Source organism: bacterium, from assembly GCA_018812485.1.
Taxonomy (GTDB): Bacteria; JAHJDO01; JAHJDO01; order JAHJDO01; family JAHJDO01; genus JAHJDO01.
Genome location: JAHJDO010000127.1, coordinates 1 through 57,671, shown reverse-complemented (window position 1 = coordinate 57,671; position 57,671 = coordinate 1). Strand labels below are relative to the sequence as shown.

Below are 57,671 nucleotides of genomic sequence, written 5' to 3'. Positions count from 1 at the left end.
TCTAGTTCCTTGCTTTTTAATAATCCTCTAATTTCTGATGTCATACCATTTTCCCGCTTTCTGGTTTGTATTTGCATTATTATATTACAAATCTAATACAAGTATAAAACATTGTTTATTTCTTGTCAAGCAATAAATATACTTGACTTAACTTAAATTATTCAAATATACTTACTGTGGAGTAATGAGGGTATATAATTAGCGATGAGGAATAAGGGATTACTAGAAAATTTAGGGACTAGACCCTATGTTGTAGCAGTGCTTAATAAGGCTTCTGTAGAAACTGCTCAATCAGCCGAAAAACTTAGCGCAGACATCCTGGAGCTTCGTGTTGATATGCTGGAGCGCTGTTATCATACTGGAGAAAAAGTAAGCTCTGTTATAAGACAATTAAAAAAAGAAATTAAATTACCTGTTATTCTTACTATACGTTCCTCAAAGGAGGGAGGTATGGCGAAAATAGCTGATGGCAGACGTCTTGATATTTTCAGGGAAGCTATTTCAGAAACAGATTTAGTAGATATTGAAATTAGTTCAGATCGCATAAATTCTAAGGTGATAAAACTTGCCAAAACACGGAATAAAAAGTTAATTCTTTCTTACCACAATTTTAAGAAGACACCTACATTGCCTTACTTGAAAAATCAGGCAGAAAAAGCATGTGCGTTGGGATGTGATATTCTAAAAATTGCAGCAATGGCAAACAATGTGGAAGAAGCAAGAAGATTACTGAATTTTTGCTCCAACTGGAAGAAAACAAAGATATCAGTTATGTCAATGGGCCATTTAGGCGCAATGTCCAGACTAGCTGGGTTTCTATTTGGATCCTGTCTTACATATGGATTCATTGACCAGCCTGTTGCTTGCGGGCAATTAAGTGTAAAGGACCTGGTTAAATATTATCACATCCTTTATCCCTAGTTTTTTGTTTTCTCTACTTCGCAAATCATTGTCCCTTTTGCAAGCTTGACTTCTACCTTATCATGAGGTTTTACCCGACGAGTGTCAGTAATTAATGTTCTCTGAGGTAGTTTTAAAGTGTAGCTGTATCCTCTGGAGAGGGTTGCAAGCGGGCTAAGCATATTCAGCTTTCCTGAAAGATTGCCCGTTCTCTGTATAGCAAGCTCCAATATATGGGAACATGTTCTATCCATCCTTTCGGAAAAATCGTCAATCTCCTGTTTATATTGGAACAACCTTTCCTCTGGATGTCTTAAGGCATAGGAAGACAATAAACTGAAAAATTTCTCCTTCTTTAAACTTAAGTTATTTGTAAGTGCTGCAGTAATCCTTGTTTGAAAATCTCTGATTTTTTGAGTGATTTGCTCCATTTCTCCAACAACAAGTTCAGCTGCTGCAGACGGAGTTGGTGCGCGCAGATCTGCAACAAAGTCACTTATTACAAAATCTATCTCATGACCAACTGCGGAAATAACAGGAATCTTTGAATTATATATTGCTCTTGCAACAATCTCCTCATTAAATGCCCACAGATCCTCCATGGACCCGCCGCCCCTTCCAACAATCAGAACATCCATGTCCCTCATCTCATTGAACTCATCTATTGCTTTAGCTATTTCTTCCCCAGCACCCTCTCCCTGAACTTTGACAGGGTTAATGAGAATCTCTATTTGGTGGAAACGTCTGTTAATAACATTAATAATGTCTCTGATTGCAGCGCCTGTTGGAGAAGTTACAATCCCAATCCTTCTTGGGAACAGAGGAATTGGTTTTTTATGTTCAGGAGCAAAAAGCCCCTCTTTTTGCAGCTTTTCTTTAAGTTGCAGAAAAGCGAGTTGAAGCTCTCCAATTCCTCGAGGTTGAAGAATCTCTACAATGAGCTGGTAGTCTCCCCTGCGCTGATACACGCTTACATTCCCAAGAGCCAGCACCTTTAAGCCATCCTCTATTTTGAATTTTGTTTTCTGGTTAGCTCCTCTGAAAAACACAGCATTAAGCTGGGACTGCTCGTCCTTTAACGTAAAATAGATGTGGCCTGAAGAAGGCATCCTGCAATTTGATATTTCTCCTTCTACCCACACACTTGGGAAACTCTCCTCCAGCAAATTCTTTATTTTTGAAGTAAGCTCGCTTACAGTAAAGATATGCTGTGATTGGGACTCATAATCGTATGTTAACAATGAATATCTCCTGAATGTATTTAATCTTATATTCTCCAATCTGCAATATCTTTGTCAAGAACATATTCTTCCTGTCCAAGTCTGATTATTCGAGAATGTTTATTCTTTAGCATATCAATACACATGGATGAGCCTTTTTTTTTACAGTACGCTGAGCATAATAAAGCCGCTGTTCTGATATCTTCATCATTTGTCTCAGCCTCAATCAGAACCACTGGCCCAGGCACGTTTTGAGGTTCAAGATGCATCATCCTATCCCCAGCAAGCTTAAGCAATTTATTGTTTTCCTGCTCGTTTCTTCCGATTATTACTTTTGTGCCTGATGGAAGTCTGAAATGACGGCCGATTTTTAATAATTCAATATCTTTTAATGTAAAATCCAGTTTGAATTTTATTAGATCTTTCATACGCTTTGCGAAATTAGGCTCTGTAAGCAAACATCCACCAGCCGGGGCTGAAAATTCCCGAATTCCATACTGGTTTGCCAGCATAAATTGAGGTTTCCTTGATCGACCCTGAATATCAAACAATTTATCCCTACTTATCCATCCTTTTATTTCAGGAACAGTAGGAGAAAGCAGCTTTGCAGATAAAGGACGAAGTATCAAGTTCTTTAAACATGAATCCCTGTCTATAATATTCATCGCATCCCTGTGCTGGGACATTGGCCTTTCTCCAAGAACCTCCCCTGTAATCAGGAAAGACGCTCCTATCTTTTTCATATATTGGCCAGCTTTTATTAGCATATAGATTCTACAGTCTAAACATGGATTCATATTCTTGCCATAACCATATTTAGGATATTTAACTATATCCAGAAAATCCTGAGATGCCTTATGAGAATGCAATGTTATTCCCAGTTCGTCAGCACTTTTTTCTGCATAAGAAAATGTCGCGGTTTTTGTTGACTCTGAAAAAATATGCGCAACAGTAAATCCATACACCTCAATACCCTGCTTCATTATTATTTTTGCTGCTAAAGCGCTGTCAAGCCCACCAGACATCAAAGCAACTGCCTTCATAACACCTTCTTTATGTTATCACTCTATTTGGTATGATAACATACAAAATAAATATGCGTCAAAAACTAGATTTTTCTGTTAGTTTGACAAATCACAAACCAGAAGCTAAACTTCATAGACTAAAGTAGGCTGGGTAATAAGGAGATGTGTACATGAAACTGGTTAAGCTTGGAAGCACAGAGGAACAAGTTTCCGAGATGTGTCTTGGGACAATGATGTTTGGTAGAAGGTGCGATGAAAAAGAATCAGACAGAATATTATCATTTGCTTTGGATAATGGAGTTAATTTTATTGATACTGCTGCTATGTATGGTGAAGGAGAGACAGAAAAAATACTTGGACATATAATGAAAAACAGGAGAAAGAAATTCTTTCTAACCACAAAAGTTCACAAAGGCATAGATAGTAAAAGCATTCTTGCAAGCATAGATGAGAGTCTCAAGAGGCTTCAAACAGATTATGTTGACCTGTATCTGATTCACTGGCCAAAGGAAGGAATGAATCCTGATGAAATCATGGAGGCGCTTAATGAGGTTACCAAAAGCGGAAAAACGCGCTTTATAGGCTGTTCTAATTATCCAGCATGGCTTTTTGCATACTCTAACTGCATTGCTAAACTGAGAGGATGGAAAACATTCATCAATCATCAGGTTTGCTATAATCTGATTGAGAGAGGAATTGAGGTTGAAGTGCTCCCGCAGGCAATAGCGGAAAACGTAGCACTAACTACTTACAGACCTCTGGCAATTGGACTATTAACAGGGAAATATAAGCCTGAAGAGCCTATCCCTGATGATTCACGAGGATATGGTGATTGGCGGATTTCAGCATGGCTTAAAAGATATAAGGATGGAATTTTGAGATTCTTTCAATTTGCCAAAGATCATGATATAATACCTGCTCAACTAGCCATATCATGGGTGTGTAAATCTCCTGCTGTAACCTGTCCAATTGTTGGAGTTAGTTCCCTTAATCAGCTGAAAGAAGGCATAAAAGCATTTGACTTTACCCTATCAGATCAAGAGTATAAAGAAGTAACGAACATGTTTGATACTGGGGTAAAAGAAGAATCAGGTGGGGACTATAAGAATTTACGACGGCATCTTTCCCTTTTAAAATGAGAACTATATAAATGTGTAGGTTTTTCTCAAGTATGGATACTGCCTTGTTCTATGCCATAAATCATGGTTTAGAAAACAAGTTCCTTGACATAATAATGCCAATTATAACAGACATAGGATATTGGGAAATTCCTCTTTTAGCTGCATGGCTATGCTTGATGATATTTGGCGGGAAAAAGGGACGAATAACAGGAATAGTGCTTGTTGTATCAATTATACTTATAGATCTCTTCAATAGCTATCCTCTGAAATTTCTTTTTGCAAGACCGCGTCCATGCAATGTGCTTCTTGATGTTCGTACTCTTGTCTCAACTTCAACCACATACTCATTCCCCTCATCCCATGCTACCAACATATTTGCGTTGGCAACCATATTGTCAAACAAATACAGGAGTTTTAGATTTTATTTCTTCTCTGTTGCGCTAGTCGTAGGTACATCAAGGATCTACGTTGGAGTACATTATCCATTTGATGTTTTAGCAGGTGCAGTTGTTGGAATACTTTGTGGATTGGGGGCGTTGAAACTAGAAAAATATATTCTCCAGAGATTTGAAGTTGTACAGTAAGAATTGTTGTGATAAAATTTAAGGCCATATGACAGCTAAAAAAGAACTAAACTCCTTAAAATCTCCCGTAATTGTAGCACTGGATGTAGATAACCTGAAACAAGCAGAAATACTCATACAAGAGCTTAAGGGTTATGTATCTGTTTTCAAAGTAGGAAGCCAGTTATTCACAAGTCAGGGACCTGGTATTATAGATTTCATTCATGAGAGGGGCTGTAAAGTATTTTTAGACTTAAAGTTTCATGATATACCTAACACAGTCTCATCAGCAATTGGTAATGCAGTTAAAAAGGGTGTTTTTATGCTGACAGTGCATGCATCTGGTGGAATAGAGATGATGCGTTCTGCATATGAAGCAGCGCGCTCCCAAACCATTCTTTTAGGTGTTACAGTTCTCACCAGCATAGATGAGGGAATTCTAAAAAATGATCTACATATAAGTGCTTCTATAAAAGAACATGTTTCACACCTCGCAAAAATGACGAAGATGGCAGGTTTAGATGGTGTTGTTGCGTCTTCAGAAGAAATAAAATATATTAGACAAACATGCGGAGAAGACTTTCTGATCGTTACACCAGGCATAAGATTTCGAGACTCAGATAAAGACGATCAAAAGAGAATAGCTTCTCCTGCTCAAGCTATAAATAGAGGCGCTGATTTAATAGTAATTGGAAGATCTGTTACTAAAGCTTCCAGCCCTAAGCATGCAATGAAAATGCTCATAAAAGAAATTAATGAGCAAGGAATAGATGGAGACAATGTTTAGAATTCTGAAAACTTGGATTTTGAATTTGTTTCGAGTATTCGGATTTATGATTTCGGATTTTGGTAGATATATGACCAATTTAGAGTCCAGAGAAAGATTGAAACGAAAACACGCAAGAGTTGATGTAGTTTTAAAAATCTGCGCCAAGCATGAATATAAAATGGATCTTTGTGATAGTAATGTTATAGATATTAGTGAAACCGGACTATGTTTTAAAACAGATATTCTCTATCCTATAAAGAGTGAATTGGAACTTGAGCTGGAATTTCCACAAGACTTTGGAGCAAAAGAGGAAACCCGCTCTTTTTATGCATTATCAGAGGTTAAGCAAATCAAAAAAACAGCGAACGATATGTATCTAACAGGAGTAGAATTCAAGAAAATTTATCCGCGTTTTAGGAGAAGATTAAATAAATTCTTAAAAATGAAATTGGAGGAGAAGAAAATGCGAGCATGTATAATCTATTTTTCATTAACAGGAAATACACACAAATTAGCCCAAGTGATCTCACAAGGATTAAAGCACAAGAACTTTGACGTTGATTTAGTGAGATTAGAACCAGCTGACGGAGCAAAGACATTTGCTGGCCAGGGTATGACAGCCCTGCAAAGGAAAAGGGTGAATATTGGTGATGTTAATTTTGCCCTAAGCATGTATGACCTGATATTATTTGGCTCACCTGTCTGGGCTTTCAGTCCAGCACCAGCGTTGAATACCTATTTGGAAAAATGCTATGGACTTGAGGGGAAAAAGACCGTAGTGTTTTATACATATGGAAGCGGCACAGGAAAGAGCAGAGCTGTGAAAATTGTTAAGAAGATATTGGAAGGTAAGGGGGCAAGATCTGTAAGCTCAATATTAATTGGGCAGAGAAAGTTAAAAGATCAACGAGATATAATCAGGAGAGTAGAGCAGTCTTTAGAGAACATATTATACTTACATGGAAAGATTAAATATAATGATGAAAGAAGATGAAGTTTTAGGTCTTTTTAGAAAATGCAACGCTCTTCTTGAAGGCCATTTTCTGCTCTCCTCAGGTCTTCATAGCAGTCAATATATTCAATGCGCTAAGATTCTCCAGTATCCAGAGTGTGGAACTAAACTTGGAAAAGCTATTGCAGAGCTTTTTCAACATATACAATGCGATGTAGTTGTATCTCCTGCAATTGGAGGAATTCTTATTGCGCAGGAAGTTGCGAGAGCCCTAGGTATTAGAGCTATATTCTGTGAAAGAAAAGAGGTAAAGATGATTCTTCGGAGAGGTTTTGGAATTAAAAAAAAAGAACGCGTACTTATTATTGAAGATATCATCACTACAGGCCGCTCGACTATGGAAGTTATTGCAACTGTGGAGAGTTTCAAAGGCTGTATTGTTGGCATTGGTGCAATAATTGACAGAAGTGAGAAAAAAATTAACTTTCCCACAGAATTTAAGAGCCTTGCCAAGTTAAATCTTGAAAATTATAACTCTGACAATTGTTTAATATGCAAACAGGGGAAAATTCCTTTAGTAAAACCAGGAAGCAGAGAAAAAATAGAAGTTTAGGAGGTGTATATGTTGCGTTATCTTACAGCAGGTGAATCACACGGGCCAGGTCTTACAGCTATCATTGAAGGCATGCCAGCTGGATTGAGGATAAATAGGGCAGAGATAAATAGAGAACTTGCAAGAAGACAATCCGGATATGGCAGAGGTGAAAGGATGCAGATTGAACATGATACTGTTCAAATAACCTCTGGACTACGCATGGGATTAACACTCGGTTCGCCGATTACAATGACCATAGAGAATAAGGATTGGCAGAACTGGAAAAATGAACCTCCTATAACAAATCCCAGGCCAGGACATGCTGATCTTGCTGGAATTATGAAATATAATCAACTGGACATAAGGAATATCCTTGAACGCTCAAGTGCTCGCGAAACGGCAGCTAGAGTTGTAGTTGGCACAATTGCTAAAACGCTGCTTAATAAATTTGGTATAGAGATTATAAGTTGTGTATGTGAAATTGGTGGTGTGAAAAAAAATGAGAAACTAATGAGAGAGAAAATAGACCAAGCACGAAAAAATGGCGATAGTCTGGGAGGCATATTTGAAATAACAGTAAAGGATGTTCCTGTAGGATTGGGATCTCATGTGCATTGGGACAGAAAGCTGGATGGAAGACTGGCTCAATGTTTGATGAGCATTCAAGGAATAAAGGGTGTTGAAATAGGTCTTGGATTCGCTGCATCAAGAAAACCAGGTTCAAAGGTTCATGATGAAATAATATATGACTGCAATTTTGAACGAAAGACTAATAATGCCGGTGGAATTGAAGGAGGTATTTCAAATGGAGAGGATATAGTTATTCGCGGAGCAATGAAACCAATTCCCACTATTAAAAAGGCTCTTAACTCAGTAGATATAATTACAAAAAAAACTGTTAAAGCAAAAGTAGAACGTTCTGATGTTTGCGCAGTTCATGCAGCAAGCGTTGTAGGAGAAGCAGTCGTAGCTTTTGAAATTGCGAACGCTATGTGTGAAAAATTTGGCGGAGACAGCATTAAAGAGATGAAGCGAAACTACAATTCCTACATCAGAATGATAGGAAAGATTTGAAGTCACAAATTAAGACCTCCAATGTGTTAGATATAGAAGTAGAGTTAATCTCATGATGAGTTTAGCGTTACAAAAAACAATAGAAAATAAAATATTTTTAATTAGAAACAAGAAAGTGATGCTTGATAGGGATTTGGCTTTGCTTTATGAAGTGCCTACTAAAAGGCTTAATGAGCAGGTAAAAAGAAACACAGAACGCTTTCCAGAAGACTTTATGTTTCAACTTACAAAAAGAGAGAAGGCAGAGGTGGTCGCAAATTGCGACCGCCTTAAAACACTTAAGTTTTCGCCTCAACTTCCTTACGCTTTTACAGAACAAGGCGTTGCTATGCTATCCTCTGTTCTTAACAGCAAGAGAGCCATTCAAGTAAATATTCAGATTATGAGAACATTTACGAAACTCAGAGAAATACTTGCAACTCACAAAGATTTGCAACGAAAAATAGAAGATATGGAAAGCAAATACGATAAGCAGTTCAATATTGTTTTTGAAGCTATAAGACAGTTATTAGAACCACCACCAGAAAAATCTAAAGGAAGAATAGGGTTTGTATGATTGTGGAAAGCACAACAAAAAAAAATTGAACCCATGCCGATAAATAAAGTTGTATTGGATAATTACAAAATTGATTTTACAGGCTACACGGATTTTGAGATATCCGTATTGAAAGAAACCCGGAAAATTTCATATGGAAAAACAAAAAATTATTCTGACATTGCAAAAGCAATTGGAAAACCAAAAGCTGCCAGGGCAGTAGGCAATGCTCTTGCTAAGAACAAAACTCCAATATTAATTCCATGCCATAGGGTCATAAAATCAGATGGCAGTCTTGGTGGATTCACTATGGGATTGGAATGGAAGAAGAAACTATTGGAACTGGAAGGGATAACATGAGAATTCAGGTAAATCCAACGCGAATGGAGGTGTTAAATCTTAGGCGAAGACTTGCACTTGCAAGGCGTGGGCACAAACTGCTTAAAGATAAACAGGATGAACTCATGCGCAGGTTCATGATATTTTTAGAGCAGAACAAAGAGCTTCGTAAAAAAGTTGACGAGGAACTAAAAAAAATCTTTAATCTGTATTTGGGGGTATGTTCCCGGACAAATAAAGAATCATTATACTCTGCAATAAAATACCCTCAGGAGATACCTGAATTTCTTTCATCAAAACTAACAGTTCTCAATATAAAAGCACCACACATTGAAATAAGCAAACCAGGGAATCCTTTTTCCTATGGATTTAAGGATACATCCCCAGACGTGGACATTGCATTAAGCATGCTGAGCGCGCTTCTTCCTGAAATGCTGAAGCTGGCAGAAACAGAAAAGCTCATACATCTGGTAGCAGATGAGATAAAAAAAACCAGAAGAAGAGTCAATGCACTGGAATATATCTTAATACCAAATCTGGAAGAAACAATAACCTACATTACAATGAAGCTCAGCGAACTTGAGCTTGCAAACATTGTCAGACTAATGAAGATTAAGGATATTGCGCGGGCAAAATAATGAGAGTATGTGCACTGATCCCTAATGCTGGGTCTGGGGCAAGGATGAAAACTGCCCTTCCAAAACAATATCTTGCCTTAGATACCAAACCTGTCCTCATTCACACACTGAACATACTTGATAAAGCGAAATGCATAAATGAAATCATCCTGATTTCAGATAAAAAATACATAGAAAAGTCGCGTTTGCTGATTCAAAAATACAATATCAAAAAAGTTTCAAGAATTGTCTGTGGAGGCAAAACAAGACAGGAATCAGTTTACAAGGGACTTATGAGTATTAGAAACACGCCTGATATTATACTAATCCATGACGCAGTAAGACCATTTATTACACAAGAACTTATTAATAAATCAATAAAAGCTGCTTATAAGTATGGTGCTGCTGTAATAGGGCTTCCTTTGTTTGACACAATAAAACTGGTTAAAGATAATTGTATTGAAAGAACTGTTGATAGAAATAACTTATGGAGAGTTCAAACTCCTCAGGTATTTAGATACAGCCTTATAAAAACTGCATACCAAAAAGCTAATAAAAACAAGTTTTCAGGAACGGACGATGCTTCATTAGTGGAACAACTAAATCATTCTGTTAGGATAGTTCAGGGCTCTGAGGAGAATATAAAAATTACAGACCAAAAACAATTTAAATTACTTGGAGGGAATTACAAATGCTGATTGGAATAGGTTATGATATACACAGATTAGTTATAAACCGTGATCTTATTATAGGTGGAGTGAAGATTCCTTTTATATTTGGACTAAAAGGCCACTCTGACGGAGATGTTCTGGTTCATGCTATATGTGATGGGATTCTTGGCGCAATAAATAGAGGTGATATTGGACAACATTTTCCAGATGATGACCCGCTTTTTGAAGGCATCTCCAGCCTTAAATTCCTTGAAGAAATGGATCCTATCCTACGAATGGAAAATCTCGAAATTAACAATATTGATACCATCATATTTGCAGAAAAGCCCAAGATGGCTCCTTATATTGATAGTATGAAATTGAACATTGCAAAAGCATTAAATACTAAAAAGGATAAAATAAGCATAAAAGCTAAAACATATGAACAACTCGGACCAATAGGAGAGGGAAAAGCTGTTGGCGCACAGGCAATCGTTAGTCTGCATGTTAAAGAACTATGAATAATAAAGAAATTGCCGAAATATTCCATTCTATAGCCGATATTCTGGAGATTAAGGCTGAAAATCCATTTAGGATAAGGGCTTATAGGAGAGCTGCGCAGGTAATCGAAGAACTATCTCAATCTATTAAAGATATCTATACTAATGGCAAGTTGCCAAACATACCGGGCATTGGAGAGGGAATTGCTGGAAAAATATCAGAGCTTGTGCAAACAGGAAAACTTGCTGAATATGAGACAATTAAGAAAAGTGTGCCTTCCGGATTACTGGAGATGTTGAATATATCAAGTGTTGGGCCTAAAACAGTTGCTCTTATCTACAAGGAACTGGGTATAACAAGTGTTGAAGAGCTTGAGAAAGCAGCTAAAGATCATAAACTGGCAAAGTTCTCGGGAATGGGAGAGAAAAAGGAAGAAAATATTATCCGTGGAATTAAAATCTTACGGGAGACTAAGGAAAGAATTCCCATATATGAGGCAGAGGTAATTGCACAGGAGATAATTAACCAGCTTAAAAAGCTAAGAGCTGTAGATAAAATCAGTATTGCAGGCAGCTTACGCAGACAGCGGGAGACAATAGGAGATATCGATATATTGGTCGCCTCTAAAAACTCAGAGAAGGTTATGGATGCTTTTACAACATTGCCTCAGGTTAAGCAAATACTGGCAAAAGGAAGCACACGTTCAAGTGTTAGAATTGAGGGTGGAAGACAGGTAGATATACGAGTTGTCGAAACAGATTCCTTTGGCGCGGCGCTTCATTATTTTACAGGGTCAAAGGCTCACAACATAAGAATAAGAGAATTAGGTATTAAAAAGGGGCTTAAAATTAATGAATATGGTGTTTTTAAACGTGCTCTAGAAGATAAGAAAATCGCTGGAAGAGAGGAGATTGATGTCTTTAAAAGTATTGGCATGCCTTATATCTGTCCTGAGATAAGAGAGGATCGCGGAGAAATTGAGGCAGGACTTTCAGGGACACTCCCAAAATTAATAGAAATTGATAACTTGCGAGGAGATTTACATATTCACTCAAACTGGAGTGATGGAACAAATTCTATAGAAGAAATGGCAGAAGCTGCAATAAAAAGAGGATATAAGTATATAGCGATATGTGACCATTCCAAAAGTCTGAAGATTGCAGGAGGGCTACACGAAGGAGAGCTCATAGAACGACAAAAGGAGATTGATGAATTAAATAATAAATATAAGAACTTTCAGATATTATCAGGTATTGAGCTGGAGATACATATCAATGGAGAACTTGATTTCAGCGATGATATATTGGAAAGCCTGAATGTTGTAATTGGCGCAATACATACTGGATTCTCCCAGGATGAAAAGGTAAATACAGCCAGAATTATAAAAGCTATGGAAAACAGAAATGTTGATATTATTGCCCATCCTACTGGCCGCTTACTTGGGAAAAGGGAAGGGTATAAAATAGATATTCCCGCAATTCTAAAAGCCGCGGGAGATACAGAAACTGCACTTGAAATAAATGCCTTTCCTGAACGCATGGATCTAGCTGATGTCTATCTTCAAGAAGCAAAAGAAAAAGGCGCTAAATTCGCAATTAATACAGATGCTCATAGTATTTTACAACTAGATTTCGCCAAATTTGGCATTGGAGTCGCCAGACGGGGCTGGCTCGAAAAACAAGATGTTATAAACTGTCTTAATATAGATGAATTGCAAAAATTCTTAGAAACTTCTTAGCTTTTCATTATCCTTCTCAACTTTATCAGCAAGCTCCTTTCTATACTCTTTAAGCTTCTTTGTAAGAGAAGGAGTTTTTAGAGCCAATATTTCCGCAGCCAGTATACCTGCATTCTTTGCTCCGCTCTTGCCAATAGCCATAGTGGCAACTGGAATTCCACCCGGCATTTGCACTGTTGAATACAGAGCATCTACGCCTTTTAGTTCAGAAGACGGGATTGGAACTCCAATTACAGGAAGAAGGGTATGCGAAGCTATAACTCCACCGAGATGCGCTGCTGCGCCTGCTCCCGCTATTATTATTTCCAGCCCCTTCTTTGCAGCATTTTTTGCGTACTCTGCCGCTTTAGCAGGAGTACGATGCGCAGAACATATTGTTAATTCATATTTAATATCAAAAAAATCCAATATCTTACATGTCTCCGTTATACACTCTTTATCTGATATACTTCCAATTACAATTCCCACTTGTGGTTTAGCCATGTTTTGTCTCCTCTCTTATAAATACTTCAGTGCCTTATCTGCAATATCACTCCTAAAATACATCTTGTTAAAATGTATTTCTCCAACTGCTTTATACGCCTTATCAATAGCCTGTTCAATATTAGCACCAAGAGCTGTTACGCCAAGAACCCTTCCGCCAGAGGTTGTAATATCTACTCCTGCTAAGGCTGTGCCTGCGTGAAATACAATTACATCCTGTAATTCCTCAGCTTGTTTAATACCTGTTATTACTTCTCCTTTTTTATATGCGCCCGGATAACCTCCTGATGCTATCACAACACATACTGCCGTCTCATTTCTCCACTCAATACTTGCTTCATTCAGCTTTCCATCTATACAGGATTCCATAACATCAATTAAGTCTGTTTTTAGTCTTGGCAGTATTACCTGTGTCTCAGGATCTCCGAATCTCACATTAAACTCAAGGACTTTCAGTCCGCTCTCTGTAATCATGAGCCCTGCGTAAAGAACGCCTTTATATGACATTCCTTTTTTTCCCATCTTATTTATTATGGGTTGAAAGACCTGCGAGGATATTGTCTTCATCATCTCTTCATTAATAACCGGAGCAGGGGAATATGCTCCCATTCCTCCTGTGTTTGGCCCCTTATCTCCGTCATAGATTGCTTTATGATCCTGAGACGTGACCATTGGAATAAAATTCTCTCCATCACAGAATGCAAGTATTGACGCCTCTTCTCCAACTAAGCATTCCTCAATCATAATTCTATCTCCAGCTTTTCCAAATGCCCTTTTAACCATTATCAGCTCAACTGCTTCTAATGCTTCTTCCTTTGTTTTTGCAACAACTACGCCTTTCCCAGCAGCAAGTCCGTCAGCTTTTACAACAATGGGAACAGGCTGCGATTTTATGTACTGTGTGGCTTTATCTGAATCTTCGAATATTTCGCACTTACCTGTTGGAACTCCTGCTTCAAGCATTATTTCTTTTGCAAAGACCTTACTTCCTTCAAGCTGAGAAGCATCCTTTGACGGTCCAAAGACTCTTAAATTTCTTTTTTCAAATTCATCAACTATACCCTTTGTAAGGGGTGCTTCAGGGCCAACCACAGTTAAATCAATTTCGTTCTCTTCTGCAAAACGGATAAGTTCAGAAATATTCTCAGCTTTTATCGGAATACATTCTGCCTTCTGACTGGTACCAGCATTTCCCGGAGCGCAGTAGATTTTAGAAACTCTTAGACTCTGAGCAATCTTCCATGCAAGAGTATGCTCACGTCCACCACTACCGATAACCAGAACCTTCATAAAAAATCCCCTATTTTGTAAATTTATTATAGAGTAAGTGCTGCTCAAAATCAAACTTGACAGGATTTTTCATCTTACCTATAATCACAAATACTCTGTGAACGATAATCGGCGGTGTAGCTCAGCTGGTTAGAGCGGGAGAATCATAATCTCTATGTCCGGGGTTCGAATCCCTGCACCGCTACTAATATAGTTAATACTCCTTAGGCATATCACTTAATTCAGCAAGAGAAAAGATAGGGCCATCTTTGCAGACGTATTTGTTGCCTATATTACATCTACCGCACTTTCCTATACCGCACTTCATTCTCATTTCAAGTGAGTTTAATATATTCTCAGGAGAGAATCCTAATTCTGTAAGTTTTGGGATCGTAAATTTTATCATTACAGGCGGGCCGCATACTATTGCTACTGCGTTTTGAGAAGAAGGCCGAACTTCTCCCACAACAGTTGGGACAAATCCTTCTCTTCCCTTCCAGTCTATATCTCCTTTATCGACAGTAACATATAATGTTATGTCTTTTTTCTTACTCCACTCTTCCAACTCTTTTTTATAAATTAAGTCGTCTGGACTCCTTGCCCCATAGATGACTGTAATATTTTTGAACTTGCTTCTGTTATTGTGATGAATCATATATGTAGTTAAGGAACGCAGAGTTGTAAAAGCAAAACCGCCTCCTATAACCACGACACTTTTACCTATAATATTCTTTGACTGAAAACTATTGCCAAAAGGGCCGCGAATTCCAATTCTATCCCCTATGAACAGGTTATGAAGAGCACTTGTTAGGACTCCTTTTGGATACCACTTAACAGTGAACTTTAAAATCCCCTTCTCTGTTGGAGATGATGCTATTCCTATTGGCGCTTCTCCAGCACCCAAAACAGACACCTCTGCAAATTGGCCCGGTAAATACGAAAAACTTTTCTCATCTTCCTTGTTTGTAAATGCAAGCTCAAATGTTTTTATATCCTTAGCTGTTGTTTCATCTACTATGTTTTTAATTATCATAGGTATAGGCAAATAGGGATTATTCATTTCGACTCCAGTATATCTTTTAGTACTTTTCGAATATCCAGATTAACAGGACAGTACTCCACGCATCTTCCACAGCCTGTGCATCCATAGCCGCCTACATTTGTCTTTAAATAATCAAATTTATGCATGATTCTCTGCCGCCATCTTTCCTTCTGCGTTGCTCTGGGATTATGACCTGAGACATGTAATGTAAATTTCGGGAACATACACGAATCCCAATTCCTCACCCTACAACCTTTCTCTCCTATAGTTTCGTCCTGAATATCAAAACAATAACAAGCCGGACACAGATATGTACATATACCGCATTTTATGCATTTCTCGTGAATTTCTTCCCAGATTGGAGAGTCAAACATTCCATGCAATTTTTTATTTATATCTTTTATTTCAAAAACAGGGCATAGCCCTTTTAATGCATTCTTTTTAAGTTCCTCTGCTTCATTGATATCCTTCTGAGAAGCAGTATCAAGATGCGCAAAGAGTTTTTCACTTTGTTTTGTTACAGGGATAATGAAATACTTTTCTTTTAGTTCAACAAACAGAGCGTCAAGTCCTTCAATTGAAAAAGGACCTCCTCCAACAGATGTGCAAAAACATGTTTGATCGAGTTCATTACACGCCATACCTATAATGATAGTGTTTTTTCGCCTGCTTTTGTAATATGAATCAGGTATATTCTCAAAAAATACCTTATCCAGCATAGCAATGGCCTTCCCGTCACAAGGGCGAACCCCAAATAGGAGACTTTTTCTCTTTCTTTCCTTTAGATCTGTAATCTCATTACTGTTTCCCTTTTTAACAAACCTGAAAAGCTCCTCTGATTGAGGAAGTAAAAATTCCTTCACAGAATTTTTTGTATTTGAATAGGAAAGGCATATATCATCTACTTTATCAATCTTCGAGAAAAGGATACCTTCCTCTTTCTTTACAGGGGCAAAGACATCGTACTCTTTAACAAGCTTACTGATAAATTTTGACAAATCCTTTTTTGCTAATATCTTGCTCTTCATTTTATAAAATCCTGCGTATCATCTTCTTTAAATGTTGCAAACGGAGGTTTAATATCTATATCAAGTCCTGTTTCATAGTCAAAAAGTGTTTCCCCGTCCTTTGTAATCTTCTGTGTGAACTGCCTCAAGTCTATATTCATTGGACAGGCTCTTACACATGCTCCGCAATCCGTACATCTTCCTGCCTGATGGAAAATACGTCCAAGATGAAAGAAAATAATATCAGAGAGATTATTAGTTGTGCCAACCCATCTTGGTTTTTCCTGATCAATAAAACACTCTTTGCAATAACAGGTTGGACATGCATTTCTGCACGCATTGCATCTTATGCATTTTGATAATTCTGATTCAAGATATTGCCATTTATCAGAAGAAGCTTTTTTTCCAAAATCTTCAATTTTTTGCCACTTTGTGCCTTTGTGTCTTTGTGCCTTGTTTTCTACAACTTTATTTCCAACAAGCACGTCATATATCACGGGATTCTTATGTTCGCATATAAGGCAGTAATCATGAAGCACATTGTTCTTATCGGTCATTCCTTCGCATGGTACGCCAATAATGTATAACTGCTCCCGTTTTATCTGATTTTCCTGAATAAGAACTACTATGGATCTTGAATCACACCCTTTAGCTACAATTGCAATTTTATCCTTGCGCTTTGGCAGATAATTTGCCAGATTATTTCCACAGAACGAGTTCCATATAAGTCTATCCACCTGATCAGGTGTTTTTATAAAACACGGTGTTGCACACAAAGGGAGTGTCCCCTTTTCAAATCCAATAACAACATCTACCTTCTTTTCTCTCAGGAGTTTTTTAGCAATCTCTTGTATCTTTTTAGCTTTCATATCTTCTTCACCATTTTTTTTGCAGGGCCTAGTTTTTTAACATCCTCGGTAACTTGTTTTATAACTTCCGCAAACTTGCCGCCTTCAGAAGCGGACACCCATGAGAAATGTATTCTTCCCGGTTCAATGCCAACATACTGAAGCAAGCTGTTTATGATGGCAAATTTTCTTCTAGCATGATAATTACCCGTTAGATAATGGCAATCTCCCGGATGACAGCCTGAAACCAAGACCCCGTCAACTCCACGCTGAAGAGATCTGATTATATACAAAGGATTCATTCTTCCTGAGCACGGTACACGAATAATTCGCACATTTGGTGGATACTGCAGTCTGCTTATTCCAGCCAGATCAGCTCCAGCGTATGAACACCAATTACATAGAAAAGCAATTATCTTTGGCTGCCAGTTGCTAATTTTGAGTTTACTCATCCCATTATCTCCTACAACGCGTCAATCTGCGCAAGAATTTGTTCATCTGTAAAACCACTAACGGTTATTGCGTTTGGTCTGCATGATGCAGAACATGCTCCACATCCTTTACATAAGGTAGAATTTACAACAGCAATACTGCGCTCCTCATCAATCTCTATTGCCTTATAAGCGCATACTTCAACGCATAATCCGCAGCCGTCGCACTTAGTTTCATCAACAACAGAAATAGTGCCCTCTGCAAAAATCTGTTTTTTAGCCAGAACAGTGCATGCTCTCCCTGCTGCTGCATATGCCTGAATAATACTTTCCCTTATATTTTTTGGCCCATGAGCAAGACCGCACATAAAAACACCTTCAGTTGAAAAATCAACAGGACGGAGTTTCATATGCGCTTCAAGAAAGAACCTGTCCTCATTTAACGGCACTTTCATCATTTGTGAAAGCTCTATATTTTCAGGATTAGGTATAATTCCTGCACTCAAAACCAATAAATCTGTATCTAAATTCAGCTGCTTTCCAACGATTATATCTTCAACAGAAATAATCAATTTCTTTTTATTATCCAGTTTAACATCCGGTTTCTCATCATCGTTGTATCTTAAAAAAATCACCCCTCTATCCCTTGCTTCTCTGTATGCGTCTTCATAGAACCCGTATGTTCTCATGTCCCTGTACAGAATATAAATCTCAATCTCAGGATTTATTTTCTTTAATAGGAGTGCGTTCTTTATTGCCTGCTGGCAACAGACTCTACTGCAATAAGGTCTCTTGTCATCTCTTGAGCCAACACACTGAATCATTACAATAGACTGCTTGGCATCCAGGTTAATATTGGAACAGGATATCATATGTTCCAATTCCTTTTGTGTAACAATTCGTTTATCTCTTCCATACAGATATTCTTTTGGCTTATATTCCTCTGCTCCTGTCGCAACAATAACAACTCCATGCTTAACCTCAACTGGTTTTGAGTTTTGCGCTTTAATTTTTGAATTAAAATTCCCTACATATCCTTCAATTTCTTCAACATGTGAGTTGAAGTAGACTTTTATATACTTATTATTCTGAACTTGTTTTCTCAGGTTTTCAAATTTGTTCCTGATTTCTTGTCCGTTTATATCAAAATAGATATTTCTCAGATTTCCTCCAAGTTCAGCTTCTTTTTCAATAAGATGTGTTTGGAATCCATTGTTCGCTATTGACAGCGCAGTAGTCATGCCGGCTACACCCCCGCCAATAACAAGAGCCTGCTGCGCTATATCTGAGGGAATTCTTTCAAGAGGACGTTTAAAGCGCGATTTTGCTACAATCATTTTAACCAAATCCTTTGCTTTGTCTGTAGCCTCTCTGGGCTGCTTCATATGTACCCATGAACATTGATCCCTGATATTCCCCATTTCAAATAAATAAGGATTCAGCCCGGCTTCTTTAATTGTCTCCTGAAATAGAGCCTCGTGTGTTCTCGGAGAACAGGAAGCAACGATTACCCTGTTTAAGCCATGCTCCTTAATCTTATCCTTAATTATTTGTTGAGTATCCTGGGAGCATGTATATAAATTCTCATCAGCATACACAACATTTGAAAGTGTTTTTGCATATTCAACAACCTCTTTAACATCCACCACACCGCCAATATTAATACCACAATGGCATACAAAAACACCTATTCTGGGTCCCTGTCCACGAATATCAAGCTCTTTTGGATATGCTTTCTCTTTTACTAATGCACCACGCACACTAAATAACGGCTCAGCAGCAGCGGCAGCAGCTCCGCTCGCTCCCATTACAGTTTCAGGAATGTCCTTTGGCCCGCTAAAAGCGCCGCATACAAATACTCCAGGTTTAGAGGTATGCAGGGGAAGAAAGTCCCTTGTATCACAAAAATTATATTGATTAAGCTTAATGCCGGTTTTTCTTGCAAGATTGGAAATCTTTTTAGAAGGCTTGAGCCCTACTGAAAGAACAACAAGATCAAATTCCTCAAAGAATATATTTCCCTCTTCATTGACATATCTTAATGTAATATTACCTGTGTTTTTATTTTCAACTGCTTCTGAAACTCTTGATCTTATAAATCTTACGCCATATTCAGCTTTTGCTCTTTCATAATATTTGTCAAAGTCCTTGCCATACGCCCTCATATCCATGAAGAAAATACCAATATCCAGTTTCTCCCTGCTGTGTTCCTTTGCTATAATTGCTTCTTTTATAGCATACATACAACATACTGAAGAGCAGTATCCAGCTTTGCAGTCAACATCTCTTGAACCAACGCATTGGAGAAAAGCAATTCTTCTTGGCGGTTTCCTGTCAGAAGGTCTTAATAGATGCCCTTCGTAAGGCCCTGAAGCAGATAAAATTCTCTCAAATTGAATACTGCTTATTACATTTTTAAATCTGCTATATCCATAATCATATTTCAATTGCGGATTAAATTCCTCAAAGCCCGGCGCAAGAATTATTGAGCCAATATTTATATGTGCAAATTCATCTTTCATGTTATGGTCTATTGCATTTGCCTGACACGTCTTTTCGCATTCACCGCACCCGGAACAAATTCCGCAATTGAGACATCTTTCCGCTTCTCTCTTTGCGTCTTCTTCTGAAAATCCAAGCTCAACTTCAGAGAAATTTTTAATCCTTGGTTTAATATTAAGCTCTGGCATTCTCACTCTGTTTTCAAGCGCAATATAATCTCCAACATCCGGCTCGCTCGGATTACCATGAACTGTTTTGTACGTTAATTTTGCCCCCTGTAAATACCCCATTATTGACACAGCTGCTTTCTTCCCAGCTGCAATTGCCTCTATAACCGTGCCTGGTCCGCTGGTAACATCTCCGCCTGCGAATATGCCTCCTTTAGCGGTCTGGCAGGTGTCAGCATCAGCATCAATTGTATTCCATTTACTGATAACTATGCCATGGTCTCCTGAGATAAAAGATAAGTCAGGAGATTGGCTTATAGCAGGTATAAGCATATCTATCTCAATAGCAAAATCAGTTTTCGGCACTGGAACTGGCCTTCTTCTTCCGCTGTCATCAGGTTCACCAAGCTTCATTTTTTGACAAACAACCTTGCGAGCTTCGCCCCTTTCTCCAACTATTCTCAATGGCGCAGCTAAATAGATAATATCAATTCCTTCTTTCTCTGCTGCTCTTATCTCCTCCTCATCTGCAGGCATTTCTACTCTGGTACGCCTGTATATGATCGTCACTTTACTGGCTCCCAGTCTCAGGGCAGTTCTGGCAGAATCCACAGCTGCATTTCCTCCTCCTATAACGGCAACTTTCCCTTTAACTTGCTTGAGCTTGCCTAGATTTGCCTCTCTCAAAAATGCCACGCAATCCAATACGCCTCGCATCCCTTCACCGGGAATACCCAGCTTAAGCCCCTTATGAGCACCTGCTGCAATGAACACAGCTTTATATCCCATTTTGTTTTTTAAGTCGCTAAAACTGATTTTATCTCCTATGCAGATATTTGTTTTTATCTCAACGCCCAGGTCCTGAATCATTCTAATTTCTTTGTTTAATATATTTTTAGGTAGGCGATATTCAGGTATGCCTACTGCAAGCATTCCACCTGCAACAGGCAATGCTTCAAATACTGTAACAGGATATCCTTCTCGTGCTAGATCATAAGCACAGCTCAAGCCAGCTGGTCCAGAACCAATAATTGCAACTTTTTCCTTCTTTCTTCGTTGCTTTTCCTTAATCCTTAATCCTAAATCCTTAATCCTATTTTTCCCTTCCCAATCCGCAAGGAAGCGTTTTAGAGATCTTATAGCAATTGGCTGATCATATTCTCCTCTTTTACATTGTGCTTCACATGGATGATGGCAAACTCTGCCACATACTGCAGCAAATGCAATCCTCTCTCTCACAAGATCAAGGGCTTCTTTATACTTGCCTGCAGAAATAAGCGCAACATATCCATGCGGATTAACCCCTGCAGGACAGGCAAGTCTGCATGGGGAAATATCATTCTTCTCAATTGTATACGCATTTGGATATGCCTGTGGAAATGGTCTGTAAATAGCTTTACGGGATATTAATTCCTGGTTGAACTCATCAGGAACTTTTACAGGACATACATCTTCACATTCAGCGCACCCAGTACATTTTGTTGTATCTATAAATCTGGATTTTCTCTTGATGCATACTATAAAATTGCCAGCTTGACCAGAAATATCTTCTATCTCTGAATATGTGATATTCTCTATATTTAGATGCCTGCCGCACTCAACCAGTTTTGGGGACATTATGCACATAGAGCAATCATTGGTAGGGAAGGTTTTATCAAGCTGAGCCATTACTCCGCCAATTGTCGGCGACGATTCCACAAGATAAACCTTAAACCCTGACTCAGCCAGGTCTAAAGATGCCTGTATGCCCCCGATTCCTGCACCAACCACCATTACTGAAGCTACAGGTTTTTTAACTAATTCTTGATAACTCATTACCATTACCAATTAAAAATATCCATAAATCTTGTAGGCACTTATTAATACAATTGTAGTCAGTTTGGACTTCAATATTAAGATATATTGTCCTCTTGCTGTCATCTTCCTGCTTGACAGGAAGATCTATAAAGGCACTGGATTCTCCGATCAAGTCGGAGAATGACAAAAAGAGCGCCTCGTCACCTGCACTCCTCGCCCAGAACCGAGATTATTCACATGCACCTACTGTCTTTAACATCTTTATTACTTCTGTATTTGGTTTATTGGGATAAAAGCATGCCCATTTCAATATTGACTGACCTCGCACTGTCGCATTAACATTCACTCCTCTATCAATAAGCAATCTTACTACATCTGAATACCCCTCCACTACCGCAACTCTCAACAATTCCTCAAGTTCTTTAGGGTCGATAAATAATATATTATCAAGTAATAGTTCAAATGTATCAAAATATTTTATGGCATAATACAAAACGTTATTGCCATTTTTATCAACAATATCGATCTTGGCTTCATTTTCAATGAGTAATTTAACTATTTTGGGATGCTGCGAGTAGTAATTTACAGCCAGCATCAATGCCGTAAGACCTTCTTTTTGTTGTGCATTAACATCTGCCCCGTTCTCAATAAACAATTTAACCATTTCTAAATGTCCATAAAATGCTGCTATCATCAACGGTGTTCTATCGAAAGCATCTTTTATATTGACATTTAACCCTTGCCTAAGTAATAACTTCATCTCCTCAACATCTCCATAATAAACAGTTTGGATCCACTGTGGAGTGTACTTTAATTTAAGGTTTCCCTCTTCTCTTGTTATAAGATTAGAACCGAATGAACGATGATCAAATTCATTATGATATTTAATTTGTATTTCGCTGTCCTCAATTTTTGAAATAGTATATTTAGAGTTGGCATGATGATCTAAGTGAGAATTAAATGTCTCCCCTCTTTGCAGTACAGAATCCATTTGCCAGCCGCCTCCCCATACATTGATTCTACCATCAATAATAATATGAACTCCTTTCTCCGAAGGAGAGAGAAGGATAATATCTCGACTTAAAAATTCTTTCACCTTCTCATTATTAACATTATCTATTCTTTCTACTCCATGCGTTTTTATCTCACTGCATCCCAAGGGTACTCGAATAAGCATAAATACGATTACTAATGTTAAGATTTCAACTGTTTTCATTATCGTCACCCATCTGCGGAACAAAATCTCATTTAACGTCTCGCGTGCATATGAAGCCGACGAAGGCGATTTGGGTGAATGGCTGTTAGACATCGAGCATCAAGTTGAACACCTTGAATGCCAAGTAAAACTCCCAAAGTGATTTTATATGCTTCTTCAAAAGATGTTCCCTCAACATTTAAAATTATATCAACTTCCTCATGTTGTCGCTTTCCATCCACCTTAAGTTTAGGTTGCTGCTTATTAATATCCGACGTTATTGCAAATAGCCCGCCATTCCACCTATCAACCAGTTGTGATAGCGGGCAATTCTTGATCTGCATAGAAAATTTGTTGGCGGTAAATGTAAAAAGACATTTTCCTAAAATTGCGTGACCATAGCTCCTCAATTGAATACGCTGATTGCTGTCAAAAAAGTTCTCAGGCATAAGTGTGTCGGATGCCATTCCCGGCATCAAATCATAAAGACATGTCAATGCATTGAAAAAATTTTGTCTTGTATACATCACATATGTTCCTTCCGTGAAATCCTCCCATTCTCGCAACAGCTTCGGATACCGCTGCTGTTCGAAAAATTTTTGTAAATCATCCAAGGTCTCTTTTTGCATCGCCGTAAGAATCCCTTTTTTCACTGCAACCTTAAACACTTCAGGTAGAGGATATTCCAAAGCTCCTTTTTCCCCGGGATCAAACCAAAGTAAAGTTAATAACCCCTCTTCTTTCCTTTCAACACATTTTGCCCTGATATTTGCTTTAACGCCCAAATGGAATGTTCCTATTGGTATTGTTGCCCTCATTTCGAAATGTGTAGCCCGCTTAACGAATGGAGCCACTAAAGACCAGTCATCTACTGGCCAAATCAACCAATAGGAAAAAGCCTCATCCAAGCTCAACTGCCTAGGAATTTTTTCTGAAAGTTCAACATAAGTAAGCTCATTAATCTTTTTCTTCGTCGTTCGAGCATTTTCAGGTAAACCACCCCAAATTGAAAATCTACCTTCTATTGGAGAGGGGTCTACATGCTCAGCAGATATGTATGAACAAAATAAAACCAGCATGAACCATACAACAGTACTAATCATGTATTTTTTCATTAATATCTTTAACCTCATCGCATATCCTCCTTTGGCTGAAATCTCACCTTACTTCGGCTATGCTCCCTAAATTGGCATATTTTTTATAAAATCTTTTTAGTATATTATCTCCGCTTAATTACCTTTATGAAAGCGTCTACTGCTTCTGGATCGAATTGTGTTCCTTTATTCTTCTTGAGTTCCTCAATAGCTTGATCTTCATTCATTGGTTTCTGTCTGTAGGGTCTTCTGGATGTCATTGCGTCAAAGGAATCTGCAACTGCCAGAATTCTTGCAATAAGCGGTATGTTCATTTTTTCAAGACCATCAGGGTAACCCCTGCCGTCAAAACGTTCGTGATGATGTTTTATCATTGGAACTGTATTTCTGAGGAACTCCAGCGGTTCTACGAGTTCTGCTCCTTTTGTTGGATGTGTCTTAATCTCTGCAAACTCTGCAGTGGTTAATTTGTCTGGCTTGTTTAATATTCCGTCCGGGATAGCAATCTTTCCAATATCATGCAACCGCCCTGCATATCTAATAATTTTTAATAGTCCCTCTTCTACCTTGAGTTCCTTTGCTATGCCAATAGCATAATTTGTAACACGTTCTGAATGGCCGCGAGTGTATAGATCTCTTGCCTCAATCGTAAGAGCAAGGGTTTCTATTGTTTCTAAATAATTTTTCTTAATGGTATCGTAAAGCTTGGCATTCTCTATGGCAACCGAAACATGATTTGCAAACGCACTCAATAAATCAATATCATTCTGCTCAAATTCATGTGGGGATTTTTTGTAAACACTGATCAATCCTATCACTCGAATCTTAGATTTTATTGGGACAGAAAGTAAGGCGATCAATCCTTCCTTTTTTAGAAATTCATTATAATCTACCCTTTTGTCTTTTCGAATATCGCCTATTGCAACTGGCTCCGCATGCTCTGCAACATAACCTCCAACACCTTCTCCCATTTCCAACGGTCCTTTTCTCATATACCCATCACTCAGATTGTGCCCGGCACGAATCAGAAGCTTGTTCTTGTCCTCATCATCCAGCAGTCTCAAAGAACATGACTCAGTATTTGTTATCTCTGTTGCCATTTTTGCAATGTAATCCAGTGTCTCCTGCAGATTAAGTGAAAGGTTGATTTTTTCACTAACACTGCATAGAGTGGCGTGTTCTTTGGCTTTCGTGGTAATATTGTGATATGCGCGAACATTTTCAACCAATATAGCGGATTGACTCGCAATAGCTATCAAAGAATCTAATTCATCCTGAGTGAATGATTCGCCGTTTTTTTTATTTGTGCAGTTTATAACTCCAAGCAGCTCTCCTTTTGAAATCATAGGAACGGATAATAGAGATTTTCCCTTGTATATAGGATTATTTGTTCCTGAAAATCTTGATTTTTCAATATCTTCTATAAGCAAAGGCTGCCTTTCCTGCGCCACCCATCCAGAGATTTCTTTTTCTTCTCCCAGTTTTATTCTGGTACTCTCTATTATTTCATCCCCTAAACCAACAGCCGCTTTTATGCTCAATAGGTTTTTATCCTTATTAAAAATCATTATGCTTCCTACTTTGCAATCAAGTGCCTTTGTTACCACATTAATAACCTTACTCAGAATTTGTTCAAGATTTCCTGATGATACAAAAACGCTGCTTATGCTTTGTATTGCTGATAGCTGCTTAACCTTACTGGAAAGCTCATCAACATGTTCTTGAAGATCCTTATTAAGTTTCTCAAGCACACCGTGATATTTTGTTTCTGTAATATTCTCCCGCTTTTTCAATAAAAGGAATATATTTATTACAATCATTGCAATTAATGTTACTAACAAAAAGAAATTTATAATGACCTGCAATGGCATGTTTTTTTACCCCTGAGATTTTATGAACTCTTTGACTTTAGCTGTTATATTCTCTCCTGCTTTATCAACTGGTTGTTCTTTTGTAAGACACTTAATAATATCAAGTCTTATTTTTTGTGCCAGATTATCAATGTTATACACCTTATCTAAAAAATCCTTCCTAACATGACCTTCCTTTATTGCTAGGTACCTGAGCGCTGCCATAATATCTGTAAATTTAACATTCTGCGGGCATTGCGCGTAGCATGTATAACAGCTACAGCAATACCAGATTACTTTAGAGGAGAGTACCTCTTTCTTCATGCCAAGCAGTACCATGCGAATAATTTTTCTTGGATTGAACTCCTCATCTACTTCACTCACAGGACATCCTGCAGTGCATGTGCCGCAGGAAAAGCATTTTTTAATATTTTCTCCGCCTGGCTGTGCACCTACCTCATATTTAAAGTTTTTATCAAGTTCATCCGAACTAATTTTATCTTTCACTTGCCCTTTCTTCCCTTAATTTAAAATTCATAATCAAAAATTCAAAATTATATTTGTGGTCTTGGAAATAATCCGACTCTTTTTACGATCTCGGGCACTACTTCTTCCCATTGAACTGCCATTATATGAATACCATGAATGCCTTTTATTTTTCTCAGCTCTTCTATTGTTTCAATACATATATTTATACCTTCCTCCTTAGGGTCATTAGCGCTCTCTATACGCTTCAAGATTTCCTGAGGCACACTAATCCCTGATACGTTTTCAGCCATATGTTTCGCCATATTATATGATTTAATGGGGGTAACGCCCGCGAGAATGTGCGTCTTCTTGTCTAAGCCTTTATCCTCCACTATTTTCATCCATTCAGAAAACCTGTTCATATCAAATATACACTGTGTTTGAATAAAATCCGCTCCAGCTTTTATTTTTTTCTCAAGTCTTATAACTCTGAATTCCAGAGGATCTGCAAAAGGATTTGCTGCTGCGCCTATAAAGATTTGGGGAGGCGTTTTTATCGCATCACCGCCTAAGACCTTTTGTTCATCCCTCATCATCTTCAAGAGACTTACAAGCTGTATGGAATCTATATCAAACACATTTTTTGAATCGGGATGGTTTCCAAAACACTGATGATCGCCAGTAATACAGAGAATATTTTTCACCCCTAATGCAGCTGCGCCAAGAACATCACTCTGTATAGCAATCCTGTTGCGATCCCGACAGGTTATCTGAATTACAGGCTCAACATCCTCATCTAAAATTATTCTAGCTGCGGCTATACTGGACATTCTGACTATTGCGGTTTGATTGTCAGTAAGGTTTGCTGCGTCTACATAGTTTTTTAATATCTGCGCCCGTTTTATAACAAACTCTTTATTTGCGCTTTTAGGAGGCCCTAATTCTGCAGTAATAGCGAACTTGCCTGAATTTAAAACAGTCTCAAGATTACTTCCTGATTTCATAAACTATCATTCTCTTACATCCTGCCTTATGACTTTTCTGGGACCTCCGTCTCTTGAGGTCTTCCAGCTTTTTGCAGGCTCTATTTTTAGAAGTTTATCAAGTTGTCCAATGAGTTTCATTCTGTCATAGATTAATTGCCATGCACAATCAATATTATCCGGATCTACCTCGCATTTACCATCTACTGATCCTCCGCATGGACCATTAAGCAGGCTCTTTGAACATCGGGCAATAGGGCATATGCCGCCAAAATCTGCCAACTTGCAGTCTCCACATCCAGCACATGTTTCAGTCCATTGTCCCTGCTCCTCAGGCAAACCCATAAACTTTGTATTAAGTGCAGGATAAACTGGTTTTTCTTCATACATCTTTCCAATAAGCTGCACTCCTACTCCACAAGCCATGGAAAGAATTTTATCATGTGCTTTAATTTCGCTCTCTATTTCTTTAACAAACTCTTCTTCACACTGACGTTCTGTAACCTGTTCTGTAATTTCTATGGTCTTACCTTGTTTTTTTTTTGCTATTTTGATTAAAGAAGCTAGTTCAGAAACCTCTTTTTCTCCACCTGCCATACAAATGGCTACACAAGCGTTACAGCCAACAATAAGCAGCTTCTCACAATCTTCAAGCATATCAAGAATTTCTTGAATAGGCTTTCTATCAGCAACTATCATTTTATCGATCTCTGCATTCTCGCAGCTTTTATGGTATTATGCATAAGCATTGTAATTGTCATAGGCCCAACGCCGCCTGGAACGGGTGTAATAGCGCTCGCTACTTCTTTTACTTCCTCGAAATCCACATCCCCAACAAGTTTGTATCCCCTTTCTGAGCTTGGATCATCAACCCGATTAACTCCCACATCTATAACCACTGCGTCCTGTTTAACCATATGCTTTTTTATCATTTCCGCTTTTCCAATAGCAGCAATCAATATATCCGCCTGTTTTGTATAGTAAGACAAGTCCCCGCTTCGTGAATGGCATACGGTGACTGTTGCATTAGCCCCTTGCGCTTTTTGAAGCAAGATTAGGGCAACAGGTTTTCCCACAATATTACTCCTGCCAACTACAACTACATGTTTTCCTTCAATCTGAATACCGCTTTTAAGAAGAAGCTGCTGAATGCCATATGGAGTGCATGGCAGAAAGGAAGGCTTGCCAATAACAAGATTGCCCACATTTACCGGATGAAAGCCGTCAACATCCTTTGATGGATCAATAGCGTTAAGAACCTTATCTTCATCAATATGGTCCGGCAGGGGAAGCTGAACAAGAATGCCATGAACCTTCTCATTTGCATTGAGCTTATTAATAAGTTCCAGCAGGTCTTGTTCCGGAGTTTCCCGCGGCAGTTTATGCTCCTCAGAGTATATCTCCAACCTTGCACATGCCTTTTTTTTCATACTCACATAAACCCTTGAAGCTGGATTCTCCCCTACAAGCACAACAGCAAGCCCGGGAATTAGATTATATTTGTCTTTAAGGCTCCCCACCTCAATCTTCATCTCCTCTTGCATCTCGGCAGCAATCGCCTTACCATCTATAATCTTTGCAGACATATGTTTAGTATCCTGCTTGATTCAGATATCTTATATGAAACTCATAGCACCTATTGTGTGCAACCTGGATAGTGCGTCCAAAATATCCTGGTTTTCCCCATCTTATCATCTCCCATATGCCAAGCGGAACGCCCCACACAAGACCTGTAACAAGTGATTCTGCAGCTATTATAGGAGTAGCTATAAGAACCTCAAATATAGTCTTTTTATCTTTTTCACGATAAAGATTAGGCTTTAGAGGATAATCCTCTGGTTTAGCTCTCCATGTAAACAGCTTCCATGGGATTGATACAAACGGCGCAATAACCGGTGCCGGCAGCCATGTCGGCATAAAGAGTAACTCCCTGGTTGCCTGATTTGATTGCCCTATTAACGATTCTTCTTCCTGAGCAAATACAGCAAGACTTGCAGAAAAAATTAGTGTTATTACTATTAACGCAGCTAAAAACTTCTTCATTTCACTCCTCCTTTTTAATTCATACTTTTAGTTATATGCACATTAGTAATTTATTTTTTATCCTTCAAACACCTCCTTTCCATCGTTCCTCATACATCGGCCCAAGCTTTGAAGCCTGTAACATTACATCCTCAAAAGCACTACAAAATTTCTCTTCCATATTAGGTGCAAAGTTGAGAATTTGCAAGCGTTTATCCTCAATGTCCAATTCCTTTAACATGTTACAAGTGGCCTCCACAACTTTTTCTACTCTTATATTTCCATTTATAAAGTGACATGCTTCTTCTATGCATGCAATTACTATAACCATATCCTTCCCGGATTCAAAACATTTAAGTATATGAATACTACTAATCTTCCCAGAACATGGAACCTTTATAACTTGAATATTGCTGTGGTGTTTACAAACACTTAACACAGTTTCGTAAACTGAATTCTCACAGCAGAAGACAGTAATATTTGGTTTATATGTCATTACAAAATCATCCTATAAGCTTAAGTATCTTCTCATCCTCATATTCCCTGAGCTGTATTGCTCTTGAGGGACATAGCGACGTGCAGATTCCACATCCAAAACATGCCTCTTCAATAATCTTTGCAGCTTTCTTGCCCGCTTCGCGAGAGAACTCTATATCTATTGCTTTATGAGGGCATGAACGTATGCATGTAAGACAAAGCGCGCATTTCCCCTCATCTACTTCTGCTGTCTTCTCATCAATTTCTATCGCACTCTTTGCAATCAGGTTATGAGCAGCATATGCAGCTGTTAACGAATCATCTAATATATCATTCAGCCCGGCATCAATATGACATGCTCCAGCAAAGAATATGCCTTTCCTATTTGACAAATTTGGCATAAAGTGAACATTGTTATTCTGGAAAAACCCTTGTTTATCTCTCTCAACACCTAGTATACCCGAGAGCTCTTCTGTGCCCTGGCTGGGAAGAATATTCTCTCCAATTACCAGCCAGTCACACTTCAGTTGAAGATTTCTTATGTCTATTCCCTCTACAGCAGAATCTGTTGAGCTAAGTTCAACAAATATTAGGTTGTTATATGGAGATATTTTCATCTGAGACTTAAGAGGCTTTATAAATACAACTCCTTTTTCTCTGGCATCCGTATATGATTGCTCAAATTTCTTACCAGCAACTTTTATACTGCGGGATATTACAAATACCTCACATCTTAATTTTTCTCTGAGAAGCAAAGCATTTTTTAGTGTAGATAATGCTATTATTTGAGAATCTTCCTTGTCAAAGTCACATAGAAATACGACTTTTGACAATCTTCTTATCTTGCTATCTGCAATGTAATCTTCAAGATGGGTATGATTGATTATCCCTTGAGAATTGCAATCCATCTTTGGCGTGGATACATCAATTCCGGTTGCAATAATAACTGTCCCATGTTTGATTTTAATTAATTTTGAATTTTGAATTTTGAATTTTGAATTGAAGCTTCCTACATATCCTTTTACCTCTACTAATTCCGCAGAGGTAAATACAGTTATATTTGAAAATTTCTTTAATTTTGCTATTTGCTCACACATGAAATCTTTTGCACATATACCCATGCCATACACGCTGAAAAGATTATTTAACCTGCCACCCAGGATTTCCCCTCTTTCAATTAGAGTTACTTTATGCCCTTGTTCCCCAAGGTATATTGCAGCAGTTATTCCTGCAATACCACCGCCAATTATAAGAATGTTCATAAGTACCCCATCACATCTATTGCAGTTTTCTCTGCGTGCCGAATAGATTCTGATATGCTCTTTGGCCCTTCACATGTACCTGAGAGAAAAACACCTTGAACATTTGTTCTTGTAGAAAAATTATCAACAGGTTCAAAAAAACCGAACTCGTCTGTATTAATTCCAAGAAGACTCTCAATTTTCCTATTCTCCTCTGATGGCATCATGCCTATAGAAAGAACAAGAAGATCATAATCCCTCTCAACAAGCTTAGCCTTTGTTACATCTTCATACAAAACCCTTACTGATTTAGTCTCAGGAATTTCTTGTGCTCTTGTTGGTATACTTTTTATAAACTCTATTCTTGAATCATCCTTACATTGGTCATATAACATATTGAATTCTTTGCCTGAAGACTGGATATCCATATAGAAAACATCTACCTTAATTTCAGGGAAGGTTTCTCTAAGCATCATGACGAGTCTCAAAGCATAACGACAGCATACTCTTGAACAATAACCTTTATTTAATTGTTCATCCCTTGACCCCACACACTGGATGAATGCTGCTTGCTTTGGAATTTTATCCAAGAGGTTAAATTTTTCTTTTTTTTTGAAATGCTCTTCAATATCCAGACCTGTAAAAACATAAGGAATTCTCCCGTAACCAAATCTGCCTTTTTCCCTTGCATCAAATGGAGTAAAACCAGTTGCGACGACTATTGCGTCTACTTCTACAGGCATGATCTTATTATTGTGTTTTATTTGACCAGAAAAACCAGCTTTAGACCTTAAAATATCGGATATATCTGAATCTAAATATATTTTAACATTAGGATGAACCTTTATCCTGTCTGTCCTATCCTTTAGAAGACAAGCCCCGCATTTTGTGCAAACATCATCTACCGCTTTACAACAAAATTTTTGAACATGACCGCCTATTGAAGATGTTTTCTCTACTAAATGAACAGTTATTCCTCTATCTGCAATCTCTAAAGCTGAAATAATGCCTGCTATTCCCGCTCCGATAACCAGCACATTTTTATGTTTCATTTAATATCTTGCGCTTTAGTGTAGAAAATGCCGCATTCCGGTAAATACCATGGCTATACCAAGCTTGTCAGCCTTGGATATTGAGGCATCATCCCGTTTTGACCCGCCTGGTTGAATAATATATTTAATGCCCAAACTGCCAGCTTCTTCAACAGTGTCAGAAAACGGGAAGAATGCATCAGAAGCAAGAACCAGTTCTGACATTACTCTTTTTATATAATCATCTAATGATCCTTCTGGTTTCAGCATGTCATACTCAATCTGTAGATTTTCCATTGCTTTTGGAACTGCCAACTTACGCAAAGAATCGACTCTGTTTGGCTGACCGGCGCCCATACCCAACACCTGAAAATATCCAGGCATATATTCTCTGCAAAGAACAATCGCGTTGGACTTAGTATGTTTGCACGCTTTATATGCAAACTTAGCCAACTCTTTTTTATTGTCGGGAAACAATGCTTTTGTCGTAACATCAAATGTATCAAAAACTTTTAAGTCTCTGCCCTGCTCAAGTATACCGCCTACAATTTTTCTATATGTAAATCTTTCATGCTCACCCGCCTCAAGAGGCGCTACTTCAAGAATGCGCAATACCTTGCCTTCAGACTTTAAAAGCTCTAAAGCATCTCTATCATATCCTGGAGCTATTATAACCTCCACATGCTTTGTTTTAACCTCCTCTGGCACATATTTATCACCCTGTTTCGCATAGGTCAGGTGCTTTGTATCCTTTCCTTTTAGGAATTTTGCAGTCTCAAAATCAAGTTTTCTTGTAACAGCAACAATTGAGCCAAAAGCAGATATTGGATCTCCCATCCATGCTCTTTCAACAGCTTCTTTCAAGGTCCTGCCTGTCGCATATCCACATGGATTTGTATGTTTTACCACAACGGCTCCGATCTGCTCTTTGAGATCTTTTACTGCTTCAAAAGCACCGTTTGCGTCTACATAATTGTTATAAGACATCTCTTTACCATGTAAAATTTTTGCTGTGGCAAGGTTTGATTCTGCGCAATCTCTATTTATATAAAAAGTAGCTGACTGATGCGAATTCTCCCCATATCTTAGAGATACACCTTGAGTAAATTTAAGTCTTAGTATTTTTTCTTTAGACAGGTTTTCGCTTAGATATTTATCTATAGCGCTGTCATAATCTGCAGTATGCCTGAACACCTTAACAGCAAGTCGCTGTCTTGTCTCAAGAGATATTTCTCTCAAGTTTTTAAGCTCATCAATAATGAGAGCATAATCATCAGGGTCCACTACAACAGCAACATACTTATAGTTTTTCGCTCCACTGCGAAGCATTGTTGGACCTCCAATATCAATATTTTCTATTGCCTCGTCCAGGGATGTCCCCTCCTCAGCTATAGTCTTCTGAAATGGATATAAATTCACTACAACCATATCTATAAGTTCAATAGAATAATTCTTAACCTGTTCCATGTGTTCAGGACTATTTCGAAGAGCAAGAAGTCCTCCATGGATTTTAGGATGCAGCGTCTTCACTCTGCCATCAAGCATCTCCGGGAAACCTGTAAATTCAGACACTCCTTTTACAGATACTCCTGCTTCTTCAAGCGCCTTTTTTGTGCCTCCTGTCGAGAGCATCTCTATGCCCATTTTGTCAAGTTCTTTAGCAAATTCAACGATTCCTGTTTTATCAGACACACTTACCAGTGCTCTCTTAATCTTATGCATAATACCTCCTGTGTATACTCCTTACATATGAAGTTATTATACAGTCAATCATTTAATCAATCCAGCAAAATAATGCCCTTTTTGTCAGGTTATTTTAGCTTGACACCATATTGACAACAAATTTAGTTAGTGATAATATTCACGGGATTTGTGAAATTTATCACAAGGAATAAGATGGAAAGCTACAAAATTCCGAGAAAGTCAGTAGAAAGATTATCCATATACAGGCGGATTTTAATGGGAATAATGGACGCAGGTTTTACAACTGTCTCTTCTCGCGAACTTGCGGAAAGAGCTGGACTCAACTCTGCTCAAGTGAGAAAAGATCTTGTATATTTTGGTCAATTCGGAACACCTGGAATGGGATACAATGTTTTAATGCTTCATAGGGCAATTACAAAGATAATGGGTTTGCACAAAAAAATTCCTGTAGCTTTAACCGGAGTTGGTAATCTAGGACAGGCATTATTATCGTATCCGGGATTTAAGGAACGTGGTTTTATAATAGAGTCTATTTTTGATAATGATTCTGAGAAAGTCGGAAAGATGAAAAATGGGCTAAAAATACGAGATGAGAAGAATATCAGCAGTGAAATTAAAAATAAGAAGATAAGGGTAGGTATTATTGCAACACCTTCCTCTGCAGCACAGTTCGCTGCAAATAAACTGATTAAAGGAGGGATTAAGGGAATATTGAATTTTGCTCCAATAGAGCTTAAAGTTCCATCAGGGATAACTGTAGTTAATGTCGCTTTGTGCGAAAAACTTGAAATATTGTCCTATTATTTATCAAAAAGGAAAATGTTATGAAAAGAAAGACTAATTGGGAGAATCAGCATGAAGAACTTAGAGGAACTGAAACAAATAAGAGATAGAGTCCAGATGCGTTCTAGAAAGCATAGAGTCAGAATTGTTATTTGTATGGGCACATGCAGTATTGGTGCAGGCGCAAGACAGACAATGAATACACTTGTGGAACTCATTAATAAGAGTAATAAAACAGATATTATAATCACAAGTTCAGGTTGTGCTGGATTTTGTGCGGAGGAGCCTATGGTTCAAGTATATATACAGGATAAAAATCCTGTAGTGTATTGGAAGGTTGATTCAAAGGTTGCTAAAGAAATCTTTGAAAAACATGTTTTAAACAACAAAATTGTGCAAGAACATGTTTTCTTAAAGGAGAGGAATCTATGACAATAAAAGAAATAATTAAAAAACATGAAAATAGAAGAGAGAATTTATTACAGATTCTCCATGATATTCAAAATCAAAATCCAAACAACTATATTTGCGAAGAGAATATCTATGAATTAAGCAAAGAAATGAACATGCCTGTGTCTGAGATTAAGGGAACCGCTTCTTTTTACACCATGTTTAGCTTTACACCGCGCGGTAAATATATAATTAGGGTTTGTGAAAGCCCTCCATGTCATATTTTAGGAGCGCAAACTATTTTCGAAGCAATAGAATCAAAATTAGGGGTTAAGGTTGGAGAAACAACTGACGATGGTCTTTTTACGTTAGAGGGAACAAGTTGTCTTGGAGTTTGCGGAGTTGCCCCTGCTATGATGATCAATGATGAAGCCTACGGAAATTTAAACGAAGAAAAAATATATAAAATATTGGACCAAATTCAAGAAAAGGAAAGGAAATAATTTATGTCAAAAGGAAACATTGCTCAGATTTTAGTTGGTATCGATGGCAATACTGTTGTTTTGGGGGCAAGGGAAATCAAAAGCAAGTTGATTGCTGAAATAAACAAACATAATCTTTCCTCTCAAATTCAAGTTGTTGAGACAGGAAGTATTGGACCTGTTAATAAAGGAGTCGTTCTCGGGATATATCCTACAGGAGAAATATACGGAAATGTGACCGAAGAGAATGTTGTGGAATTTATTCAGGAAAGATTTATTAAGGGAAGATCTTATAAAAAATTACTTCTATCGGAGAAACTTAGCCCAGGAATAGATCCAACAGATTGCGACTCCAGAAAAACACAGCATTATGGTCGGATTGTTCTTGAGAATTGCGGAAAGATTAATCCTGAAGATATTGAGGAATACATCGGTGTTGGTGGGTATGAAGCGTTAGGTGTAGCCTTGGAGAAAAAAACTCCGGAAGATATTATTAAGACAGTAAAGGATTCCAAACTTGTAGGAAGAGGAGGTGCAGGATTTCCAACAGGTTTGAAATGGTCATTTGCCAGAGCAGCGAAGGAAAGTCCAAAATATATTATCTGCAATGCGGATGAAGGAGAGCCCGGCACCTTTAAGGATCGCCTGATTATGGAGGGAGACCCGCATAAGGTTCTGGAAGGTATGGCAATCTGCGGATACGCAATAGGAGCTAATACAGCTTATATCTACATTCGCGGAGAATATCAGCTTTCTATTCAAAGATTAACAAAAGCCATAAAAGACGCTGAGAAATTAGGGCTGTTGGGTAAGAATATTTTCGGCACGGACTTTGATTTTAATGTAAAGATTAAGATTGGAGCTGGTTCTTACGTTTGCGGAGAAGAAACAGCTCTTCTGAATTCAATGGAAGGATTAAGAGGCGAGCCAAGGCTTAAGCCGCCTTTTCCTGCTGAATCAGGATTTTTATCCAAGCCGACAAACGTAAATAATGTCGAAACCTTTGCCAATATAGCTCCTATTATATTAAATGGATCCGAGTGGTTTAAAAAGATTGGAACAGAAAACACTCCTGGAACTAAAGTCTATACCATATTGGGGCATATAAAGCGTCCCGGCTTAATTGAAGTTCCTATGGGAATCACTCTGAGAGAGATTATTTATGATTATGCAGGAGGCATGTCTTCCGGGAAATTTAAAATGGCTCAAATAGGAGGAACTGCCGGCGATATTTTTTCTTCAAAGCTTCTGGATGTGCCGCTTGAATATCAAGAACTTCAGAAACTGGGACATAATCTGGGTTCTGGCGCAATATTGATTATGAACGAGACAGTTTCAATTGCGGATTTCCTAGCCTGCTGCATGAAATTCTTTGTTCATGAGTCATGCGGGAAATGTTCTGTATGCAGAATTGGTACAAAACAGATGTATAATTCTTTCAAACGCTTGGAAAAACAGGAAGCCTATTGTGATGAACTTAAAATTATAGAAGAACTTGCTGAGAAACTTAAACTTACAGCTTTTTGTCCTATGGGACAGTCTGTTGCTTCACCTATTCTTTCTGCTTTGAAGTATTTTGGAAAGGAACTCGCTCTAGGAGTAAATCCTGACAGGAAGCGAGAACCTGTAACCAGAGAAAACCCTAATTATAGGGGCAACAAGGGGTTTAAACCCCTTGTTTATGGAAATAAATAAGGAGACAAGAGAGATGCTGAACATTACAGTAAATAATACCCGCTTGGAAGTATCAGAAAATACAACGATTCTGGATGCTGCTAGAAAGATCGGAATAAAGATACCCACTTTATGTTATCTGGATAATCTTCAGAGCCCCGGATCATGCAGGATGTGTGTTGTAGAAGTAGAAGGAGCTAAAGCGCTTCAACCCTCATGTGTAACAAAGGTTTCTGAAGGCATGAATATTCACACTAACACCAAAAAAGTGCGTGATGCCAGAAAGATAATATTGGAATTGCTTTTAAGCGACCACCCATGGGAATGCAATACCTGTGACCGCAATCAGAGCTGCGAACTTCAGAAACTGGCGGATGAATATGGTATTAAGGAAGTCAGATTTCAGTCCGTAAGAGAGAGAATGCCTTTGGATGAAAGCACTCCCGGCATTGTTAGAGATCCAAATAAATGCATTCTTTGCAGAAGATGCGTTAGTGTGTGCCATGAGGTTCAGGGAGTAGACACATTAGCTCCAAGAGCGCGCGGGTTTGATACAATCATTGCGCCCGGGCAAGGAGATACGCTTGAAGAGGCTGTTTGTGTTCAGTGCGGACAGTGCGCTGCAGTTTGTCCTGTCGGAGCAATAAGTGAAAAAGATGATATTGACAAAGTGTGGGAAGCTATTGATGATCCGAATAAGTTTGTGGTTGTTCAGACTGCTCCTGCAATCCGGGCTGCTCTGGGAGAATGTTTTGACCTGAAACCGGGTACTTTGATCAAAGGGAAGATGACTGCAGCTCTGAAAAGGCTTGGGTTTGATAAAGTATTCGATACTAACTTTACTGCTGATTTAACTATTATTGAAGAAGGCACAGAGCTTCTTACGAGGTTGAAGAAGGCACTGGTTGATAAAGATAAAACCATAGCTTTGCCTATGTTTACTTCATGTTCTCCGGGATGGATAAATTACACGGAGAATTTTTATCCGGAACTAATTCCTAATTTATCCACCTGCAAGTCTCCTCAGCAGATGTTCGGAGCTGTTGCAAAGACATACTATGCAAATAAAATTGGCAGGAAAAAAGAGAATATAACAGTGGTATCTATCATGCCGTGTACTGCCAAGAAATTTGAGTGTAACCGTGAGGAGATGAAAGCCAGCGGAGTTAAGGACGTTGATTATGTCTTGACAACAAGAGAATTAGGCAGGTTTATTAAGCAGGCTGGCATAGACTTCGTGAATCTTCCTGATGAGGAAATGGATGCGCCTCTGGGTATATCTACTGGCGCTGCGGATATATTTGCAAATACCGGCGGAGTTATGGAAGCAGCTCTCAGAACAGCGTATGAAATTGTTACAGGGAAAGAGCTGCCGTTTAATAAATTGCATGTTACTCCCATTCAAGGGCTTGACGGCCTAAAGGAAGCGTCTCTCAAGATAGAAGGCACAACAAAGGATTGGAGATTTCTTGAAGGTGTTACATTGAATGTTGCAGTTGCTCATGGTCTTGGAAATGCAAAGAAATTAATAGAATCAATAAAAAGCGGCAAAAAATCCTATCACTTTATAGAAGTCATGGCATGTCCCGGAGGCTGTATTGGCGGAGGCGGACAGCCGAGAATGACAACTAATGAAGTAAGACAGGCAAGAATAAACGCAATATACAAAGAAGACGAAGGCAGAAAACTCAGAAAATCTCATGAAAATCCTGCAGTAAAGGAGATTTACGAGGAATTCCTTATAAAACCTCTCGGGGAAAAATCCCATCATCTTCTGCATACAACATATACAAATAAAAAAGACCTATCCAAAAAGGAATGCTAATGACTAGACAAGAGGATCTTACATCCAATCCTGCCCCACTCGGTTTGATGGGCTTTGGAATGACTACAGTGCTGTTAAATTTGCATAATGCTGGTCTTTTCGAGTTGGGTTCAATGATATTGGGAATGGGGATTTTTTATGGTGGGTTAGCCCAGGTCGTTGCTGGAATCATGGAATGGAAAAAGGGTAATACCTTTGGAACTACTGCATTTACGTCCTATGGTTTTTTCTGGCTCTCTTTGGTTGCGTTGATTGTAATGCCTAAAATGGGATTGATCGCAGCACCGGAAAAATCAGCTATGGTAGCATATTTAATAATGTGGGGTATTTTTACGGCAGTTTTATTTATTGGTACACTAAAATTGAACCGAGCGTTACAAATCGTGTTCGCCTCCCTGGCGTTGCTCTTCTTTTTACTAGCCCTCGGAGACTTTACAAACAGCAGTACTATAAAACACATTGCAGGTTACGAAGGAATTTTCTGCGGCTTCTCTGCGATTTATACCGCTTTAGCTCAAGTGATTAACGAAGTATACGGAAAAACCGTCGCTCCCATTTGGCCTGTAAAGAATTAAATATTGTTATTAAAAGTAACGAAAGGGCGAATTCTCCATTCGCTTTTTTTTCTTGACAAAAGACACCATATTGGTATCATTTATAATGTGAATGTTATTTTAGGAATTTTAAAAGAGTCTTATTTTTTGCTGAACAAGATGTCTGTTTATTTGTTATTCGGATTTCTTTTTGCGGGAATTATTCATATCTTTTTAAGAGAAGGAATGATCGCAAAATACTTGGGCAAAAATAATACAATGTCAGTAATAAAGGCATCTTTGTTTGGCATCCCTCTCCCATTATGCTCATGCGGAGTGATTCCCGCTGCGTTATCTTTGAAAAAAGATGGAGCAAGTAAAGGCTCTATCCTGTCGTTTCTGATCTCAACGCCGACAACAGGGATTGATTCGATTTTTGCTACATATTCATTACTGGGTGGAGTTTTTGCGTTTTACCGTGTTATTGCTGCTTTTATCACAGGTGTATTTGCAGGAATTGTCGCGAATATATTCTTTCGTGGAGAACAACCTTCTTCTAATACAGAGAATAAAAGCACGTGCAAAGCATGCGATAGCCATAAGCATTCTACGGAAAGCCACAATTTTTATGACAAGGTCAAGGGAGTCTTTAAATATGCATTTGTTGATTTGTTAAGAGACACCGGGGCATGGATTATTATAGGGATTCTAGCAGGCGGCGCTATATCATATTTTATTCCTGAAACTTTTTTCGCAAAATACATGGGTTCTGTGTGGCAGTCTATGTTAATAATGCTTATTGTGGGAATACCAATGTATGTTTGTTCTTCTGGATCAATTCCAATAGCTGCAGCACTTATATTAAAAGGGCTGAATCCAGGAGCAGCATTTGTCTTTCTTATGGTCGGTCCTGCAACAAATTCAGCCGCATTAACTGTTATTACGAAAGAATTTGGAATAAAGACTGTTATTATTTTCCTGGGATCTATAATAATATGCAGTATATGTTTAGGAGTATTTTTGAACTATGCATGGCAATTCTTCAATGTTGATGTAACAGCACACATGATGCAGCATGGCAGGATGATACCTCCATGGATTGAAATAGCAGCAAGCATTGTTTTATTATTGTGCATTTTTTATAGCAGGCTTTTTAGCGGAGTTAAAAAATGGAAAATATTAAAGTAGCCTTTTTTGATACAAAGCCGTATGACCAGGAATTTTTTGATAAGGTAAATGATAAGTACGGTTTCCCAATTAAGTATTTCAAAGGCCATTTAAACCATGATTCTGCTGGGCTGACTCAGGGATATGAGGTAGTGTGCGCTTTTGTTAATGATATTCTCGATAAGAAGGTAATCGGTATTCTAAAACAAAATGGGGTAAAACTTATTGCTATGCGGTGCGCAGGATATAATAATGTTGATTTAAATTCTGCATACAAGAATATCCATGTCGTACGAGTACCTTCATACTCGCCGTACGCTGTCGCTGAACATGCAACAGCACTTATGATGGGTTTAAATAGAAAAACCCATAAGGCTTATTATCGTACCCGTGATGGAAACTTCGCTATTAATGGTTTATTGGGATTTGATATGCACGGTAAGACAGCAGGCATAATCGGAACAGGAAAGATAGGAAGATGCCTTATTTCAATTTTAAAGGGATTTGGCATGAATGTATGTGCATACGATACATTCCCTGATGAAGCTTACGCAAAAGCTTCAGAAATTAAGTACGTTACACTTTCCAAACTGTATAGGTCTTCAGATATTATATCGCTTCATTGTCCGTTAACCCCTGAAACAAATTACATGATAAACGAAGAAAGCATAGATCAGATGAAACCCGGCATAACGATAATAAACACAGGAAGGGGTAAATTGATCAAAACACAGGCATTGATTAACGGCCTTAAAAGTGGAAAGATCGGAGCGGCAGGACTTGATGTTTACGAAGAAGAGAGTGAATATTTCTTTGAAGACTATTCATCTACTGTTATCAGCGATGATGTATTAGCAAGACTTATGACTTTCCCAAATGTTCTTATCACCTCACATCAGGGGTTTTTTACCAGAGAGGCGTTGACTAACATTGCAGAAACAACTTTGAATAATATTATCGAATTCTATAAAGGCGGATATTTGAAAAACGAAATTTGTTATCGCTGTGAAAGTGATAAATGTAAGAAGAAATCAGGGAAAAGGTGTTTTTAAATAAAGAAAGTATGTAACTAAAAAGGAGTGATGGAAATGTTCTGTTATCAATGTCAGGAAACAGCAAAAAACTCAGGATGTACAGTAAGAGGCATCTGTGGGAAAAACGAAGAAACCGCATGTTTGCAAGATTTGTTGATTTATGTATTAAAAGGAATTGCGATTTATGCTGAAAAAGCAAAGGAGAAAGGCGTAACAGATAAAAAAGTTGGATTATTTATTACGCAAGCACTCTTTGCAACAATCACCAATGTTAATTTTGATGATGAGCGTTTTATAAAGTTGATCAAAGAAGGGCTGCGAGTTCGAGAAGATATAAAGGGGAAAAGCGGTGTGGACTCTAACGAAAACTTACATGATGCCACTACTTGGTTTTCTAACAATGAAGGTGAATTACGCAAAAAAGCAAAAGAAGTCAGTGTGCCCTCAACTGAGAATGAGGATATTCGTTCCTTAAGAGAACTCTTAATTTATGGAGTTAAAGGGATTTCAGCCTATGCTGAACATGCCGCAATATTAGGCAAAAAGAAACAGGAAATTTATGATTTTGTGGTTAAAGCACTTGCTGCAACCACTAAAGACCTTTCATCTGATGAACTAGTTGCCTTGGTATTAAAGGCTGGGGAGACTGCGGTTACAACAATGGAGCTTCTTGATGAGGCAAACACTTCTGCTTACGGTAATCCGGAAATCACAAAAGTAAATCTCGGGGTTCGCAACAATCCAGGAATTCTTATTTCGGGTCACGACCTTAAAGATGTTGAGGAGCTTCTTAAGCAAACTGAAGGAACAGGGGTTGATGTTTATACGCATAGCGAAATGTTACCGGCACATTCCTATCCGGCTTTTAAGAAGTATGATCATTTTGTCGGCAATTACGGCAATGCCTGGTGGCAGCAAAACAAGGAATTTGAATCTTTCAACGGTCCGATTCTAATGACAACAAACTGTATCATACCTGTTAAAGATTCTTATAAGGACAGGATTTTTACTACCGGGACGGCTGGTTATCCCGAAGTAAAACATATTTCTAACAGAGAAGGAACGGGAGAAAAAGACTTTTCTAAAATAATTGAATTAGCAAAAAAATGCTCGTCTCCAACAGAGATTGAAACAGGTGAGATTATCGGCGGATTTGCGCATAATCAAGTGTTAGCTTTAGTGGATAAGATTGTTGAAGCCATTAAATCCGGAGCTATAAAACGTTTTATTGTTATGGCTGGATGTGACGGAAGGCATACTACAAGAGCTTATTTTACAGAAGTCGCTAAGAATTTACCTAAAGATGCAGTTATTCTAACAGCTGGCTGCGCTAAATATCGTTACAACAAACTAGGTCTCGGGGATATAGGAGGAGTACCAAGAGTGCTTGATGCAGGACAGTGCAATGACTGCTATTCACTTGTTGTTATTGCGCTTAAGCTACAAGAAGTCTTTGCTCTTGATGATATCAATAAACTTCCGATTTCATTTGATATTGCATGGTATGAACAAAAGGCGGTTGCTGTTCTATTGGCACTTCTTTCCCTTGGTGTAAAAGGAATCCGGTTGGGGCCAACGTTGCCAGCATTTTTATCTTCAAATGTTATAAAAGTCCTGGTTGAGAAATTTGACATCAAGCCCATTGGTGCGGTCAAAGATGATATTGAAGCTATGATGTCTGGCAAGTAGAATGAAACTTATTACAAGGGATACGGATTATGCTATCAGGACTCTCGGCTGTATTGCGGCAGCAAAAGAAAATACGGTTACTGTAACCGATCTGACCAAAAAACTTAATATGCCAAGACCTTTTTTGAGAAAGATACTGCAGTTGTTAAGCAATAAGGCGCTGCTTAAATCTTTCAGAGGCGCTGGCGGCGGTTTCTCTCTTGCAGTGAAACCGGAGGAAATTACGATTTTTAACGTAATAGAAATATTCCAGGGACCATTCCAGTTAATGGAACACATTTTCAGAGGGAAAGCATGCCCTGAAATAAAAACTTGTCCTCTTAAGAAAAAAATGTATAAAATAGAAGAAGAACTAATAATAAAACTAAAATCCATCACAATAACGGATTTGTTGAAAGGGCAAAAATGAACGTTAGTACATTATTCAAATTAAGTTACGGAATGTATATAGTGAGCTCTAAAAAAGACGGCGCATTTAACGGGCAAATCGCTAATACTGTTTTTCAGGTAACTGCAGAGCCTCCTCAGATTAGCGTATGCATTAACAAAGATAATTTAACTCATCAGTTCATTCAGGAAAGCAAGGTTTTTACTGTGTCAATTTTAGAACGCGATGTGCCAATGGAATTCATAGGACATTTTGGTTTTAAATCCGGCAAAGAAGTAGAAAAATTTAAAGGGATAGATTATAAGCTGGGAGTAACAGGGGCACCGGTGGTTATTCAAAACTGTCTGGGTTATTTAGAGTGTGAAGTGACCGGCAATACTAGCGTGGGAACGCATACTCTTTTTATCGGTAAAGTCGCAGAAGCCGAGGTACTTAAAGAGGGAGAACCAATGACTTATGCCTATTATCACCAGGTGAAGAAAGGAAACTCTCCAAAAAACGCTCCTACGTATATTAAAGAAAAATAGTTAAAATTTGAGAAGTTATGAAAGGATTGACTCCTGAAGTCCTAAATCTTGTTTTAGATTATGAGGAGAAAAAGTCCGAAATAAGAAAACGATTAGAGGAGTTCAAGGAAGTCTGGAAGCAGCCTAATAAGCAAATATTCAGCGAGCTTTGTTTTTGTCTATGTACTCCACAATCAAAGGCAATTTATTGCGGCGAAGCTATTTCTGCTCTTGAGAAAAAAGAAATTCTTTTCAAGGGCAATACCCCTCAGATAAGAAGAGGTTTAAAAGCTGTTCGTTTTCCCAATAACAAGACTTGTTATATTATGGAAGCGCGTAAACTTTTTACCATGAATGGTATTATTAGAATAAAAAACAAGATTGATAAAAATAATATTTTTGGAACTCGTCAGTGGTTTGTCCGTAATGTTAAAGGATTGGGCTTTAAGGAAGCCAGCCATTTCCTGAGAAATATCGGTTTTGGCGGTGATTTTGCCATACTTGATGTGCATATACTGCGTAATCTTGTAAAATATAAAGTCATAAAAGAACTTCCAAAGACTATAAGCAGGAAAGTATATATAGATATTGAAAGTAAGATGCGAAGGTTTTCTAAAAAAATAGATATCCCAATGGATGAGCTTGATCTTTTGTTTTGGGCAAAACAGACAGGGTACATATTCAAATAGAGAAAATTAAAAAAAACAGTTGCTAAGTAATTATAATATAGATAAAATATATGCAGTAAAAGAGGAGATTAATTATGAGTAAGTCAATAAAAGGAACAAAAACTGAAAAAAATCTGTTAGAGGCATTTACAGGGGAATCACAGGCAAGAAACAAATATACCTATTTTGCGTCAAAGGCAAAAAAAGAAGGGTATGAACAAATATCTGCGATATTTCTTGAAACTGCTGACAATGAAAAAGAACATGCAAAGCTGCACTTCAAAGAACTGGATGGCATAGGCAATACTCTTGAAAATTTAAAAGAAGCAGCAGCAGGAGAAAATTTTGAATGGACAAGCATGTATCCTGGGATGGCAAAAGAAGCGCGAGAAGAAGGATTTGACGAAATAGCAGAGATGTTTGATAGTATTGGAAAAGTAGAAAAAAAGCATGAAGGGCGTTATAGAAAATTACTAAAGAATATTGAGGACGGGAAAGTCTTCAAAAAAGACAACAAAGAACAATGGAAATGCAGAAACTGCGGATATATTCATGAAGGAACCGGAGCGCCTGAGGAATGCCCTGTATGTAAACATCCAAAGGCATACTTTGAACTGTTGAATAAGAATTATTAATAAAAAAAAGGAGGGATAAAAAAATGGCAAAACAAAACGCAATCTACAAATGCGAAATTTGTGGGAATGTTGTATCTGTTCTAGAAGCGCACGCTGGAGAGCTTGTATGCTGTGGACAGCCGATGAATCTTCTTGAAGAAAAAACCGCTGAGCAGGAAGGCAAAGAAAAACATGTTCCTATAGTAGAGTCATTTGAAAAAGGCATTCGTGTAAGAGTTGGCTATATTCCTCATCCAATGGAAGAAAAACATTACATAGAGCTTATCCAGCTTATAAAAGGTGATGATGTTGTTGCTGGAAAAAGATTGAAGTACAATGATAAACCGGTTGCTGAATTCTGTCATTTACATGCTGAAGGATTAAAGGCAAGAATATTTTGTAATATCCATGGAGTGTGGGTAAGTTAAATAAAAATATTATCCTTACATTCTTTGCATTCTCCGATTTTTGTATTGTATGGGCGAACATCGTGTTCGCCCTTTTTTCTTTTTACACATAGAATACCGTGTTACAATAACGAAAAACTTGACAAAATAGGTGTAATTCGTTACAATAACGAAAAGAAAGGATGAAAAATGGGTGATTTTCAGAAACATTTAGGATTGGCAAAAGAAAAACTTAGAGCAGCAATTGATGCTTATAACAACAAACAAAACACAGTAGTAGGAGATTTAGGCACAAAGGTTGTTGAGCAGTTAGTAGAAACTGATGCTGCTAGAAATGGAGAGCATTTTGGTGACCATAAGAGCAGGCATGAATACTCAAATAAGAATTTCCCTGCTGAAGTAAACAAGGCAATGCGTAAGATATGGTTTGCCTATGGTGATTTGGGTTATGACGGAATTAATGGCAACAGAGCCAAGACAGTGGTAGATAATCTTAAAATAATAATTGAGTTTTTTGAAAAAAGGTTTGAAGTAGAAATCTATGAAAAGAATACTTAAAAAGATATCAAAAGAGCTTTCAAAAATTGAAGATGTAAAAGCTGTCATCCTTTATGGGAGTCTTGCCAGAGGAGAATTTACTTCAAGGTCAGACATTGATTTATTTATACTTACAACCGAAGATAAGAGCCTGAGGGAAGTGCAGGATAAAGTTATAGAGCTTGAATCAGAAATAGGCAGAAATATCCAGCCGACAATAAGAACCATAGTTGAATTGCAAAAGACAGATACAGGCTTGCTCCAGAACATCTTTCAGGAAGGAAAGATTCTCTATCTGAGAGAGCCATCCGACATACCATCTGCTATACTGCTGAAGCAGAAACCTTACCTGATTTATTCTTTTCAGATAAGCAACTTACTCCAAAAAGATAAGGTGCGATTTAACAGACAGCTTTACGAACAGATAAGAAAAGGATACAAGTATAAAGGTTTACTGCAGGAAATAGCCGGGCAGAAGCTTTCTGCGGGTTGTGTAATGATTCCTTATGAGCAAATGGGGAAGATTGAAAAATTCTTCAAGAAATTCAAAGTGCAGTTTGAACAGTTGAAGGTGTGGAAATAAATGGTTTGAGGATGCCTCCTAAGGAAAACAATAATTATTTTTTTAAGCTAAAAAGAAACCTCGACCACCCGGATTCCCCGACTCTCACCAAATCTACAGATAACCGCCAGATAAAGCAGGCGGTTGCGATGGAGAGGACGACAGAATTTCGTAGCTTCTTGGAGCAATAAATGATACTATTTTAAATGTAATTGTAATTTGTTTCCTGCGGGGAGGGGGTTTTCTTCCTGAAACCAAGGGGCTGAGGTTTTTCCGGTCTCTTTGCAGGATGGAGATCGGGAATTTTTATTTAAGGGAGAATATATACAATGAATAAAAGACTGGGATTCGTTGGAATCATAATTGAGGATAGAAAAAAGGCTTCTTCAAGAATTAACAGTTTGCTTTCAGAATACGGAGATATTATTGCAGCTCGCGTTGGTATTCCTTATAAAGAAAAGAATTGCTGTGTTATCACACTTGTAGTAGATGCTACTACAGATGAGCTTGGCTCTTTAACAGGGAAACTGGGCGCTATTGAGGGTGTATCAGTAAAATCAGCACTTGGAAAAAAGAGAAACGTATGAAAAAAGCACCTAAATCATTACGGCTTCATATAGGATTATTCGGAAGAACCAATGTTGGCAAATCCAGTTTTTTGAATCTTGTTGCTAATCAAGATGTGGCAATAACCTCTCCTATTCCGGGCACAACTACCGATGTGGTTGAAAAAGTTATGGAGCTTTTGCCGCTTGGTCCGGTTGTGTTTCTGGATACAGCAGGGATAGATGACGTCTCATCCATTTCAGAGTTGAGAATAAAAAAAACAAAAAATATCTTTGACAGGGCAGATATTATTTTACTGCTTATTGAAGCAAATATATGGGAAAAATACGAAGATATTATTTTGCAGGAAGCAGAAAAAAGAAACACCCCTTTTATTATTGTTGTAAATAAGATTGACCTTAAATCAGCTTCGCTGGAGTTTATAGAAAGGCTAAAGGATAAAACAGAGAGAATTATCCTTTGCTCCAGTACAGATTTTGGTAATAGAGACATATATGTAAATAAATTAAAAAAATATCTTATTAAAATCTGCCCTGCTGATTTCCTAAATCCTCCTCCAATTATAGGGGATCTTATTCATTCAGGAGGTCTGGCAGTATTGATTGTTCCTATTGATCTGGAAGCTCCTAAAGGAAGGATTATTCTTCCACAAGTTCAGACAATAAGAGATGCTTTAGATAATGACGCTGCGGCATTAATCGTTAAAGAGAGAGAGTACCCTCATGTATTGAATAATCTAAAGAAGCCACCTGACATTTCAGTATGCGATTCTCAGGTTGTATTAAAGATGGTAGCGGATACTCCGAAAGACGTTAAATGTACAACTTTTTCAATCCTTTTTGCCAGATATAAAGGAGACTTAATTGAAGCGGTAAAGGGTGTATGCGAGATAGACAAACTAGTTAACGGAGACAAAGTTCTTATCGAGGAAGCATGCAGCCATCATCCGGTGCAGGATGATATTGGAAGAGTAAAGATCCCGCGCTGGCTAAGAGAATATTTAGGAATAAATTTAAATATAGATGTATATTCAGGGCACGATTATCCGGAAAACTTGAAGGATTATAAGCTTATCATTCATTGCGGAGGATGTATGATCAACCGCAGAGAAATGCTGTTTAGAGTTCAGAGGGCTAAACGGGAAGGTGTCTCTATAACAAATTACGGCGTGTGTATTTCTTTCCTGCACGGAGTATTAGAAAGAGTGCTTTCTCCATTTCCCGCTGCTCTGGATGTATTCAGGCAGGAAATCAGCAAAACTAAAGGAGCTAAAGAATGTGTGCAGAAATAAGCGATACAAAATCGTGGATAGATAACAGGATTAAAAGAAACGAGATTACAAAATATATGGATGGAGACAATGACTTTATAAATGATGAAGAGATTACAGAGAAATTGGAGAATAATAAATGCGTTGACACAAAAAAGACAAGAGACATTCTTGCCAAATCAATGGCTGTTGAAACACTTACGCCAGAGGAAACAGCTATACTACTCAATGTGAATGACAAAGATACTCTGGAGGAAATGGCAAGTACAGCAGCTAAGGTCAAGAAAAAGGTTTATGACAACAGGATTGTAACATTTGCTCCTCTTTATCTTGGAAACTTGTGTGTGAACAGCTGTCTCTATTGCGGATTTAGAAAGGAAAACAAGGATGAGAAAAGAAGAGTGCTTACATTGGAAGAAGTCAAGAAAGAAACAGAGGTTTTGGCAGGTAAAATCGGGCACAAGAGATTGATAGTTGTTTGTGGTGAACATCCGGCTACGGATATAGATTACATGACTTCCAGTATAAAGCAGATATACAAGGTAAAGGTAGAGGTAAAGGGAAAGAATGGATATGGAAGTATACGCAGAGTTAACATGAACGCTGCTCCGTTATCAATAGAGAATCTAAAAAAATTAAAGGGCGTTGGGATAGGAACGTTTCAGGTTTTTCAGGAAACCTATCATCATAAAACATATCAGGAAGTTCACCCTTCAGGCACAATAAAGTCGGATTACAGATGGAGATTGTACTGTATGCACAGGTCAATGGAAGCAGGAATTGACGATGTTGGAATAGGCGCTTTATTCGGCCTGTATGACTGGAAATTTGAAGTTATGGGACTTCTATACCATGCAAGAGAATTAGAGGAAAAGTTTGGCATAGGTCCTCACACTATTTCTTTTCCGCGTCTTGAACCTGCGTCAAATTCTCCGATTACACAGGATCCAAAGCATAAGGTAAGTGATAACGATTTCAAGAAGCTGGTAACAGTGATACGTTTGGCAGTGCCTTATACAGGAATGATTATTACTGCAAGGGAGAGCGCTCAAATGCGAAGAGAGGCAATTTCATTAGGATGTACGCAGACTGATGCTTCAACACGTATAGGAATCGGAGCCTACAGCGACAGATATACCGAGCAGGAAAAAGAGCGCCAGCAGTTTTTACTGGGAGATACACGCAGTCTTGATGATGTAATAAGAGAATTTGCGGAAATGGGATATATTACCTCATTTTGTACTGCAGGATATCGCTGCGGCAGAACAGGCAAGTGCATTATGGATCTTCTGAGAACGGGAAAGGAAGGCCGTTTTTGTAAATTAAACGCTGTCCTTACTTTCAGAGAATGGCTGGATGATTTTGGCAGTAAAGAAACTAAGATTGCAGGAGAAAAAATTATAAACAAGGAGATTGAAGAAGTTAAAAAGCTTATACCCGAATTTTACCCAAAACTTATGGAATACTATAAAAGAGTTGAGAATGGAGAAAGAGACATATATTTCTGAGATATTAAAGAAGGACGATTTCTCTGATATTGTTAAGCAAGCTGATTGTGTAAGAAAAGCAAATGTCGGTGATGAGGTTCATCTAAGAGGCATATGCGAATTTTCAAATTTTTGCAGAAAAGATTGTCTTTACTGCGGTCTTCGCAAGTCAAATAAAAAGATTCCTCGTTACAGGATGTCTCCTGAAGAAATTCTCCGGACAGCCGTCCTGATAGATAAGCATGGTCTTAAAACAATCGTTCTCCAGTCAGGCGAAGATATATGGTTTACAAAAAAGGTATTAGCCAAATTAGTAGAAGACATCAAAACGCATACTGATCTGGCTGTAACTCTAAGTATCGGTGAGAGAAGTTTTGATGAGTATAAGGCATTCAAAGCTTCTGGCGCAGACAGATATTTACTAAGGTTTGAGACAAGTAATGAAAACCTGTTCATGAAACTGCATCCTGACGACAATTACCATGAAAGATTAAAATGCCTCCAATGGTTGTTTGAGCTTGGATATCAGGTTGGCAGCGGTTCTATGATAGGCCTGCCGAGACAAACAATAGAGCATATAGCAGATGATATTCTGTTTATAAAAAAATGGAATTTTCATATGGTAGGAGCAGGTCCTTATATTTCAAATAATGACACACCTCTCTCTGGCAGTAAAAATGGAGATTTTTCAATTGTGCAGAAATTCATTGCATTGGTTAGAATCCTCTGTCCAAAGGTTCTCCTGCCTGCTACTACAGCTATGGATGTATTGCGCTCTGATGCCAGGGAAATAATACTGCAGTCAGGAGCTAATGTCGTAATGCCGAACATTACACCCGAGAGATACAAACAAAATTACAGGCTTTATCCTGATAAACCATGCATAGGAGAAGACCCCATAACATGCAGATACTGTATGGAAAACAGAGTAAAGAAAATTGGCAGAAAGATTGCGCAAAACCACGGGCATTCACTAATACCAAATCATTTAGTATTAGTGCGTGAAGAAGGTTTGTGAGAAAATAATGCAATAAGCTGTCTTATTCTGTTTGGATGTATAACGAGGATAAACAATCCGCCTGCTATATTCCCTAGCGTTACAGGTATAAGATTTTGGAATATTATGTATTGCTTGTAAAAAGGAACGCCTTTTACAAAAAGACCTATTGGAATTAGGTACATATTTGCAACACAGTGCTCGAATCCTGAGGCCACAAACACCATAATTGGCAATATACAGCAGAATATTTTAGAAATAATATCTTTTGAGAAATATGCCATAATAATGGCAAGAATAACCAGCATGTTACAGAATATCCCTCTAATAAAACATTCTGTAAACGATAAATTCAGTTTATCAGCAGATATTTTTATTGCTAATTGTCCCAACTTGTTGATGTCTAAGTGTGTACCAAGAAGACCTGATTTAAAGATAAGAAATGCAAATAAAAAAGCGCCAACAAAATTGCCTAAATAAACAACTGTCCAATTTTTCAACATTTTTCGAATTGGGAAGAATGTTGATATGGCTCCTACTATCATCATTATGTTTCCAGTAAACAGCTCAGCTCCTGCAATAACAACTAATACCAGTCCGACACTAAAAACAGCACCTGCGATAATCTTCCCCATACCTTGCTCAAGCGCAACAAGAAATGCATGTCCTCCTATGCTGATATATAATCCTGCAAGAATACCTAGAAGAAACAATTGCCAGATTTTTGTATTTGCCTTTTTAATTCCCAGATATGATATTTGGGTTTGGAGTTCTTTAGGACTTAATTTTGGATCATATCCCTTTGGTGGTGTATCTTTCAAAACGTAACTCCTTTTAGCTCGCCCCTGCATAGTATATAACAGGTAAATCTCCGTATATCCCCTATGCCTGCCCCTTACATATGAGGTCATTATACACCAATCACTTGATCGATCCAGCAAAATCAGAGATGATTTTATAAAGATATTTGTCGTCTCGGACGATGCTTGAACCTGTAATTTTGTCCAATTTTGTCCTGTTCTCAGCGGCAATTTTATCCATAACATTCTGTTATACAAGCAGTTAAAAGATTACAAAAAAGATTGCTGGACATTTCTTAAGGATAACCATTATTCCAACGGAGACTTCTTTTTTTTACCTCTTTTTCTTATTTCTATATAGGTTTTAGGGATGAGTCCATAACATACCTAAATTCGTAATTATCTTATAATGTCATAAAATTCAAATCGCATATAATATGGGTTTTTTGCAAAAGAATTGTTGCTTCACTTCTTGATTCACACATCTTACTCAACTAAAACTACTTATGAGTCTTGATGCCCGTTTTTTGGGGATACTCCTGAAATATAAATATTTAATACAAAAAATCTTATGCGTAGTTACAATTGGTAAAATTGTCGTCTAAAAAAACAGGCGGTTTTAGCCTTGGAAAAGGCCTTACTTTGCCCCTGGTGACAGCGGGCCAAATCCAGTTCCATTTATAAAAACGGAAGTTTTATTGGGTGAAATCGCAGCTATGTTACGGTTACCCCTACTTGCATATTTTTACTTCCTTATATTTTCCCTGACTACTCGTATTTTTTAGCAATTTTTATAAAGGCATGTATGTTTTTTTGTGGTATACCTCGGCATAATTCTGTCATCATAGCTGGAGAGCCGTCTTCAACAGACTTTTTATATATTTCTTCTATGGAAGCAGGAGTTCCTTGCAGCATATCTTTAACAGTGAAAAGATTCCATGTAAAGCGTGCTTTTGTACTGCCAACAATATCACTGACCGTTAAATACCGATCTGTTCCCGGATCGAAGCCGGTTATTTTTAATATATCCAGAAACTTAAGGTGTTCTCTGGTAAGAGTTTCGCAGTGCAGAGAACGGCTTGCATCAGGAAATGCTTCATATATTTTTTTCCAATAAGGTAGAACAAATTTCTTAAACATTGAAGCAGACATCATTCCACCAAAATCATCAGCAATACCGATCCTCTGCCTGCTTGTAATTTTACCTGAGTAATTATCTATAAATCTGATAGATTCTATATAACTTTGTGCGCAAATGTCCAAAAATCTATGACAGATTTCTGGATGGTCATACAAATCCACAAAAAATCCCTGCCCTCTAAGGAGAACAGCAGTGGTCATTGGTCCTTCTCCTCCTGAACTTAAACCTATTTTTCCTTTTGGATATTTTGCTTTTGCATACTCATAATCTTTTATTATTTGAGGCATTAAACCGCTTTTTCCCATATCAGGCAGTTTTGCATTTTTCAATGACTCCATTGTTTTGAATACAGGTTCTTTGACCATCGGAGCATCATCCTCAGGAAATAATATTTCGGATCCAAAAGCAGAAACACCCGCATAGGCATGACCAGGGAAACCTATTCCTATATCCAGTCCATAAAGTTTTTTCAGCTTTTCCGTCGCTGATATACAGCTGGCAACTCTGATATCAGGATTGGAATAATATTCACCTAATTTAGTGCCTGCATATTCAGTAATTACTTCCGAAGGTATGACAATTTGCCATGGTATTTTTTTGTTTGTCATCATTCTTCCTTTGCTTTAATGTTTAAAACTGTCTCTGCGTTTTTGAAAAATATTTTTTCTTTTGACGCATCTGATATATTAGTTCCCTTAATCCAGCCAATAGTAGTTCGCGGATCAATAAAAGGAGTATCGCTTCCAAACAAAATCCTATCATCTCCTATCTCTGAAATCATGTTTTCAAGAGAACCATAAAATGTAAAACTGGTACAAAGTTCCAGATAGACATTATGTTTTTTTGCTGTTTTAACAGCACTTTCTTTTTTGCTTCCACCTGCATGTCCAAGAACAATAGTCGCGTTTTTGTAAGTATCGGAAATCTCCCCAAAAAATTCAGGCGCACAAAATTGTGACCCTTCCCATGTGTGAGAGATTACAGTTAATTGATGTCTATCCGCAAAAGAGAATATCTTGTCGTAGACCTTTTCTTTAACGGAAAGTCTGAAGACGTTCGGATGAAGTTTTATCCCCTTCATTTGATATTCATTGACGTACTTTTCAAGCCGTTCGCTGATATTATCAGAGTAATGCGGATTTATTCCCATGAATGGAATGATTCTATCAGGATATTTTTTGTAAAGCTGATACACATTATGATTTTGTACTTCCTCTTCATTGGTGCCACCTACAAAAAGGACTAATTTTGCAATTCCACATATATTCATAACAGACAATATTTGTTGAAAATCCTTTACCGTATTTATCCTGAGATACTCCTGCCATTCTCCAATATGCGTATGGAAATCTATAATTCTCTTATTCATATCTAATATCTCCAAGTAATTTCTCAAGGTTGTTTCCAAGAATATCCGCTTTTTGTGTTTCGGAAATGCGAGATTCCAATATGAAGTTGATTGGAGCTGCTGGCGAATATTTGGGCAAACTGGAACCGAACATAAATCTCTTACTTCCAAATTCATTTACCATACTGACAATTCCGTCAAAGATATTGTAATGCGACATATCAAAAAATAAATTTGCATAGTTTCGCATCAATGAGACCATCATATTGTTTTTATTATAGCCGCTGTCTGTTATAACAAAATTAAGAGCGGGATAATTTTTAAGCGCCCAGCATAAATCTCTCCATTCAATCTCCGATTCACTAATCCATACAGGTATTTTGTGCTCATGGCAAAAGGTAAAGATATCACCAAATATCTCTTCACACATAACGAGATTAAACTTATTTGTAAATATCTTGAGAGAACGCACCTTCTTATCTTTCATCTCAGATAGTAAAACATCATAATTTTTGATAAGTAAGGGTTGGACAACAAATTGTCTTTCAATTCTATCAAGAAATTCTTCTGTTATATCGATCAGGAGATTATTGCCAAAAATCACTGCACCATTCTCTGCCCAAATATGACAGCACAAAGCCTTTGAAATCTTTTGTTCACCCATGATATTAATGATATCTTGAGGCTGTGTGTGTTGAAGTTTTTCTTTTCTTGAATGACCCAGTCTCACGTTACAGTCAAAAATAAAATATCTAGGTGCTTTTGATGCATTTTCGGTCTCTCTCATATTTTTCTCCTTAAATTTCACTTAATAGTTTCTTACCCATTTTTCCCTCTCCCACTCTGACCATGACAGAGTCTTACTCTCTAATTTCGCTTGTCTCATTAAGAAAACATTCTGCAACTTAGCACTTTGATATCATCTTTTCCTGAGTCGCAATGGCTCGTTTAATATAAGCTCTAAAAGTGACTAACTTAAATTAACATAACTAGAAACATAGGGATCCTTTCACATATTCAAAGCTCAATTTAAGCGATTGGAAGGGATCTCCCGAACAAACATCTTGTTCGATAATAAACCATTCGCAACCGGATTTTTCGGCTGCCGTCACAATCTCCTTCCAGATAAAATTGCCGCAACCTATTTCAGCGAAGGCAGGCTTGTTCTCTGCTGTAATTATGTAGTCTTTCATATGTAGAAGCGGCAATCGATCTTTAAGCTGCTTGCACCACGCCACAGGATCACCACCGCCATATTGCACCCAATATGTATCGATCTCCCCTTGCAGATATCGGGGATCAGTTTCTTCATAGAGAACCTCCAACATGAGTCGACCTTCAAATCGCCGAAATTCTATTTGGTGATTGTGATAGGTAAAAACTTTTCCTCCTTCATGCAGAACCTTACCTGCAACATTTAAATCAACTGCTAAGGCTTTTACATCATCCAGAGTTTCTGGGTCGATATCAGCAAAAACAACTGTAGCTCCCAATGAAAAACAAGGAAGTGCAGAAGCCCAGTAGGTAACACTTGGGCAAATTATTTCATTCCCTACACTGACTTTGCAACCAAACATAGCAGACTGAAGGGCAGCAGTACCATTATTAAATGCTAAAGCAAATTTAGTGCCCTGCCATGTGGCAAATTCTTTCTCAAACTGTTCAGTAACATCAGTCCCAGACATAGCCCCGCGCCGCAATACCTCCAGTACGGCGCTTTCATCTTCCTGAGTAATAATCGGCCATTTAAATATATCTCGATAGTCAGATTGAACAGCCTTTGGTCCTCCCAATAGGACCAATTGTGATTTTCTTTGCATTGTATTCTTTCTAACTATTTTGGTAAAATTTTTTCAGCATTCTTCCACGCTATCTTCTCATAAGCCTTTTGGGATATCACTGTACTTTTCAAAAATGAACTTCCATGCCATACCGGAAGATATCTGTGGATGGATAAGGATCGCCTCTTCTCGGATCAATATTACAGAAAGGAATGAACCAGGGTATTTCTCACAAACATCCATAGTATCTTCCACTGTTGAGAATTGTTTTCTGCACTCAGGACTTATTCCAGGCAAGAGAATACCCTTACCAACACCCGTTCTATCCATCATCTCAACTAATTCTTCCATCTGCAACTACCACCGCTCCACTACATGTGACGTTAATTACTGAAATAAAATAACACCAAATTTATCTACATTATGGTTACTGCCGTTCACATATCTCCAGCCTCTCATTTCCGCCCTTAATCTGTCCGCCTCCTCTGATATAGGACGATTACGGTTGAAGTTAGCCCGCCGCTTTTCTTCTTTAAAACATGTAAAGGGGATAGCCATCTCTACTGTCCAGAAGGTATCCTCCTGCTTTTTGACGTGGTCAATATCTGCTCCATAGCCTTTCCTGTATCCTTCCTGAAAAACTCCCCACATAGCATCATCCAAGACAATTTCCATACTGCGACCTGTGCGTTGACTGCTGGGAAAGAATCGGAAATATATCCCTGCCTTTAATGGTCTTAATATGGCCCGGAGTAGCTAATCCCAATCTGTCTCCAAAACCAAAACTTCTCTTAATTCCGCAAGCAGCGGG

General features: G+C 38.0%; 61 protein-coding genes, 1 tRNA gene and 1 pseudogene (1 of these 63 running past the window's edge). 34 read left to right on the top strand and 29 right to left on the bottom strand.

What is annotated here, in order from left to right:
* On the bottom strand, positions 1 to 44 hold the beginning of the coding sequence (locus tag KKC91_10845) for a GntR family transcriptional regulator (GenBank protein ID MBU0479048.1). It extends 1,066 nt beyond the left edge of the window; only the first 44 of its 1,110 coding nucleotides appear in the window; the start codon lies at positions 42 to 44; its stop codon lies beyond the left edge, outside the window.
* 160 nt (positions 45 to 204) lie between these two features.
* On the opposite strand from KKC91_10845, the gene aroD reads away from it, so the two are divergent.
* Positions 205 to 921 (top strand): type I 3-dehydroquinate dehydratase, encoded by a 717-nt coding sequence (gene aroD, locus KKC91_10840; GenBank protein MBU0479047.1) that lies wholly within the window; start codon positions 205 to 207, stop codon positions 919 to 921.
* On the opposite strand, the gene KKC91_10835 is transcribed toward aroD, so the two are convergent.
* Positions 918 to 2,141, bottom strand: coding sequence for an exodeoxyribonuclease VII large subunit (locus KKC91_10835; GenBank protein MBU0479046.1), 1,224 nt, complete (start codon positions 2,139 to 2,141; stop codon positions 918 to 920). The two genes, aroD and KKC91_10835, sit on opposite strands and share 4 nt — an antisense overlap.
* A gap of 26 nt (positions 2,142 to 2,167) precedes the next feature.
* Positions 2,168 to 3,163, bottom strand: coding sequence for a hypothetical protein (locus KKC91_10830; GenBank protein MBU0479045.1), 996 nt, complete (start codon positions 3,161 to 3,163; stop codon positions 2,168 to 2,170).
* Positions 3,164 to 3,315: 152 nt separating this feature from the next.
* On the opposite strand from KKC91_10830, the gene KKC91_10825 reads away from it, so the two are divergent.
* From KKC91_10825 to polX, 12 genes are read left to right on the top strand one after another with little or no spacing between them, the layout of a single operon-like run.
* Positions 3,316 to 4,284: an aldo/keto reductase gene (locus KKC91_10825; GenBank protein ID MBU0479044.1), complete on the top strand. Its 969-nt coding sequence runs from the start codon at positions 3,316 to 3,318 to the stop codon at positions 4,282 to 4,284.
* Between the two features lie 11 nt (positions 4,285 to 4,295).
* Positions 4,296 to 4,850, top strand: a complete 555-nt coding sequence (locus KKC91_10820) for a phosphatase PAP2 family protein (GenBank protein MBU0479043.1) — start codon at positions 4,296 to 4,298, stop codon at positions 4,848 to 4,850.
* Between the two features lie 28 nt (positions 4,851 to 4,878).
* Positions 4,879 to 5,616, top strand: coding sequence for an orotidine-5'-phosphate decarboxylase (gene pyrF, locus KKC91_10815; GenBank protein ID MBU0479042.1), 738 nt, complete (start codon positions 4,879 to 4,881; stop codon positions 5,614 to 5,616).
* Positions 5,609 to 6,592: a PilZ domain-containing protein gene (locus KKC91_10810; GenBank protein MBU0479041.1), complete on the top strand. Its 984-nt coding sequence runs from the start codon at positions 5,609 to 5,611 to the stop codon at positions 6,590 to 6,592. The genes pyrF and KKC91_10810 overlap by 8 nt, the downstream gene beginning before the upstream one ends.
* Entirely contained in the window at positions 6,579 to 7,163 is a 585-nt protein-coding gene (gene pyrE, locus KKC91_10805) for an orotate phosphoribosyltransferase (protein MBU0479040.1), read from the top strand. The genes KKC91_10810 and pyrE overlap by 14 nt, the downstream gene beginning before the upstream one ends.
* A gap of 9 nt (positions 7,164 to 7,172) precedes the next feature.
* On the top strand, positions 7,173 to 8,219 hold the full coding sequence (locus tag KKC91_10800; protein ID MBU0479039.1) for a chorismate synthase: 1,047 nt from the start codon (positions 7,173 to 7,175) through the stop codon (positions 8,217 to 8,219).
* Positions 8,220 to 8,274: 55 nt separating this feature from the next.
* Positions 8,275 to 8,775 (top strand): ORF6N domain-containing protein, encoded by a 501-nt coding sequence (locus KKC91_10795; GenBank protein MBU0479038.1) that lies wholly within the window; start codon positions 8,275 to 8,277, stop codon positions 8,773 to 8,775.
* A 33-nt stretch (positions 8,776 to 8,808) separates the two neighbouring features.
* Positions 8,809 to 9,114, top strand: coding sequence for an MGMT family protein (locus KKC91_10790; protein ID MBU0479037.1), 306 nt, complete (start codon positions 8,809 to 8,811; stop codon positions 9,112 to 9,114).
* Positions 9,111 to 9,731 carry a V-type ATP synthase subunit D gene (locus KKC91_10785; protein ID MBU0479036.1) on the top strand — a complete coding sequence of 207 codons (621 nt, stop codon included), beginning with the start codon at positions 9,111 to 9,113 and terminating at the stop codon, positions 9,729 to 9,731. The genes KKC91_10790 and KKC91_10785 overlap by 4 nt, the downstream gene beginning before the upstream one ends.
* Positions 9,731 to 10,408: a 2-C-methyl-D-erythritol 4-phosphate cytidylyltransferase gene (ispD, locus tag KKC91_10780; GenBank protein MBU0479035.1), complete on the top strand. Its 678-nt coding sequence runs from the start codon at positions 9,731 to 9,733 to the stop codon at positions 10,406 to 10,408. Before KKC91_10785 ends, ispD begins: the two co-directional genes overlap by 1 nt.
* Complete coding sequence (gene ispF, locus KKC91_10775) at positions 10,402 to 10,881, top strand: 2-C-methyl-D-erythritol 2,4-cyclodiphosphate synthase (protein ID MBU0479034.1); 480 nt, start codon at positions 10,402 to 10,404, stop codon at positions 10,879 to 10,881. The genes ispD and ispF overlap by 7 nt, the downstream gene beginning before the upstream one ends.
* A complete protein-coding gene (polX, locus tag KKC91_10770; GenBank protein ID MBU0479033.1) occupies positions 10,878 to 12,599 on the top strand; it encodes a DNA polymerase/3'-5' exonuclease PolX in 1,722 nt (573 codons plus the stop codon). The genes ispF and polX overlap by 4 nt, the downstream gene beginning before the upstream one ends.
* On the opposite strand, the gene purE is transcribed toward polX, so the two are convergent.
* Both purE and purD read right to left on the bottom strand, forming a co-directional pair.
* Positions 12,585 to 13,082: a 5-(carboxyamino)imidazole ribonucleotide mutase gene (purE, locus tag KKC91_10765; GenBank protein ID MBU0479032.1), complete on the bottom strand. Its 498-nt coding sequence runs from the start codon at positions 13,080 to 13,082 to the stop codon at positions 12,585 to 12,587. The two genes, polX and purE, sit on opposite strands and share 15 nt — an antisense overlap.
* A 15-nt stretch (positions 13,083 to 13,097) precedes the next feature.
* Complete coding sequence (gene purD, locus KKC91_10760; protein MBU0479031.1) at positions 13,098 to 14,372, bottom strand: phosphoribosylamine--glycine ligase; 1,275 nt, start codon at positions 14,370 to 14,372, stop codon at positions 13,098 to 13,100.
* A gap of 110 nt (positions 14,373 to 14,482) precedes the next feature.
* On the opposite strand from purD, the gene KKC91_10755 reads away from it, so the two are divergent.
* A tRNA-Met gene (locus tag KKC91_10755) sits at positions 14,483 to 14,556 on the top strand.
* Between the two features lie 9 nt (positions 14,557 to 14,565).
* Here the strand turns inward: KKC91_10755 and KKC91_10750 are convergent.
* The 17 genes from KKC91_10750 to purH all read right to left on the bottom strand — a co-directional run bounded on the left by KKC91_10750 (position 14,566) and on the right by purH (position 34,228).
* Complete coding sequence (locus tag KKC91_10750; protein MBU0479030.1) at positions 14,566 to 15,411, bottom strand: FAD/NAD(P)-binding protein; 846 nt, start codon at positions 15,409 to 15,411, stop codon at positions 14,566 to 14,568.
* Complete coding sequence (locus tag KKC91_10745) at positions 15,408 to 16,421, bottom strand: 4Fe-4S dicluster domain-containing protein (protein ID MBU0479029.1); 1,014 nt, start codon at positions 16,419 to 16,421, stop codon at positions 15,408 to 15,410. Before KKC91_10745 ends, KKC91_10750 begins: the two co-directional genes overlap by 4 nt.
* A complete protein-coding gene (locus KKC91_10740) occupies positions 16,418 to 17,269 on the bottom strand; it encodes a 4Fe-4S binding protein (GenBank protein ID MBU0479028.1) in 852 nt (283 codons plus the stop codon). The genes KKC91_10745 and KKC91_10740 overlap by 4 nt, the downstream gene beginning before the upstream one ends.
* The gene (locus KKC91_10735; GenBank protein MBU0479027.1) at positions 17,266 to 17,700 is read right to left on the bottom strand and encodes a hydrogenase iron-sulfur subunit; all 435 of its coding nucleotides are present in this window, start codon (positions 17,698 to 17,700) and stop codon (positions 17,266 to 17,268) included. The genes KKC91_10740 and KKC91_10735 overlap by 4 nt, the downstream gene beginning before the upstream one ends.
* Positions 17,701 to 17,711: 11 nt before the next feature.
* On the bottom strand, positions 17,712 to 22,163 hold the full coding sequence (locus KKC91_10730) for an FAD-dependent oxidoreductase (protein MBU0479026.1): 4,452 nt from the start codon (positions 22,161 to 22,163) through the stop codon (positions 17,712 to 17,714).
* Positions 22,164 to 22,374: 211 nt separating this feature from the next.
* The gene (locus KKC91_10725) at positions 22,375 to 23,361 is read right to left on the bottom strand and encodes an ankyrin repeat domain-containing protein (protein ID MBU0479025.1); all 987 of its coding nucleotides are present in this window, start codon (positions 23,359 to 23,361) and stop codon (positions 22,375 to 22,377) included.
* A 32-nt stretch (positions 23,362 to 23,393) separates the two neighbouring features.
* A complete protein-coding gene (locus KKC91_10720; protein ID MBU0479024.1) occupies positions 23,394 to 24,473 on the bottom strand; it encodes a hypothetical protein in 1,080 nt (359 codons plus the stop codon).
* An 86-nt stretch (positions 24,474 to 24,559) separates the two neighbouring features.
* Positions 24,560 to 26,305: a GAF domain-containing protein gene (locus tag KKC91_10715; protein ID MBU0479023.1), complete on the bottom strand. Its 1,746-nt coding sequence runs from the start codon at positions 26,303 to 26,305 to the stop codon at positions 24,560 to 24,562.
* A 6-nt stretch (positions 26,306 to 26,311) separates the two neighbouring features.
* Positions 26,312 to 26,791: a 4Fe-4S dicluster domain-containing protein gene (locus tag KKC91_10710; protein MBU0479022.1), complete on the bottom strand. Its 480-nt coding sequence runs from the start codon at positions 26,789 to 26,791 to the stop codon at positions 26,312 to 26,314.
* A 47-nt stretch (positions 26,792 to 26,838) separates the two neighbouring features.
* On the bottom strand, positions 26,839 to 27,756 hold the full coding sequence (locus tag KKC91_10705; protein ID MBU0479021.1) for a methylenetetrahydrofolate reductase: 918 nt from the start codon (positions 27,754 to 27,756) through the stop codon (positions 26,839 to 26,841).
* Between the two features lie 6 nt (positions 27,757 to 27,762).
* The gene (locus KKC91_10700) at positions 27,763 to 28,434 is read right to left on the bottom strand and encodes a methylenetetrahydrofolate reductase C-terminal domain-containing protein (protein MBU0479020.1); all 672 of its coding nucleotides are present in this window, start codon (positions 28,432 to 28,434) and stop codon (positions 27,763 to 27,765) included.
* On the bottom strand, positions 28,431 to 29,321 hold the full coding sequence (folD, locus tag KKC91_10695; GenBank protein ID MBU0479019.1) for a bifunctional methylenetetrahydrofolate dehydrogenase/methenyltetrahydrofolate cyclohydrolase FolD: 891 nt from the start codon (positions 29,319 to 29,321) through the stop codon (positions 28,431 to 28,433). Before folD ends, KKC91_10700 begins: the two co-directional genes overlap by 4 nt.
* Before the next feature lie 4 nt (positions 29,322 to 29,325).
* Positions 29,326 to 29,778, bottom strand: a complete 453-nt coding sequence (locus tag KKC91_10690; protein ID MBU0479018.1) for a hypothetical protein — start codon at positions 29,776 to 29,778, stop codon at positions 29,326 to 29,328.
* Positions 29,779 to 29,842: 64 nt separating this feature from the next.
* Positions 29,843 to 30,253 carry a hydrogenase iron-sulfur subunit gene (locus KKC91_10685; protein ID MBU0479017.1) on the bottom strand — a complete coding sequence of 137 codons (411 nt, stop codon included), beginning with the start codon at positions 30,251 to 30,253 and terminating at the stop codon, positions 29,843 to 29,845.
* A gap of 7 nt (positions 30,254 to 30,260) precedes the next feature.
* Positions 30,261 to 31,496, bottom strand: a complete 1,236-nt coding sequence (locus KKC91_10680) for an FAD-dependent oxidoreductase (GenBank protein MBU0479016.1) — start codon at positions 31,494 to 31,496, stop codon at positions 30,261 to 30,263.
* A complete protein-coding gene (locus KKC91_10675) occupies positions 31,493 to 32,527 on the bottom strand; it encodes an FAD-dependent oxidoreductase (GenBank protein ID MBU0479015.1) in 1,035 nt (344 codons plus the stop codon). The genes KKC91_10680 and KKC91_10675 overlap by 4 nt, the downstream gene beginning before the upstream one ends.
* Before the next feature lie 15 nt (positions 32,528 to 32,542).
* The gene (gene purH, locus KKC91_10670; protein ID MBU0479014.1) at positions 32,543 to 34,228 is read right to left on the bottom strand and encodes a bifunctional phosphoribosylaminoimidazolecarboxamide formyltransferase/IMP cyclohydrolase; all 1,686 of its coding nucleotides are present in this window, start codon (positions 34,226 to 34,228) and stop codon (positions 32,543 to 32,545) included.
* Positions 34,229 to 34,402: 174 nt separating this feature from the next.
* Between purH and KKC91_10665 the strand changes: the two genes are divergently transcribed.
* The 20 genes from KKC91_10665 to hydE all read left to right on the top strand — a co-directional run bounded on the left by KKC91_10665 (position 34,403) and on the right by hydE (position 51,811).
* Positions 34,403 to 35,038, top strand: a complete 636-nt coding sequence (locus tag KKC91_10665; protein ID MBU0479013.1) for a redox-sensing transcriptional repressor Rex — start codon at positions 34,403 to 34,405, stop codon at positions 35,036 to 35,038.
* A gap of 27 nt (positions 35,039 to 35,065) precedes the next feature.
* Positions 35,066 to 35,425, top strand: coding sequence for a (2Fe-2S) ferredoxin domain-containing protein (locus KKC91_10660; GenBank protein ID MBU0479012.1), 360 nt, complete (start codon positions 35,066 to 35,068; stop codon positions 35,423 to 35,425).
* Positions 35,422 to 35,886: an NADH-quinone oxidoreductase subunit NuoE gene (gene nuoE / locus KKC91_10655; GenBank protein ID MBU0479011.1), complete on the top strand. Its 465-nt coding sequence runs from the start codon at positions 35,422 to 35,424 to the stop codon at positions 35,884 to 35,886. Before KKC91_10660 ends, nuoE begins: the two co-directional genes overlap by 4 nt.
* Positions 35,887 to 35,889: 3 nt before the next feature.
* Entirely contained in the window at positions 35,890 to 37,560 is a 1,671-nt protein-coding gene (gene nuoF, locus KKC91_10650) for an NADH-quinone oxidoreductase subunit NuoF (GenBank protein MBU0479010.1), read from the top strand.
* Positions 37,561 to 37,573: 13 nt separating this feature from the next.
* A complete protein-coding gene (locus KKC91_10645; protein ID MBU0479009.1) occupies positions 37,574 to 39,364 on the top strand; it encodes a [FeFe] hydrogenase, group A in 1,791 nt (596 codons plus the stop codon).
* Complete coding sequence (locus KKC91_10640) at positions 39,358 to 39,939, top strand: acetate uptake transporter (protein ID MBU0479008.1); 582 nt, start codon at positions 39,358 to 39,360, stop codon at positions 39,937 to 39,939. The genes KKC91_10645 and KKC91_10640 overlap by 7 nt, the downstream gene beginning before the upstream one ends.
* 126 nt (positions 39,940 to 40,065) lie before the next feature.
* On the top strand, positions 40,066 to 41,085 hold the full coding sequence (locus tag KKC91_10635; protein MBU0479007.1) for an SO_0444 family Cu/Zn efflux transporter: 1,020 nt from the start codon (positions 40,066 to 40,068) through the stop codon (positions 41,083 to 41,085).
* Positions 41,076 to 42,116, top strand: coding sequence for a 2-hydroxyacid dehydrogenase (locus KKC91_10630; protein ID MBU0479006.1), 1,041 nt, complete (start codon positions 41,076 to 41,078; stop codon positions 42,114 to 42,116). Before KKC91_10635 ends, KKC91_10630 begins: the two co-directional genes overlap by 10 nt.
* A gap of 36 nt (positions 42,117 to 42,152) precedes the next feature.
* Positions 42,153 to 43,787, top strand: coding sequence for a hydroxylamine reductase (gene hcp / locus KKC91_10625; protein MBU0479005.1), 1,635 nt, complete (start codon positions 42,153 to 42,155; stop codon positions 43,785 to 43,787).
* Position 43,788: 1 nt separating this feature from the next.
* On the top strand, positions 43,789 to 44,196 hold the full coding sequence (locus tag KKC91_10620) for an Rrf2 family transcriptional regulator (GenBank protein MBU0479004.1): 408 nt from the start codon (positions 43,789 to 43,791) through the stop codon (positions 44,194 to 44,196).
* Positions 44,193 to 44,702 carry a flavin reductase family protein gene (locus KKC91_10615; GenBank protein MBU0479003.1) on the top strand — a complete coding sequence of 170 codons (510 nt, stop codon included), beginning with the start codon at positions 44,193 to 44,195 and terminating at the stop codon, positions 44,700 to 44,702. Before KKC91_10620 ends, KKC91_10615 begins: the two co-directional genes overlap by 4 nt.
* A 17-nt stretch (positions 44,703 to 44,719) precedes the next feature.
* Positions 44,720 to 45,370: an N-glycosylase/DNA lyase gene (locus KKC91_10610; GenBank protein MBU0479002.1), complete on the top strand. Its 651-nt coding sequence runs from the start codon at positions 44,720 to 44,722 to the stop codon at positions 45,368 to 45,370.
* A gap of 74 nt (positions 45,371 to 45,444) precedes the next feature.
* Positions 45,445 to 45,984, top strand: coding sequence for a rubrerythrin family protein (locus tag KKC91_10605; protein ID MBU0479001.1), 540 nt, complete (start codon positions 45,445 to 45,447; stop codon positions 45,982 to 45,984).
* A 23-nt stretch (positions 45,985 to 46,007) separates the two neighbouring features.
* Positions 46,008 to 46,391: a desulfoferrodoxin gene (locus KKC91_10600; protein MBU0479000.1), complete on the top strand. Its 384-nt coding sequence runs from the start codon at positions 46,008 to 46,010 to the stop codon at positions 46,389 to 46,391.
* 168 nt (positions 46,392 to 46,559) lie between these two features.
* Positions 46,560 to 46,928, top strand: a complete 369-nt coding sequence (locus KKC91_10595; protein ID MBU0478999.1) for a hypothetical protein — start codon at positions 46,560 to 46,562, stop codon at positions 46,926 to 46,928.
* Positions 46,912 to 47,490: a nucleotidyltransferase domain-containing protein gene (locus KKC91_10590; protein MBU0478998.1), complete on the top strand. Its 579-nt coding sequence runs from the start codon at positions 46,912 to 46,914 to the stop codon at positions 47,488 to 47,490. The genes KKC91_10595 and KKC91_10590 overlap by 17 nt, the downstream gene beginning before the upstream one ends.
* Positions 47,491 to 47,798: 308 nt before the next feature.
* The gene (locus tag KKC91_10585) at positions 47,799 to 48,056 is read left to right on the top strand and encodes an iron-only hydrogenase system regulator (GenBank protein ID MBU0478997.1); all 258 of its coding nucleotides are present in this window, start codon (positions 47,799 to 47,801) and stop codon (positions 48,054 to 48,056) included.
* Entirely contained in the window at positions 48,053 to 49,327 is a 1,275-nt protein-coding gene (hydF, locus tag KKC91_10580; protein ID MBU0478996.1) for a [FeFe] hydrogenase H-cluster maturation GTPase HydF, read from the top strand. Before KKC91_10585 ends, hydF begins: the two co-directional genes overlap by 4 nt.
* Complete coding sequence (gene hydG, locus KKC91_10575; GenBank protein ID MBU0478995.1) at positions 49,312 to 50,814, top strand: [FeFe] hydrogenase H-cluster radical SAM maturase HydG; 1,503 nt, start codon at positions 49,312 to 49,314, stop codon at positions 50,812 to 50,814. Before hydF ends, hydG begins: the two co-directional genes overlap by 16 nt.
* Positions 50,789 to 51,811, top strand: a complete 1,023-nt coding sequence (gene hydE, locus KKC91_10570) for a [FeFe] hydrogenase H-cluster radical SAM maturase HydE (GenBank protein ID MBU0478994.1) — start codon at positions 50,789 to 50,791, stop codon at positions 51,809 to 51,811. Before hydG ends, hydE begins: the two co-directional genes overlap by 26 nt.
* Here the strand turns inward: hydE and KKC91_10565 are convergent.
* The 7 genes and pseudogenes from KKC91_10565 to KKC91_10535 form a co-directional block, all read right to left on the bottom strand.
* Positions 51,778 to 52,641 carry a formate/nitrite transporter family protein gene (locus tag KKC91_10565; protein MBU0478993.1) on the bottom strand — a complete coding sequence of 288 codons (864 nt, stop codon included), beginning with the start codon at positions 52,639 to 52,641 and terminating at the stop codon, positions 51,778 to 51,780. The two genes, hydE and KKC91_10565, sit on opposite strands and share 34 nt — an antisense overlap.
* 717 nt (positions 52,642 to 53,358) lie before the next feature.
* Positions 53,359 to 54,342 carry a hypothetical protein gene (locus KKC91_10560; GenBank protein ID MBU0478992.1) on the bottom strand — a complete coding sequence of 328 codons (984 nt, stop codon included), beginning with the start codon at positions 54,340 to 54,342 and terminating at the stop codon, positions 53,359 to 53,361.
* A complete protein-coding gene (locus KKC91_10555; protein ID MBU0478991.1) occupies positions 54,339 to 55,100 on the bottom strand; it encodes an amidohydrolase family protein in 762 nt (253 codons plus the stop codon). Before KKC91_10555 ends, KKC91_10560 begins: the two co-directional genes overlap by 4 nt.
* Positions 55,093 to 55,866 carry an amidohydrolase family protein gene (locus KKC91_10550; protein ID MBU0478990.1) on the bottom strand — a complete coding sequence of 258 codons (774 nt, stop codon included), beginning with the start codon at positions 55,864 to 55,866 and terminating at the stop codon, positions 55,093 to 55,095. Before KKC91_10550 ends, KKC91_10555 begins: the two co-directional genes overlap by 8 nt.
* Before the next feature lie 202 nt (positions 55,867 to 56,068).
* Positions 56,069 to 56,899 (bottom strand): DegT/DnrJ/EryC1/StrS family aminotransferase, encoded by an 831-nt coding sequence (locus tag KKC91_10545; GenBank protein ID MBU0478989.1) that lies wholly within the window; start codon positions 56,897 to 56,899, stop codon positions 56,069 to 56,071.
* Between the two features lie 57 nt (positions 56,900 to 56,956).
* A complete protein-coding gene (locus KKC91_10540; GenBank protein ID MBU0478988.1) occupies positions 56,957 to 57,211 on the bottom strand; it encodes a hypothetical protein in 255 nt (84 codons plus the stop codon).
* A gap of 36 nt (positions 57,212 to 57,247) precedes the next feature.
* Positions 57,248 to 57,671: pseudogene (locus KKC91_10535) on the bottom strand (tagaturonate epimerase family protein).

Bases quoted from the DNA above. Each gene is read 5' to 3' on its own strand.
- nuoF (MBU0479010.1), top strand. From the start codon at position 35,890: ATGTCAAAAGGAAACATTGCTCAGATTTTAGTTGGTATCGATGGCAAT.
- KKC91_10675 (MBU0479015.1), bottom strand. From the start codon at position 32,527: ATGAAACATAAAAATGTGCTGGTTATCGGAGCGGGAATAGCAGGCATT.
- KKC91_10550 (MBU0478990.1), bottom strand. From the start codon at position 55,866: ATGAGAGAGACCGAAAATGCATCAAAAGCACCTAGATATTTTATTTTT.
- hydG (MBU0478995.1), top strand. From the start codon at position 49,312: ATGTGTGCAGAAATAAGCGATACAAAATCGTGGATAGATAACAGGATT.
- KKC91_10555 (MBU0478991.1), bottom strand. From the start codon at position 55,100: ATGAATAAGAGAATTATAGATTTCCATACGCATATTGGAGAATGGCAG.
- KKC91_10800 (MBU0479039.1), top strand. From the start codon at position 7,173: ATGTTGCGTTATCTTACAGCAGGTGAATCACACGGGCCAGGTCTTACA.
- ispF (MBU0479034.1), top strand. From the start codon at position 10,402: ATGCTGATTGGAATAGGTTATGATATACACAGATTAGTTATAAACCGT.
- KKC91_10610 (MBU0479002.1), top strand. From the start codon at position 44,720: ATGAAAGGATTGACTCCTGAAGTCCTAAATCTTGTTTTAGATTATGAG.
- KKC91_10645 (MBU0479009.1), top strand. From the start codon at position 37,574: ATGCTGAACATTACAGTAAATAATACCCGCTTGGAAGTATCAGAAAAT.
- KKC91_10785 (MBU0479036.1), top strand. From the start codon at position 9,111: ATGAGAATTCAGGTAAATCCAACGCGAATGGAGGTGTTAAATCTTAGG.
- KKC91_10820 (MBU0479043.1), top strand. From the start codon at position 4,296: ATGTGTAGGTTTTTCTCAAGTATGGATACTGCCTTGTTCTATGCCATA.
- KKC91_10595 (MBU0478999.1), top strand. From the start codon at position 46,560: ATGGGTGATTTTCAGAAACATTTAGGATTGGCAAAAGAAAAACTTAGA.
- KKC91_10615 (MBU0479003.1), top strand. From the start codon at position 44,193: ATGAACGTTAGTACATTATTCAAATTAAGTTACGGAATGTATATAGTG.
- nuoE (MBU0479011.1), top strand. From the start codon at position 35,422: ATGACAATAAAAGAAATAATTAAAAAACATGAAAATAGAAGAGAGAAT.
- purE (MBU0479032.1), bottom strand. From the start codon at position 13,082: ATGGCTAAACCACAAGTGGGAATTGTAATTGGAAGTATATCAGATAAA.
- KKC91_10715 (MBU0479023.1), bottom strand. From the start codon at position 26,305: ATGCCATTGCAGGTCATTATAAATTTCTTTTTGTTAGTAACATTAATT.
- purD (MBU0479031.1), bottom strand. From the start codon at position 14,372: ATGAAGGTTCTGGTTATCGGTAGTGGTGGACGTGAGCATACTCTTGCA.
- KKC91_10790 (MBU0479037.1), top strand. From the start codon at position 8,809: ATGCCGATAAATAAAGTTGTATTGGATAATTACAAAATTGATTTTACA.
- folD (MBU0479019.1), bottom strand. From the start codon at position 29,321: ATGTCTGCAAAGATTATAGATGGTAAGGCGATTGCTGCCGAGATGCAA.
- KKC91_10720 (MBU0479024.1), bottom strand. From the start codon at position 24,473: ATGAGGTTAAAGATATTAATGAAAAAATACATGATTAGTACTGTTGTA.
- KKC91_10660 (MBU0479012.1), top strand. From the start codon at position 35,066: ATGAAGAACTTAGAGGAACTGAAACAAATAAGAGATAGAGTCCAGATG.
- KKC91_10795 (MBU0479038.1), top strand. From the start codon at position 8,275: ATGAGTTTAGCGTTACAAAAAACAATAGAAAATAAAATATTTTTAATT.
- KKC91_10605 (MBU0479001.1), top strand. From the start codon at position 45,445: ATGAGTAAGTCAATAAAAGGAACAAAAACTGAAAAAAATCTGTTAGAG.
- KKC91_10665 (MBU0479013.1), top strand. From the start codon at position 34,403: ATGGAAAGCTACAAAATTCCGAGAAAGTCAGTAGAAAGATTATCCATA.
- hydE (MBU0478994.1), top strand. From the start codon at position 50,789: ATGGAGAAAGAGACATATATTTCTGAGATATTAAAGAAGGACGATTTC.
- KKC91_10830 (MBU0479045.1), bottom strand. From the start codon at position 3,163: ATGAAGGCAGTTGCTTTGATGTCTGGTGGGCTTGACAGCGCTTTAGCA.
- KKC91_10730 (MBU0479026.1), bottom strand. From the start codon at position 22,163: ATGAGTTATCAAGAATTAGTTAAAAAACCTGTAGCTTCAGTAATGGTG.
- KKC91_10685 (MBU0479017.1), bottom strand. From the start codon at position 30,253: ATGACATATAAACCAAATATTACTGTCTTCTGCTGTGAGAATTCAGTT.
- purH (MBU0479014.1), bottom strand. From the start codon at position 34,228: ATGCATAAGATTAAGAGAGCACTGGTAAGTGTGTCTGATAAAACAGGA.
- KKC91_10750 (MBU0479030.1), bottom strand. From the start codon at position 15,411: ATGAATAATCCCTATTTGCCTATACCTATGATAATTAAAAACATAGTA.
- aroD (MBU0479047.1), top strand. From the start codon at position 205: ATGAGGAATAAGGGATTACTAGAAAATTTAGGGACTAGACCCTATGTT.
- KKC91_10585 (MBU0478997.1), top strand. From the start codon at position 47,799: ATGAATAAAAGACTGGGATTCGTTGGAATCATAATTGAGGATAGAAAA.
- ispD (MBU0479035.1), top strand. From the start codon at position 9,731: ATGAGAGTATGTGCACTGATCCCTAATGCTGGGTCTGGGGCAAGGATG.
- KKC91_10565 (MBU0478993.1), bottom strand. From the start codon at position 52,641: ATGCAGGGGCGAGCTAAAAGGAGTTACGTTTTGAAAGATACACCACCA.
- KKC91_10810 (MBU0479041.1), top strand. From the start codon at position 5,609: ATGTTTAGAATTCTGAAAACTTGGATTTTGAATTTGTTTCGAGTATTC.
- KKC91_10700 (MBU0479020.1), bottom strand. From the start codon at position 28,434: ATGATAGTTGCTGATAGAAAGCCTATTCAAGAAATTCTTGATATGCTT.
- KKC91_10690 (MBU0479018.1), bottom strand. From the start codon at position 29,778: ATGAAGAAGTTTTTAGCTGCGTTAATAGTAATAACACTAATTTTTTCT.
- KKC91_10545 (MBU0478989.1), bottom strand. From the start codon at position 56,899: ATGCAAAGAAAATCACAATTGGTCCTATTGGGAGGACCAAAGGCTGTT.
- polX (MBU0479033.1), top strand. From the start codon at position 10,878: ATGAATAATAAAGAAATTGCCGAAATATTCCATTCTATAGCCGATATT.
- pyrE (MBU0479040.1), top strand. From the start codon at position 6,579: ATGAAAGAAGATGAAGTTTTAGGTCTTTTTAGAAAATGCAACGCTCTT.
- KKC91_10740 (MBU0479028.1), bottom strand. From the start codon at position 17,269: ATGAAAGCTAAAAAGATACAAGAGATTGCTAAAAAACTCCTGAGAGAA.
- KKC91_10540 (MBU0478988.1), bottom strand. From the start codon at position 57,211: ATGGAAGAATTAGTTGAGATGATGGATAGAACGGGTGTTGGTAAGGGT.
- KKC91_10745 (MBU0479029.1), bottom strand. From the start codon at position 16,421: ATGAAGAGCAAGATATTAGCAAAAAAGGATTTGTCAAAATTTATCAGT.
- KKC91_10825 (MBU0479044.1), top strand. From the start codon at position 3,316: ATGAAACTGGTTAAGCTTGGAAGCACAGAGGAACAAGTTTCCGAGATG.
- KKC91_10560 (MBU0478992.1), bottom strand. From the start codon at position 54,342: ATGATGACAAACAAAAAAATACCATGGCAAATTGTCATACCTTCGGAA.
- KKC91_10680 (MBU0479016.1), bottom strand. From the start codon at position 31,496: ATGAACATTCTTATAATTGGCGGTGGTATTGCAGGAATAACTGCTGCA.
- pyrF (MBU0479042.1), top strand. From the start codon at position 4,879: ATGACAGCTAAAAAAGAACTAAACTCCTTAAAATCTCCCGTAATTGTA.
- KKC91_10705 (MBU0479021.1), bottom strand. From the start codon at position 27,756: ATGAAATCAGGAAGTAATCTTGAGACTGTTTTAAATTCAGGCAAGTTC.
- hcp (MBU0479005.1), top strand. From the start codon at position 42,153: ATGTTCTGTTATCAATGTCAGGAAACAGCAAAAAACTCAGGATGTACA.
- KKC91_10600 (MBU0479000.1), top strand. From the start codon at position 46,008: ATGGCAAAACAAAACGCAATCTACAAATGCGAAATTTGTGGGAATGTT.
- KKC91_10620 (MBU0479004.1), top strand. From the start codon at position 43,789: ATGAAACTTATTACAAGGGATACGGATTATGCTATCAGGACTCTCGGC.
- KKC91_10640 (MBU0479008.1), top strand. From the start codon at position 39,358: ATGCTAATGACTAGACAAGAGGATCTTACATCCAATCCTGCCCCACTC.
- hydF (MBU0478996.1), top strand. From the start codon at position 48,053: ATGAAAAAAGCACCTAAATCATTACGGCTTCATATAGGATTATTCGGA.
- KKC91_10590 (MBU0478998.1), top strand. From the start codon at position 46,912: ATGAAAAGAATACTTAAAAAGATATCAAAAGAGCTTTCAAAAATTGAA.
- KKC91_10735 (MBU0479027.1), bottom strand. From the start codon at position 17,700: ATGAGTAAACTCAAAATTAGCAACTGGCAGCCAAAGATAATTGCTTTT.
- KKC91_10725 (MBU0479025.1), bottom strand. From the start codon at position 23,361: ATGAAAACAGTTGAAATCTTAACATTAGTAATCGTATTTATGCTTATT.